At 70.6% G+C, this 57442-nt stretch carries 47 protein-coding genes and 2 pseudogenes (2 of these 49 running past the window's edge); 26 read left to right on the forward strand and 23 right to left on the reverse strand.

Features of this window, described 5'->3' with window-relative positions; all coding sequences use genetic code 11:
- Positions 1–1828, forward strand: partial view of an RICIN domain-containing protein gene (locus ACFWHU_RS31545; RefSeq protein WP_387228974.1) — the 3' portion only. 80 nt of this gene lie to the left of the window's left edge; the window shows 1828 of its 1908 coding nt (coding positions 81–1908); its start codon lies beyond the left edge, outside the window; the stop codon is at positions 1826–1828.
- 54 nt (positions 1829–1882) lie between these two features.
- On the opposite strand, the gene ACFWHU_RS31550 is transcribed toward ACFWHU_RS31545, so the two are convergent.
- A complete protein-coding gene (locus tag ACFWHU_RS31550; protein WP_385792317.1) occupies positions 1883–2680 on the reverse strand; it encodes a UbiA family prenyltransferase in 798 nt (265 codons plus the stop codon).
- Between the two features lie 223 nt (positions 2681–2903).
- Here ACFWHU_RS31550 and ACFWHU_RS31555 point away from each other — a divergent pair, with 223 nt between their 5' ends.
- Genes ACFWHU_RS31555 through ACFWHU_RS31565 form a run of 3 tightly spaced genes read left to right on the forward strand, consistent with a single transcriptional unit; the run spans position 2904 to position 5582 of the window.
- Positions 2904–4010 carry a type III polyketide synthase gene (locus tag ACFWHU_RS31555; RefSeq protein WP_385792318.1) on the forward strand — a complete coding sequence of 369 codons (1107 nt, stop codon included), beginning with the start codon at positions 2904–2906 and terminating at the stop codon, positions 4008–4010.
- Between the two features lie 13 nt (positions 4011–4023).
- Entirely contained in the window at positions 4024–4572 is a 549-nt protein-coding gene (locus tag ACFWHU_RS31560; RefSeq protein WP_385792517.1) for an isoprenylcysteine carboxyl methyltransferase family protein, read from the forward strand.
- Positions 4569–5582, forward strand: a complete 1014-nt coding sequence (locus ACFWHU_RS31565; RefSeq protein WP_385792319.1) for an NAD(P)/FAD-dependent oxidoreductase — start codon at positions 4569–4571, stop codon at positions 5580–5582. The genes ACFWHU_RS31560 and ACFWHU_RS31565 overlap by 4 nt, the downstream gene beginning before the upstream one ends.
- A 35-nt stretch (positions 5583–5617) precedes the next feature.
- On the opposite strand, the gene ACFWHU_RS31570 is transcribed toward ACFWHU_RS31565, so the two are convergent.
- Together ACFWHU_RS31570 and lnt are read right to left on the reverse strand one after the other, a co-directional pair.
- Positions 5618–6103 (reverse strand): NUDIX domain-containing protein, encoded by a 486-nt coding sequence (locus ACFWHU_RS31570; protein WP_385792320.1) that lies wholly within the window; start codon positions 6101–6103, stop codon positions 5618–5620.
- A gap of 22 nt (positions 6104–6125) precedes the next feature.
- Positions 6126–7814, reverse strand: a complete 1689-nt coding sequence (gene lnt / locus ACFWHU_RS31575) for an apolipoprotein N-acyltransferase (protein WP_387228977.1) — start codon at positions 7812–7814, stop codon at positions 6126–6128.
- Positions 7815–8040: 226 nt separating this feature from the next.
- Here lnt and ACFWHU_RS31580 point away from each other — a divergent pair, with 226 nt between their 5' ends.
- Positions 8041–9063 carry an O-antigen ligase family protein gene (locus ACFWHU_RS31580; protein WP_387228979.1) on the forward strand — a complete coding sequence of 341 codons (1023 nt, stop codon included), beginning with the start codon at positions 8041–8043 and terminating at the stop codon, positions 9061–9063.
- A 53-nt stretch (positions 9064–9116) separates the two neighbouring features.
- Here ACFWHU_RS31580 and ACFWHU_RS31585 read toward each other — a convergent pair whose 3' ends face one another.
- Both ACFWHU_RS31585 and ACFWHU_RS31590 read right to left on the reverse strand, forming a co-directional pair.
- A complete protein-coding gene (locus ACFWHU_RS31585) occupies positions 9117–9704 on the reverse strand; it encodes a hypothetical protein (protein ID WP_385792323.1) in 588 nt (195 codons plus the stop codon).
- A gap of 122 nt (positions 9705–9826) precedes the next feature.
- Positions 9827–10615 (reverse strand): glutamate racemase, encoded by a 789-nt coding sequence (locus tag ACFWHU_RS31590; RefSeq protein WP_387228981.1) that lies wholly within the window; start codon positions 10613–10615, stop codon positions 9827–9829.
- Positions 10616–10673: 58 nt separating this feature from the next.
- Between ACFWHU_RS31590 and ACFWHU_RS31595 the strand changes: the two genes are divergently transcribed.
- Positions 10674–11846 (forward strand): glycosyltransferase, encoded by a 1173-nt coding sequence (locus ACFWHU_RS31595; protein ID WP_385792325.1) that lies wholly within the window; start codon positions 10674–10676, stop codon positions 11844–11846.
- 24 nt (positions 11847–11870) lie between these two features.
- Here the strand turns inward: ACFWHU_RS31595 and ACFWHU_RS31600 are convergent, their stop codons facing one another.
- Positions 11871–13157, reverse strand: a complete 1287-nt coding sequence (locus ACFWHU_RS31600; RefSeq protein ID WP_387228984.1) for a TerD family protein — start codon at positions 13155–13157, stop codon at positions 11871–11873.
- Positions 13158–13410: 253 nt separating this feature from the next.
- Here ACFWHU_RS31600 and ACFWHU_RS31605 point away from each other — a divergent pair, with 253 nt between their 5' ends.
- From ACFWHU_RS31605 to ACFWHU_RS31620, 4 genes are all read left to right on the forward strand, one after another.
- Positions 13411–13932, forward strand: a complete 522-nt coding sequence (locus ACFWHU_RS31605; RefSeq protein WP_385792327.1) for a DUF6643 family protein — start codon at positions 13411–13413, stop codon at positions 13930–13932.
- Between the two features lie 82 nt (positions 13933–14014).
- Complete coding sequence (locus tag ACFWHU_RS31610; RefSeq protein ID WP_387228986.1) at positions 14015–15013, forward strand: MOSC domain-containing protein; 999 nt, start codon at positions 14015–14017, stop codon at positions 15011–15013.
- 132 nt (positions 15014–15145) lie between these two features.
- Positions 15146–15754, forward strand: coding sequence for a hypothetical protein (locus ACFWHU_RS31615; RefSeq protein WP_387228988.1), 609 nt, complete (start codon positions 15146–15148; stop codon positions 15752–15754).
- A 187-nt stretch (positions 15755–15941) separates the two neighbouring features.
- Positions 15942–18371: a right-handed parallel beta-helix repeat-containing protein gene (locus ACFWHU_RS31620; RefSeq protein ID WP_387228990.1), complete on the forward strand. Its 2430-nt coding sequence runs from the start codon at positions 15942–15944 to the stop codon at positions 18369–18371.
- On the opposite strand, the gene ACFWHU_RS31625 is transcribed toward ACFWHU_RS31620, so the two are convergent.
- The gene (locus ACFWHU_RS31625; RefSeq protein ID WP_387228992.1) at positions 18341–20836 is read right to left on the reverse strand and encodes a hypothetical protein; all 2496 of its coding nucleotides are present in this window, start codon (positions 20834–20836) and stop codon (positions 18341–18343) included. The genes ACFWHU_RS31620 and ACFWHU_RS31625 overlap by 31 nt on opposite strands.
- A gap of 183 nt (positions 20837–21019) precedes the next feature.
- Here ACFWHU_RS31625 and ACFWHU_RS31630 point away from each other — a divergent pair, with 183 nt between their 5' ends.
- Positions 21020–21850, forward strand: a complete 831-nt coding sequence (locus tag ACFWHU_RS31630) for a DeoR/GlpR family DNA-binding transcription regulator (protein WP_385792518.1) — start codon at positions 21020–21022, stop codon at positions 21848–21850.
- Positions 21847–22332, forward strand: coding sequence for an SRPBCC family protein (locus tag ACFWHU_RS31635; protein WP_385792332.1), 486 nt, complete (start codon positions 21847–21849; stop codon positions 22330–22332). The genes ACFWHU_RS31630 and ACFWHU_RS31635 overlap by 4 nt, the downstream gene beginning before the upstream one ends.
- A gap of 77 nt (positions 22333–22409) precedes the next feature.
- Here the strand turns inward: ACFWHU_RS31635 and ACFWHU_RS31640 are convergent, their stop codons facing one another.
- Positions 22410–23519, reverse strand: a complete 1110-nt coding sequence (locus ACFWHU_RS31640; protein ID WP_385792333.1) for a PLP-dependent cysteine synthase family protein — start codon at positions 23517–23519, stop codon at positions 22410–22412.
- Positions 23520–23804: 285 nt separating this feature from the next.
- On the opposite strand from ACFWHU_RS31640, the gene ACFWHU_RS31645 reads away from it, so the two are divergent.
- Both ACFWHU_RS31645 and ACFWHU_RS31650 read left to right on the forward strand, forming a co-directional pair.
- Positions 23805–24122, forward strand: a complete 318-nt coding sequence (locus ACFWHU_RS31645; RefSeq protein ID WP_385792334.1) for a hypothetical protein — start codon at positions 23805–23807, stop codon at positions 24120–24122.
- A 215-nt stretch (positions 24123–24337) separates the two neighbouring features.
- Positions 24338–24883, forward strand: coding sequence for an ATP-binding protein (locus tag ACFWHU_RS31650; RefSeq protein WP_385792335.1), 546 nt, complete (start codon positions 24338–24340; stop codon positions 24881–24883).
- Between the two features lie 42 nt (positions 24884–24925).
- Here ACFWHU_RS31650 and ACFWHU_RS31655 read toward each other — a convergent pair whose 3' ends face one another.
- From ACFWHU_RS31655 to ACFWHU_RS31675, 5 genes are all read right to left on the reverse strand, one after another.
- Positions 24926–27496, reverse strand: a complete 2571-nt coding sequence (locus tag ACFWHU_RS31655) for an ABC transporter permease (RefSeq protein WP_387228996.1) — start codon at positions 27494–27496, stop codon at positions 24926–24928.
- The gene (locus ACFWHU_RS31660) at positions 27493–28284 is read right to left on the reverse strand and encodes an ABC transporter ATP-binding protein (protein WP_387228999.1); all 792 of its coding nucleotides are present in this window, start codon (positions 28282–28284) and stop codon (positions 27493–27495) included. The genes ACFWHU_RS31655 and ACFWHU_RS31660 overlap by 4 nt, the downstream gene beginning before the upstream one ends.
- Positions 28281–28607, reverse strand: coding sequence for an SHOCT domain-containing protein (locus ACFWHU_RS31665; RefSeq protein ID WP_387229001.1), 327 nt, complete (start codon positions 28605–28607; stop codon positions 28281–28283). Before ACFWHU_RS31665 ends, ACFWHU_RS31660 begins: the two co-directional genes overlap by 4 nt.
- A 177-nt stretch (positions 28608–28784) precedes the next feature.
- Positions 28785–29639, reverse strand: a complete 855-nt coding sequence (locus tag ACFWHU_RS31670) for a YhjD/YihY/BrkB family envelope integrity protein (protein ID WP_385792339.1) — start codon at positions 29637–29639, stop codon at positions 28785–28787.
- A gap of 165 nt (positions 29640–29804) precedes the next feature.
- Positions 29805–31028, reverse strand: coding sequence for an ROK family protein (locus ACFWHU_RS31675; protein ID WP_385792340.1), 1224 nt, complete (start codon positions 31026–31028; stop codon positions 29805–29807).
- Positions 31029–31104: 76 nt separating this feature from the next.
- Between ACFWHU_RS31675 and ACFWHU_RS31680 the strand changes: the two genes are divergently transcribed.
- Positions 31105–32487, forward strand: a complete 1383-nt coding sequence (locus ACFWHU_RS31680) for an MFS transporter (RefSeq protein WP_387229004.1) — start codon at positions 31105–31107, stop codon at positions 32485–32487.
- 71 nt (positions 32488–32558) lie between these two features.
- Positions 32559–32933, forward strand: a complete 375-nt coding sequence (locus ACFWHU_RS31685) for an SCO4225 family membrane protein (RefSeq protein ID WP_387229006.1) — start codon at positions 32559–32561, stop codon at positions 32931–32933.
- 7 nt (positions 32934–32940) lie between these two features.
- On the opposite strand, the gene ACFWHU_RS31690 is transcribed toward ACFWHU_RS31685, so the two are convergent.
- From ACFWHU_RS31690 to ACFWHU_RS31700, 3 genes are all read right to left on the reverse strand, one after another.
- Positions 32941–33606, reverse strand: coding sequence for a response regulator (locus ACFWHU_RS31690; protein ID WP_385792343.1), 666 nt, complete (start codon positions 33604–33606; stop codon positions 32941–32943).
- Complete coding sequence (locus ACFWHU_RS31695; RefSeq protein ID WP_387229008.1) at positions 33603–34847, reverse strand: sensor histidine kinase; 1245 nt, start codon at positions 34845–34847, stop codon at positions 33603–33605. The genes ACFWHU_RS31690 and ACFWHU_RS31695 overlap by 4 nt, the downstream gene beginning before the upstream one ends.
- Before the next feature lie 166 nt (positions 34848–35013).
- Positions 35014–36375, reverse strand: a complete 1362-nt coding sequence (locus tag ACFWHU_RS31700; protein WP_387229011.1) for a geranylgeranyl reductase family protein — start codon at positions 36373–36375, stop codon at positions 35014–35016.
- 149 nt (positions 36376–36524) lie between these two features.
- On the opposite strand from ACFWHU_RS31700, the gene ACFWHU_RS31705 reads away from it, so the two are divergent.
- Both ACFWHU_RS31705 and ACFWHU_RS31710 read left to right on the forward strand, forming a co-directional pair.
- Positions 36525–37889, forward strand: a complete 1365-nt coding sequence (locus tag ACFWHU_RS31705) for a dipeptidase (RefSeq protein ID WP_387229013.1) — start codon at positions 36525–36527, stop codon at positions 37887–37889.
- Between the two features lie 137 nt (positions 37890–38026).
- Positions 38027–38770 (forward strand): MBL fold metallo-hydrolase, encoded by a 744-nt coding sequence (locus ACFWHU_RS31710; protein WP_387229015.1) that lies wholly within the window; start codon positions 38027–38029, stop codon positions 38768–38770.
- Here the strand turns inward: ACFWHU_RS31710 and ACFWHU_RS31715 are convergent.
- Both ACFWHU_RS31715 and ACFWHU_RS31720 read right to left on the reverse strand, forming a co-directional pair.
- A complete protein-coding gene (locus ACFWHU_RS31715; RefSeq protein ID WP_385792348.1) occupies positions 38711–39757 on the reverse strand; it encodes an NUDIX domain-containing protein in 1047 nt (348 codons plus the stop codon). The genes ACFWHU_RS31710 and ACFWHU_RS31715 overlap by 60 nt on opposite strands.
- 46 nt (positions 39758–39803) lie before the next feature.
- Positions 39804–40460, reverse strand: a complete 657-nt coding sequence (locus ACFWHU_RS31720; protein ID WP_387229017.1) for a hypothetical protein — start codon at positions 40458–40460, stop codon at positions 39804–39806.
- A 285-nt stretch (positions 40461–40745) separates the two neighbouring features.
- Here ACFWHU_RS31720 and ACFWHU_RS31725 point away from each other — a divergent pair, with 285 nt between their 5' ends.
- The 6 genes and pseudogenes from ACFWHU_RS31725 (at position 40746) to ACFWHU_RS31750 (ending at position 44130) form a co-directional block, all read left to right on the forward strand.
- A complete protein-coding gene (locus ACFWHU_RS31725; protein ID WP_387229018.1) occupies positions 40746–41222 on the forward strand; it encodes a DUF6924 domain-containing protein in 477 nt (158 codons plus the stop codon).
- Positions 41223–41334: 112 nt separating this feature from the next.
- Positions 41335–41673, forward strand: a pseudogene (locus ACFWHU_RS31730) (DNA cytosine methyltransferase); the annotation flags it as partial.
- Positions 41673–41972 (forward strand): annotated as a pseudogene (locus ACFWHU_RS31735) (DnaB-like helicase N-terminal domain-containing protein); the annotation flags it as partial. The pseudogenes ACFWHU_RS31730 and ACFWHU_RS31735, both read left to right, overlap by 1 nt.
- 337 nt (positions 41973–42309) lie before the next feature.
- A complete protein-coding gene (locus ACFWHU_RS31740) occupies positions 42310–42792 on the forward strand; it encodes a DnaB-like helicase N-terminal domain-containing protein (RefSeq protein WP_387229020.1) in 483 nt (160 codons plus the stop codon).
- Positions 42793–42856: 64 nt separating this feature from the next.
- The gene (locus tag ACFWHU_RS31745) at positions 42857–43375 is read left to right on the forward strand and encodes a hypothetical protein (protein WP_387229022.1); all 519 of its coding nucleotides are present in this window, start codon (positions 42857–42859) and stop codon (positions 43373–43375) included.
- A 50-nt stretch (positions 43376–43425) separates the two neighbouring features.
- Positions 43426–44130 carry a DUF317 domain-containing protein gene (locus ACFWHU_RS31750; RefSeq protein WP_387229024.1) on the forward strand — a complete coding sequence of 235 codons (705 nt, stop codon included), beginning with the start codon at positions 43426–43428 and terminating at the stop codon, positions 44128–44130.
- A 197-nt stretch (positions 44131–44327) separates the two neighbouring features.
- Here the strand turns inward: ACFWHU_RS31750 and ACFWHU_RS31755 are convergent, their stop codons facing one another.
- The 5 genes from ACFWHU_RS31755 to ACFWHU_RS31775 all read right to left on the reverse strand — a co-directional run bounded on the left by ACFWHU_RS31755 (position 44328) and on the right by ACFWHU_RS31775 (position 54222).
- A complete protein-coding gene (locus tag ACFWHU_RS31755) occupies positions 44328–46784 on the reverse strand; it encodes a DUF262 domain-containing protein (protein WP_387229025.1) in 2457 nt (818 codons plus the stop codon).
- 623 nt (positions 46785–47407) lie between these two features.
- Complete coding sequence (locus ACFWHU_RS31760; protein ID WP_387229027.1) at positions 47408–48241, reverse strand: phosphoadenosine phosphosulfate reductase family protein; 834 nt, start codon at positions 48239–48241, stop codon at positions 47408–47410.
- Complete coding sequence (locus tag ACFWHU_RS31765; RefSeq protein WP_387229029.1) at positions 48238–51816, reverse strand: ATP-binding protein; 3579 nt, start codon at positions 51814–51816, stop codon at positions 48238–48240. The genes ACFWHU_RS31760 and ACFWHU_RS31765 overlap by 4 nt, the downstream gene beginning before the upstream one ends.
- Positions 51813–52901 carry a DUF4007 family protein gene (locus ACFWHU_RS31770; RefSeq protein ID WP_387229031.1) on the reverse strand — a complete coding sequence of 363 codons (1089 nt, stop codon included), beginning with the start codon at positions 52899–52901 and terminating at the stop codon, positions 51813–51815. The genes ACFWHU_RS31765 and ACFWHU_RS31770 overlap by 4 nt, the downstream gene beginning before the upstream one ends.
- 58 nt (positions 52902–52959) lie before the next feature.
- Positions 52960–54222: a cysteine desulfurase family protein gene (locus ACFWHU_RS31775; RefSeq protein ID WP_387229033.1), complete on the reverse strand. Its 1263-nt coding sequence runs from the start codon at positions 54220–54222 to the stop codon at positions 52960–52962.
- A 118-nt stretch (positions 54223–54340) separates the two neighbouring features.
- On the opposite strand from ACFWHU_RS31775, the gene ACFWHU_RS31780 reads away from it, so the two are divergent.
- Both ACFWHU_RS31780 and ACFWHU_RS31785 read left to right on the forward strand, forming a co-directional pair.
- Positions 54341–56224: a DEAD/DEAH box helicase gene (locus ACFWHU_RS31780; RefSeq protein WP_387229035.1), complete on the forward strand. Its 1884-nt coding sequence runs from the start codon at positions 54341–54343 to the stop codon at positions 56222–56224.
- A protein-coding gene (locus tag ACFWHU_RS31785) for an ATP-binding protein (RefSeq protein ID WP_387229038.1) crosses the window boundary here: on the forward strand, positions 56221–57442 show its 5' portion. The gene runs 659 nt beyond the window's last position; only the first 1222 of its 1881 coding nucleotides appear in the window; the start codon lies at positions 56221–56223; its stop codon lies beyond the right edge, outside the window. Before ACFWHU_RS31780 ends, ACFWHU_RS31785 begins: the two co-directional genes overlap by 4 nt.

Consider the following 57442-nt stretch of genomic DNA (forward strand, 5'->3'; position numbering starts at 1 on the left):
GGATCTCGTCGCCGCGCTGAGGACCCGCGACAGCGACGAAGAGGACCACGCCACCGCGCTGTTGCTCGCCCGGCACTGGCAGGCCCTGCACGACTACGCCGAGATCCGCTCCCCGTCGGCGGACGCCGCCTCCACGCTCGCCACCGCCGCCTTCGGCAAGGTCCTGGACGCCCTGCGCCGCTCCGGTCCCGTCCCGGCCCTGCGGCCCCAATTCCTTATGACGGCGCGTCATACGGCCGCCGTCTGGGCGGCCGAGGGACAAATGACCGACACCGTATGGGAGCATCACGGCCCCCCTGCGGCCGCCGCCCCGGGCGGCTCCGAGCAGACGGAACCCCCCGAGAATCGGCGCCTCGCCTTCCACGCCTTCCAGGCAATGCCCGCATCCGCGCGCTGCCTGCTCTGGCATACCCAGGTCGAGTCGGAGCCCATAACCGTACCGGCCGGTCTGCTCGGCATTGATCCGGAAAGCGCGCTCGCCGAACTGCGAAACGTGCATGAACTCTTCCGGTCCGGCTGTGTACGCGCACATATCCAACTCGCGCCGGACAAGGAATGCCGCCACTACAACCGGCTGCTCGACGTGTCACTGCGCCGCGGCGGTGCTTTGCTCCCGGACATCCAGCAGCATCTGGCGGTCTGCGCCCATTGCGGTTACGCCACCGAGCAGTTCGTCCACTCCGAGGGCCGGGCGGCGGTGCTGCTCGCCGAGGCGCTCCTCGGTCCGCACGCCGGGCGTTATCTCGACTCCCGGCCGGGCCGGCGCGGCGCCGCGTCGGCGGCGGGAGGCGCGGGCGTGCGCCGCGGCGGACGCCACTCGCTGGGCGGACGCCCGCGCGTGCTGCCCCGCGTCACGGTGGTGGGCAAGCGCGTGATGACCACCCCCGGCAGACCGAGGACCGTGCTGCTCAGTGGACTCGGGCTCATGACCGTGGGCCTGCTCGCCGTGACCGTCTCCAGCCTCACCGCGGACGACGGGGGCGGTGAGGCGATGGGCCCGGCCGCGCCCATCGGCTCGGAGAGCGGCACGGTGTCTCCCGATCCGGGTTCGCAGGGCGTCTCAGGCCCCGGCCAGAAGCCGCCGACCGGCTCCGCCGGACTCCCGCCGGGCGCCCTGCGCACGGCGCTGCGCAGCGCGGACGCCGATCTCTGCCTCGACCTGCGGGACACCCGCCCCAGGGCCGGATCCGAGGCCACGCTGGCGATCTGCTCGTCGTCCGCGCAGACGCAGCAGTGGCTCTACGAGGAGGACGGCCTGCTGCGCAACGGCGCCGAGAGCGAGCTCTGCCTCAACTCCCATACGGTCGACGGCTCCCTCGTCCTGTGGCCCTGCACCGATTCCTCCGCCGCGAACGCCGCCGACGTGCGCTACGACCTGACGGTCCAGGGGCATGTGATCCCCCGGTGGGACGACTCGCTGGCCGTCGTGCCCACGACTCCCACGGCGGGCACGTCCGTCGTGTCGAAGATCCGCGACGAGTCCACACTCCAGAACTGGTCGACCGACACCGCGCCGGACAGCCCCAAGTCCCTGCCGGTCGTGGGCGAGGGCCGGGTGACCGCCCCGCCCGTCGGGTCGACGTCCGTGCGCCGGAACACGATCAGGTCGACGGGTCCGACGGAGTCCGTGGAGCCCGCGGAGAGGGGTGGCGGGCGGCACGCCGGCGCACGCGAGTGCGGGCCGTCCGAGCGCGGGCAGGGCGGCAACGGAGTCGGACGACACCGCGGCCGCGCGGACAACGATGTCCGGGGCCAGGGCGCCGACTTGGACGGCGAGCGGGGCCGTAACGGGCAGCAGAGCTGCGACGAGGGCCGGGACGACGGCTGACGGATCGGGGCTTCGGGGGCCGAGGCTTCGGGGGCCGGGTTTGAGGAATCGCGTTCAGGTGACGGCGGTTCCGTGTGCCATCAACAGCCCCACGTCCAGCGCCGCCACGGCCACCGCCCCGACGAAGGGCGCCTTCTCCCGGCGGCGGCCGAGCACCAGGCCCGTGACGGCGATCGACCCGGCGGCCAGCGGGACGAGTACGGCACCCGCGCCGGGACGGCCCTGCGGGCCCAGCGTCAGCACCACCGACGCCGCGACCAGCGGGACGGGGAGCAGCAACCGGGTCCCGGTGGCGCCGAGTCGGTGCGGTAGCCCTCGTACACCCGTGGCCAGATCGGCCCGGATGTCGGGCAGGACGTCCGCGAGGTGCGCCCCCACGCCGAGCAGCGCGCCCGCGCCGACGGCCCACCAGGCCGGCCAGGGGCTGCCCGGCAGACTCAGTGAGACGAGCGCGGGAAGGCTCGCGAATCCGATCGCGTACGGCAGCCAGGACAGCGGGGTGGACTTCAGCCGCAGGTTGTACGCCCATGCGGCGGCGACCGCGATCAGATGCGCGGTGCCCGCGAGCGCGCCGCAGGCCAGCGAGAGAGGCACGCAGAGCGCGAGCGCGCCGAACGCCCCTGCCCATACCGTCCCTTCGCCTACCGTCCCGGCGGCGACGGGCTTGTCGCGACGGCCGGTGGCGATGTCGCGCCGGGCGTCGTACGCGTCGTTGCACCAGCCCACGGAGAGCTGACCGGTCAGCACCGCGGCGGTGAGGAGCAGACAACGGCCCACGCCGTGGCAGGCGGTGACGGCGAGCGCGAGGGTGAGCGCGGTGACGGCGACGACCGGTCCCGGGTGGCAGGACATCGCCAGGGCCCTTGTGAGCGAGCCCGGCCGTGGCACGCGGCGCGGGATTCGGCGCGTACCTCTCCCGGCCGCGCGCGTATTCGTCCCCGGGTCCACTTCGGCGTCCACGCGCCGATCGTAGGCGCGCCGGCTCCGTCGACGTGGCAGCCGGACGGGCGACTTACGGTGTCTCATCCCGTCCTACGGGTGTTGGGCTGGTTATGACATCACCAGGCTGGAATCGATGACCCGAATCGCCGCCGTGCACGGCGTCCTGGCTCCCTACCGCCACACCCAGTCAGAGATCACCGACATGGTGGCGGGCACCTGTCTGCCGGCCGGGACCGACCGGCGCGTACTCGACCGGCTGCACGCGAGCGCGGGGGTCCGCTCGCGCCATATGGCTCTGCCGCTGGACGACTACGCCAAGATCGACGGGTTCGGCGCCGCCAACGACGTCTTCATCGAGGTCGCGTGTGATCTGGGCGCCGACGCGGTGCGCGGGGCGCTCCGTACGGCGGGGCTGCGGCCAGAGGACGTGGATCTGCTGCTGTTCACCTCCGTAACCGGTGTGGCCGCCCCCTCCGTGGACGCGCGTCTCGTCGGGCGGCTGGGACTGCGGCCGGATGTGAAGCGGGTGCCCGTCTTCGGTCTCGGCTGTGTCGCGGGCGCGGCGGGCGTCGCGAGGCTCCACGACTATCTGCGCGGCTGGCCCGAGCAGGTGGCCGTGCTGCTGTCGGTCGAACTGTGCTCGCTCACCTTCCAGCGCGACGACGCCTCGATGGCGAATCTGGTGGCGAGCGGGCTGTTCGGGGACGGGGCGGCGGCCCTGGTGGCGGTGGGCGAGCGTTTTCCCGCGACGTCGGAGGCATCGGGTGCGTCGGGCGCGTCGGGCATCGAGGCTCCGGCGGTGTCCGGTCCCTCGGTCGTCGCCACCCGCAGCAGGATGTACCCGGACACCGGCCATGTCATGGGCTGGGCCATCACGGGTTCCGGCTTCCGGGTCGTCCTCGATCCGTCGGTGCCCGACGTCGTCCGCCGCTTTCTCGCCGACGACGTACGCGCGTTCCTCGCGGAGCACGGTCTGACACCCGACGACATCACCGGGTGGGTCTGCCACCCGGGCGGTCCGAAGGTGCTGGAAGCCGTCAGCGACGCGCTCGCTCTGCCCGACGGCGCCCTCGACGTCACCTGGCGTTCCCTGTCCGAGGTGGGGAATCTGTCGTCGTCATCGGTCCTGCACGTGCTGCGGGACACCCTCGCCCGTTCCGCCCCGGAGCCGGGCAGCCCCGGCCTGATGATCGCGATGGGCCCCGGTTTCTGCTGCGAACTCGTGCTGATTCGCTGGTGAGTTGGAGAACAACATGTGGTGGTACACGGCTTTGGTGCTCGCTGTCGCCGGTGAGCGGATCGTCGAACTCGTCGTCGCCCGGCGCAACGCCCGATGGAGTCAGGAGCGCGGTGGTACGGAGACCGGGCGCGGGCACTACCCGGCGATGGTGGCCCTTCACACCGGTCTGTTGGCCGGAGCGCTCTGCGAAACGGCCCTGGCCGGACGGGAGTTCGTGCCCGCGTTCGGCTGGACGATGGTGGGAGTCGTCGTGGCGGCGCAGGGGCTGCGCTGGTGGTGCATCAAGACGCTGGGGCCGCGCTGGAACACACGGGTGATCGTCGTGCCCGGTCTGCCGCTGGTGTCCGGCGGCCCCTACCGTCTGCTGCGCCACCCGAACTATGTCGCCGTCGTCGCGGAGGGCCTGGCGCTGCCGCTGGTGCACGGGGCGTGGGTGACGGCCGTCGTCTTCACCGCGCTCAACGCCGTCCTCATGGTGGTACGGATCCGCTGCGAGAACGCGGCGCTCGCCGTCGCGCCCGCCGGTGCGAGGGCCGGTACGACGGCCGGCGCGCCCGCGTGATCGACGTACTGATCGCCGGTGGCGGCCCCGCCGGGCTGGCCGCAGGGATCCACGCCGCGCTGGCGGGACTGCGGGCCGTGGTGGTGGAGCCGCGTACCACCCCGGTGGACAAGGCGTGCGGGGAGGGCATCATGCCGGGTGGCGTGGCGGCGCTGGGCGCGATGGGCGTGGAGGTGTCGGGGCGCGAACTGCGCGGTATCCGCTACCGGGACGGTGTGCGCGACGCCGAGGCGTGGTTCCGGGACGGTACAGGTCTCGGTGTCCGCCGCACGGAACTGCACGCCGCGCTGCGGCGACGGGCGGAGGCGCTCGGGGTGGAGACGGTCCGGGGCAAGGTCGGTGAGGTGTGGCAGGGCGCCGACCGGGTCGTCGCCGGGGGCAGGACCGCGCGGTGGCTGATCGCCGCCGACGGGCTGCACTCGCCGATCCGCCGGGGCCTCGGTCTGGATCTGCCGGACCGCGCTCCGGCCCGCTACGGTCTGCGGCGGCACTTCCATGTCGCGCCGTGGTCGGACTTCGTGGAGGTCCACTGGTCGCGGCGCGGCGAGGCGTATGTGACGCCGGTGGGGGACGGTCTCGTGGGTGTGGCCGTGCTGAGCCGCGAGCGGTGTGGATACGCCGAACACCTCGCCCGCTTCCCGGAGTTGGCGCCCCTGCTGGACGAACGCGCGGCGAGTGGCGTACGGGGAGCGGGTCCGTTGCGCCAGCGGGTGAGCCGTCCGCTGGCCGGCCGGGTGCTGCTCGTCGGTGACGCCGCCGGGTATGTGGACGCGCTGACCGGGGAGGGGGTCGCCCTGGCCCTCTCGACGGCCGGGGCGGCGGTGCGCGCGCTGGCCGAGGGACGTCCGCAGACGTATCCGGCAGCGTGGTCGAAGCTGACGAGACGTCACAGGGTGCTCACCGAGGGCCTGTTGCACGTCACGCGCAGCCCCCGGACGGCCCGCCTGATCGTGCCCGCGGCGGCCCGGCTCCCGACGGTCTTCGCGGCCGCGGTCCACGCGCTCCAGTAATCGGGGGGGGCGTGGCCGCCGCCGTGCGGGAATCCTCAGACGGTGCCCGTGCCCCGGTCGAACCAGGTGGGTTCGTCCGTGAGCGACTGCTTGATACGGAAGCGGGCGAACTCCCGCAGCTCGGGCAGCGCGTCCACGGAGAACCAGCCGACCTCCAGGGACTCGTCGTCGTTGACCCTGGCCTCCCCGCCGGTCGCGCGGCAGCGCACCGTGATGTCCAGGTACTGGCACTGGTCCCCGTTGGGGTACGTGACGGGGCTCGGCAGCGCCTGGACGAGCACGATCCGCTCGGCCGTACAGCGCACGGCGGTCTCCTCGTACACCTCGCGCTCCGCCGTCACGGCGGGCTGCTCCCCCGGCTCCGAGATCCCGCCGATGACCGACCAGTTGCCGGTGTCGGCGCGTCTGCCCAGCAGCACCCGGCCGTCGTCGTCGAAGACGATCGCGCTGATTCCCGGCAGAAGCAGCAACTGGTGCCCGGCGGTGGCACGGATCTCGCGGATGAAGTCTGGCGTTCCCATGCCACGACCCTATGCGCCGCTATCAGCTCATGCCGTCGGAAGCGGGCCGGCGGCGGGCACGTACGGTCCGTACGCCCACCAGGCCGAGACCGCCGACGGCGACCGCGACCAGCAGCGCCTCGGGCAGCGTGCCCATCGTGGTGGCGGGCGTCCGGGAGGAGCGCAGCGGCATCTCACGGACCAGGGCGTCCGGGGTGAACATCTTCGACTCGTCGACGACCTCGCCGTCGGGCATGATCATCGCGCTGACGCCGCTGGTGACGGGGACGACGACGGCCCGGCTGTGCTCGACGGCCCGTACGCGGGACATCGCGAGCTGCTGGTAGGTCATCTCGCTGCGCCCGAACGTGGCGTTGTTGCTCGGTACGGTGATGAGCTGCGCCCCGTGGGTGACGGTGTCGCGCACCGCCCAGTCGAAGGCCGCCTCGTAGCAGGTGGCGAGGCCGACCTTGGTGCCCGCGAGGTCGAACACGCCGACCTTGTCGCCGGGCCCGAAGTCGCGTCGTACCCGGTCGACGTCGGAGCTGAAGATCCGTACGAAGGAACGCATCGGGATGTACTCGCCGAACGGCTGGACGTGCCGCTTGTCGTACGTCGCGACGGGCCCGCTCTCGGGATCCCATTTGATCAGCGAGTTGCGCAGTTTTCCGGTGTCGGGCGAGAGCACGGAGCCGACCACCGTCGGCACGCCGATCGTCTTGACCGCGTCGTCGATGACGAGACGGGCGTCGCCGTTGCGGTAGGGGTCGAGGTCCGAGGAGTTCTCGGGCCACAGGACGAAGTCCGGCTTCGGCTCCTTGCCGGCCTTGACGTCGGCGGCGAGCTGTTCGGTGCGTTCGGCGTGGTTGTCGAGTACCGCGCGACGCTGGGCGTTGAAGTCGAGACCCAGGCGCGGCACGTTGCCCTGGATCGCCGCGACGGTCGCGGTGCCGTCCTCGGCCGAGTCGTCGACGAGGGGCAGCGCGGCGAGGGCGCCCACGACGGGGACGAGCACGGACAGCGCGGCGACGGCCACGGCGGTGCGCGGCAACGGCCGCCTCGTGCCCTCGGTACGGAGGTCGGCATCGGCGTCGGCGTCGGCGTCGGCGTCGGCGTCGGCGGAGGAGATGGGAGTGGCGGCGCGGCGGGCGAGGACCAGACGGACACCCTCGTACAGACCGAAGCCGCACAGCACGACCGCGAAGCCGAGTACCGGCGTACCGCCCACCGCCGCGAGCGGCAGGAACATGCCGTCCGCCTGGCCGAAGGCGATCTTGCCCCAGGGGAAGCCGCCGAACGGCACCCGGGCCCGCGCGGCCTCGCCCAGGATCCATACGGCGGCGGCGAACACCGGCGAGGCGGGCAGCCGGGACACGGCCGCGATCCCCATCCCGACGGCGCCGATGAACAGCGCGGAGACGGCGGCGAGCGCGACCCACGGCAGCGGGCCGACCTCTTCACCCGTCCACTTCAGCAGCGGCAGCAGGAACCCGAGACCGGCGAGGAAGCCGAGCCCGAATCCGGCGCGCGGGCGCCGACCCCGCAAGGTCCAGCCGAGCAGGGCGAATCCGGGCAGCGCCAGCCACCAGAGCGGGCGGGGCGGGAAGCTCGCGAAGAGCAGCAGCCCGGACAGTGCCGCGGCGCCGGGCCGTACGAACCGGCGCGGCCATCGCCTGCCTCCGGGCGCGGGTGCGGGCTCGGTGGGTTCGACGGGGGTGATGGTGGTGCTCACCCGGCGGAGTCTACGGTGGCGTCACCGGAAGGCGGCAGCCCGGCCAGGGTGCGGGGGCACTGCCGGACGGGGCCCAGGGGCTTCCTGCCACAACGTTTCTGCGCGAGATGTCCACAAAACCCCTTCCCTGCCGTTACCGTGTGCGCCAGCCCTGGGGCGGGTGCGGTGTGCCCCGACCGATCCGGCTCTCGTCGGCAGGGCCGTCTCGGGGCGGGGGGTCTACGGGGTGGCTGTACCGGCAAGCCGGTCCGTCGCACGCGAGCGCGGCGGCACCTCCGACATCGTGGGCACCGCGGTCCTCGTCGGCTGCGCGGTGTGGGCCCTGGTCAGCGCGGCCGGCCGGGAGGGCAGGCCCGAGGGCGTACTGCTGGCCGTGCTCGCGGTCGCCGCCGGCTACACGTGCGGACGTATCGCGGGTTCCCTGGTGCCGGTCGCCGCGGCGCTCACGCTGGCCGTCTTCGCGTACGTCATGGCCGTCGCCGCGCGTCAGGGCGTACCGGGCGACGCCGCCGAGAGCGCCGCGCCGCCGGGCGACACGGGCGCGGTCGCCGCGCTGCTGGTCCTGGCCGTGGGCGCCGCGTGCTGCGCCGCGGCCGCCTCGAAGTCGCCGGGGCGCCGGAACGCGCTGCTGGTGCTCGCCGCGGTGGCCGCGGCGAGTGGTCCGGTGCTCGGTTCCGTGGCGGGGCTGGTGGCAGCGGTGGGAGTGCTGCTCTGCTCGCTCGCCGCGGCGAGGATGCGCCATCGATCGCTGGGCCTGACGGGTTTCGTGATCGCGACGTGCCTGATGGTCGGCGTCTCGTGGGCGGTGGCCGTGCAGGCGTTGCCCGAAGGGCTGGCGTCGTCGCTGGAGGGGCAGCTCACGGCGCACCGGGTGCTTCTGTGGGAGGACGCGGTGGATCTCGTACGGGAGAATCCGCTGCTGGGCGCCGGGCCCGACCGGTTCGGCGATCTGAGCCCGACGGCGCTGGAGTCGCTGAACTCGGACGGCAAGCCGCACTCGGCGCCGTTCCAGCTGGCGGCGGAGCAGGGCGTCGCGGGTGTGCTGCTGCTGGGGGCCGCGTTCGGCTGGCTCCTGTACGCGCTGTGGCGCTCGCCCCGCACCACTCCTGTCGTACTGAGCGCCGGGGCCGCGCTGACGGCGCTGGCCGCCGTGGCGACGGTGGGCAACGCGCTGAGTTTCACGCCGGTGACGGCGGGCGCCGGGCTCCTCGCGGGCCTGGCGACAGCACGCTCACCGGACCGGCCCTAGTGCGCTTGTGCGAAGTCCCGCCCGGCTCGTGTCCGGCGGATCTCGCCGGGCTCTCAGACCTCGGCCGGGCCGAAGCCCGGCTTGGCCAGACGCACCTTCCCGGTGGCCGCCGCGCGGAGCCGGTCGCGGATGACCCGGACCGCCGCCTCCGCGTCGTCGACCGTCACCGTGAACGTCCTGCCGTCGCCGAGGCTCAGCACGACGCCCTCGCCGCGCCGTACCACCACGGCCGTGCCCTGCTCGGGCCGCCAGCGGTAGCCCCAGCCGCCCCACTGGCGGGGCGTGACACTCGGTTCGAAATCCGCCCCCGTCACCTGGGCGAGCGGGATCCGGCGGCGCGGCAGTCCGATGTGGCCGCAGCGCACTTCCAGATGCTCGTGATCGACCTTGACGTGTACGTGCACGAAGGCCAGCGTGCCGAAGAGGATCAGCAGTCCGGCGGCGACACAGCCGACCACCGACGCGGTCAGGGCGACGACACCGGTGGTCCAGGAGGATTGGATCGCCAGCTCGATACCGAGGGCGAGGCAGGCCGCGCCCACGACGGCGAACAGCCACTGAAAACGGTTGGTCGCTCGGCCGGTCCAGGTTTCGGGGAGGGGCACTGTGCCAGGCCCCCCTCGCCGGGGGTGCTCCGTCATGGGTGCAGCGTACTCACGATCCGTCCGGGGAGCACCGCCGCGACGGGCCCCGGAATGAGTGACTCCGGCAACAGACCCGCCCGCGGCCCCGCACCCGCGCACCGGCACGGCCGACGACCGTTCTAGTGCGCGTGGGTGACGGCGGCGAGCAGACGGCCCTCCGCGTAGGTCAGGGCGATGTCGGACAGCGGGGAGCGGTGACCGCTCAGCAGGACGGTGAGGTCACCGGGCGCCGCGGTGGCCGCGGGTGCCGGTATGTCGCCGAGCCGGCGCACCGTCTGCGCCGCGACGGCCTCGGCCGAGCCGTGGAGTGCGACATCCGCCACGCCGGGCCGCCGCAGGGCCGCGCGGATGCGTTCACCGACCAGTTCGTAATGGGTGCAGCCCAGGACGACGGTCCTTACCTCGCTCGGGGTGCGCAGCGCCGCCGCCGCGACGGCGGCGTCGATGCCCGCCTCGTCGCCGTGCTCCACCGCGTCGGCGAGACCCGGGCACGGCACCTCGGTGACGTCGACGGCGGCGGCGAAGGTACGGATGAGGTCGCGCTGGTAGGGGCTGCCGGTGGTGGCCGGGGTGGCCCAGATCGCGATGGGCCGGCCTCCGGTCGCCGCCGGTTTGATCGCGGGGACCGTGCCGATGACGGGGAGACCCGGCTCCAGGGCCGCGCGCAGCGCGGGCAGGGCGTGCACGGAGGCGGTGTTGCAGGCGACGATCAGCGCGTCGGGCCGGTGCGCGGCGGCGGCGCGGGCCACCGTGAGCGCACGCGCGACGACATCGTCGGGGGTACGCGGTCCCCACGGCATGCTGCCGGGGTCGGAGGAGAGTACGAGACCGGCGTCCGGCCGGAGCCGACGCATTGCGGCGGCGGCGGCGAGCAGCCCGATGCCGGAGTCCATCAGCGCGATCTTCACCCGGTCACCTTAGACGACGGGCCTTGCGGTCCCGCCGATCTGGGGCAGACTGCGGCGAATGAGCGCCATTGCCTGGATCGCCGCGGCCTCGCTGGCCGCCTGGGGCTTTCTGTTGCTGGGTCAGGGTTTCTTCTGGCGTACGGATCAGCGGCTGCCGCCGCGTGCGGCCCCGCCGGTGTGGCCCTCGGTCGCGCTGATCGTGCCCGCGCGTGACGAGGCGGACATGCTGCCGGTGAGTCTGCCGTCGCTGCTGGCGCAGGACTATCCGGGGCGGGCGGAGATCTTCCTCGTCGACGACTCCAGCACCGACGGTACGGCCGCGCTGGCCAGGGAGCTGGCCGACCGGCTGGGCGGGCTGCCGCTGACGGTGGTCTCGCCGCCCGAGCCGGCGCCGGGCTGGACGGGAAAGCTGTGGGCGCTGCGTCATGGCATCGAGCTGGCGCGGGCGGAGCGGCCCGACTACCTCCTCCTTACGGATGCCGACATCGCCCATGAGCCGGACAGCCTGCGCGAGTTGGTCGCCGCCGCGACGACGAACGGTCTCGACCTGGTCTCCCAGATGGCCCGGCTGCGGGTGGCGACCGCGTGGGAGCGGCTGATCGTGCCCGCCTTCGTCTACTTCTTCTCGCAGCTGTATCCCTTCCGCCGGGTCAACAAGGCGGGAGCGCGTACGGCGGCGGCGGCCGGCGGGTGCGTACTGCTGCGGACCGGGGTCGCCGAGCGGGCGCGGATCCCCGATTCCATCCGGCAGGCCGTCATCGACGACGTGTCGCTGGCCCGGACGGTACAGAAGGCCGGTGGCCGGATCTGGCTCGGCCTAGCGGAGCGGGTGGACAGCGTGCGTCCGTATCCGAGGCTGACCGATCTGTGGCGGATGGTGGCGCGCAGCGCGTACGCCCAACTCCTGCACAACCCGCTGCTGCTGATCGGCACCGTGGCCGGTCTCGCGGTCATCTATCTGGTGCCGCCCGCGGCGGTGTACGCGGGCCTGGCGGGCGGTGACACGTCCGCCGGTCTGCTGGGCGGCGGGGCGTGGGCGGTGATGGCCGGGACGTACGTACCGGTGCTGCGGTACTACCGGCAGTCGCTCTGGCTCGCTCCCCTGCTGCCCTTCACCGCCCTGCTCTACCTCCTGATGACCGTCGACTCGGCCGTGCGGCACTACCGGGGCCGCGGCGCGGCCTGGAAGGGGCGTACGTATGCCCGTCCGCAGGCCGCACCGGAGCGTTGAGCGGGGTCGCCGTCGGGGACGGGGTCACTTCCGGCCGGGGGTCCAGTTCATGCCCCAGCCGTACGCGTAGTCGATGGTGCGCTGCGGGCTGACTCCGCGTTCGGGTACGAGAAAACGCGCTTCGCGCTGGACCAGCAGATCGGAGCCGGTATTGGTGATCAATGCGAGCGCGCAGACCGTGGAGGGAACCGTGCACTCGCCGAGTGAGAAGTCGATCGCCGCACCGTTGCGCGGCTGGAGTGTGACCGTCGCGTCGAGATCGGCGAAGCTGCGCGCCCCTTCGTAGATCGTCACGAAGATGACGATGCGGCGCAGTTGGTTCTTGTGGTCGAGGTTGATGCTGAGATTCTCGCCGTTGGCCGAACCACCGGTGCGGTCGTCGCCGTCGAGATGGATGAACGGCGGCTGGTGAAGGGCTCCGAAGGCATTACCGAGTGCCTGGACGACGCCTTTGCGGCCGTCGGTCAGTTCGTAGAGCGCGCACAGGTCGAGGTCGAGGTCGCCGTGCATGGCGACGGCACGGCCCAGCTTGGCGCCCCAGCCCTTGAACTGCTTGCGCACCTGCCAGCTGAGATTGACGCGCATCTCACCGGAGTTGCCGCCCTGCTTGGACAGCGAGACGGACGGGGCCTCCTTGGTCAGCGTGACCTTGCTGAGCCGTACGGGAGCGGGGGCCGGGGGCGCGGGGGGCGCCGGCGGAGCGGCGGGCCTGTGGACGGGCGGGGCGGGGGCCGCGACCGGGGCCGGGGGCGCGGGGGTCATCGGTGCCGGGGCCGCCGCCTGCTGCGGCTCGTCGACGCTGATGCCGAAGTCCGTGGCGAGGCCCTCGAGTCCGCTGCTGTAACCCTGGCCGACCGAGCGGAACTTCCAGGCGCCCTGCCGCCGGTAGAGCTCGCCGAGCACGAACGCCGTCTCGATGGTCGCGTCCTGGCTGTCGTAGCGCGCGATCTCGGCGCCCGACGTCGCGTCGAGGACACGTACGTACAGTCCGGGCACCCCGCCGAAGTTGCCGCCGTCCGCCGACGCGGCGACGACGATCCGCTCGATGTCGGCCTCCACACGGGCCAGATCGACGGAGAGGGTGTCCGTCACCGTGCCGGGACCTGTGCCTTTCCCGTCGTAGCGCACCGCGCCCGACGCGTGCGCCGGCTGGTTGTAGAAAACGAAGTCCGCGTCGGAGCGGACCTTTCCCGTCTTCAGCAGAAGAGCCGAGGCATCGACATCCGGTGTCCCCGGCGCCGAACGCCACCCCAATTCGACACGCACACTCGGTGCCGACACCGGAACATTGGCTCCTTTAAGCATGGACATGCTCGCCCCCATCGAGAGTCGGGTGACCGAAAGTTTTCCGTCGCGCCAAACCTAATCGCTGAAACAGTCGTCGCGCCCCCGAGGACCGACGAGTAACCCCTCCGGAGCTTGCCCTTTACACGATCACTACGCTGCCGGACGACCGATTTTCCCAAGTTCGCTCGCATTGGGGATCCGAAGTCGCCCACACCGCCGGAAACAACCCCCTTATCGGACTCCCCAACCGGCACATCGTGGGCTTAACTTATGTTCCATGACCTCCCCCCGCGCCACCTACGGCGGCGGTTACTACACCGCGCCGTCGTTCCCGGACACCCCGATCTACGACTCCCTGGTCGCGGAGCGGGGCACGCCTCAGATCGCCCCGATCCGAGTGCCTTCCGCCTACGACACCGGCAGCAGCTACCAGAGCAACAGCTATCTGCCGGCGCTGCCTTCGGCGCTTCCCGCACTGCCGGCGGCTCCTTCGCAGCCCACGCCGTCCTACGGCGGCTACCAGCCACAGCCGGCGCAGCACCCCGTGCCGCTCCAGCACGCCCCGGCGCCCTACGTTCCGCAGCAGGCGCCGCCTCGCGGCTACCAGAGCGCTCAGCCCTACCCGCCCCAGCAGCAGCAACAGCAACCGCGTCCTCAGCAGCCCCGTCCGCAGCAGCAGCAGCGACCGGGGTCGGCGACGGGGTACGAGGCGATGCGCCCCGCTTCGCCGCGTCCGGCGCCCGCGCCGGTGCAGTACGACGATCCGTACAACCGCCCGTACCAGAGCCGGGGTTACTGACACCGGCCGCTCCGGGAGGACCGGAACGGTCGGCGCACCGGGACGGGCGGAGGGAGTGGGGGCTCCCTGGCAGGATGGCCGTATGCCTCAGCCGCTCGCTCCAGTCCTGCACGCCCTGCGCGTCCATCCGGTGAAGTCGGTGGGAGGTTTCACGGCGGACAGCGCGGTCGTCGAGCCCTGGGGTCTGGCGGGAGACCGCCGGTGGACGCTGATCGACGAGTCGGGCACCGCTCTCACGCAGCGCGAGTCGCCACGGCTCGCGCTGGCCCGCGCCGAGCCGCTGCGGGACGGCGGGCTCGTGCTGTACGCGCCCGGCCGGGCACCGCTGGAGGTCACGCGCCCCGGGACGGGCGGGACACGAGCGGACGGCACCAGAACGGGCGGCGCCGGAACGGGCACGCCGGGAGAAAGCGGCCCGCGAACAGGTGAAGCGCGGCCGGCCGACCCACGAACAGCCGTGCCGGGAGCGGGTGTCGGTATCAGCCTGGCGGAGGCCGGGCCACCCGCCGACGCGCACGACGTCGTGGTGAACATTTTCGGGACCAAGGTTGACGCGTCGCTCGCCGACGCGCGGGCGAGCGACTGGTTCAGCCGCCACCTCGGGGTGGAGGTCCGGCTGGCACATCTGGGCGACCCGGCGACCGCGCGGCCGGTCGATCCGGCATACGCGCGCCCCGGCGACACCGTCACCTTCGCCGACAGTCACCCCCTGCTCGTCGTCACCGTCTCCTCCTTCGACGCCCTCAACTCCCTGATAGCGCAGGGCGACCACGCCGACGAGGGTCCGCTGCCGATGGACCGCTTCCGGCCGAATCTCGTCGTCGCGGGGACCGCACCCTGGGCGGAGGACGAGTGGCGCCGGATCACCGTCGGCGAGGTCACCTTCCGCGTCGCCAAGCCGTGCGGGCGCTGTGTCGTCACCACGACCGACCAGCGGACGGCGGCGCGCGGCAAGGAACCGCTGCGTACGCTCGCCCGGCACCGCCGAATCGACGGCAAGCTGGTCTTCGGGCAGAAGCTGGTGCCCGAGAACACCGGCACGGTGCGGGTGGGAGACGTGGTGAGGGTGTTCACCGACTGACGCCGGCCCCGATCCGGCCCGTCGAACCCAAGGGTGATTTCGCTCTCCCTTACGCCCTTTTGTGCGTGGGCCGCGCTTCATGGGGCTATGACGGACAGGGGAACGGACAGCGGACGGAAGGGGTGCGGCGAGATGCGAGCGGTCGTGGGGCTCCGGCGCTGGCGGCACAACCCGCTGCGCAGAAGGACCGATCTCGTCGAGGCATGGGTCGCGCTCGGCGCCCTCGTCCTGCTGCTCCTCGCCGTCCCGGCGATTGGCTTGATCTCGGGCACGGCGACCGACGAGACGCTCCGGCGGACGATCCGTGCCCAGCACGAGGACCGGCACCGTACCGAGGCCCGGGTGGTCCGCCTCGCCACGGGATCCGCGCGTGTCATGTACGACCCCGAGACCTCGGCCGAGCGCGAGACCGGCCGGCCGGTGATCGCCAAGTGGACGGCGCCGGACGGGAGTCGGCACACCGAGGCCGTCCGCTCGGCGCCGGCCACGGTCCGGGCCGGTGACACCTTCCCGGTCTGGACCGACCACGCCGGAGAGCTCACCGAACGTCCGACGGATCTCACGACCGCCCGTACACACGCGGTGCTGGCGGGGATCGGGGTGGCCGCGCTCGCCGCCGGTCTGGTCGAGGCCGCCAGACGGCTGGTGGTCCGCAAGCTCAACCAGCGCCGGTACGCACGGCTCGACCTGGCCTGGGCCCAGGCCGGTCCGGACTGGGGCCGTACGGGCGCGGGCAGCTGAGCCGGAGGTCCGAACAGCACTTCTCACCGCGATCGGAACGGCTCTTGGGTCAACTCACCGGTGCCGCGCGCGCTACGGTGGTGCGACCCGGTCCTCTGTCGTGGCCGGGACTTCCTTGAATTGACCCCGGAGCGGGTCCGATCGGCACAGCACGCGCAGGCGCACGAGGTGGGGACAGAACAACACCATGGCACAGGGCACCGTCCAGGTGACGCACACCGGCACCTCGCGTTGGCGCCGGCGTACCGGCGAGTACGCGTCTCTCTCCGCGGCCCTGGAGGCCGCGAGCGACGGCGACATACTCACCGTCGCGCCGGGCACCTACCGGGAGAATCTCGTGGTCACGCGCGCCGTCACGCTGCGCGGACCCGAGAGCCCGTCGGGTTCGGTGCGCATCGCTCCGCCGGACGGCGTACCGCTCACGGTGCGCGCGTCGGCCACCATTCACGATCTCCATGTGGAGGGCCAGGACACGACCGCGCCCGCGCTGCTCGTGGAGGACGGCACTCCCGAGCTGACGGATCTGCGGATCGTCACGCGCTCGGCCGCCGGCATGGAGGTGCGCGGCGCCGCGCGTCCCACCGTCCGCCGCTGCACCGTCGACAATCCGGCCGGTGTCGGGATCGCCGTACTCGACGGCGCCGGGGGTGTGTTCGAGGACTGCGAGGTGGTCGCGGCCGGTCAGTCGGGCGTCTCCGTACGCGGCGGGGCGCACCCCCGGCTCGAACGCTGCCGGATCCACCACGCGTCGGGCGGCGGTCTGACGGTCACCGGCGAGGGCAGCGGGCTGGAGGCCGTCGGCTGCGAGGTGTACGAGATCAAGGGCACCGGCGTGCAGATCGCCTCCCGCGCCGCGGCCCATCTCACCGACTCCAGCGTCCATCGCACATCGGCCGACGGCATCACGCTCGACACGGACGCGGTGCTGACGCTCTCCGACTGCGACATCCACGACATCCCGGAGAACGCGGTCGATCTGCGCTCCCGCTCGGTGCTGACGCTGACCCGCTCCACGGTGCGCCGCTTCGGCCGCAACGGTCTCTCCGTCTGGGACCCGGGCACCCGGGTGGACGCCAACCAGTGCGAGATACATGACAGTACGGGCGACTACCCGGCGGTCTGGGTGAGCGACGGGGCGACGGTCGTCCTCGACTCCTGCCGCGTGCACGACGTACCGGACGCGCTGTTCGTCCTCGACCGCGGCTCCCGCGCCGACGTCGTGGACAGCGACCTCTCCCAGGTGCGCAACACGGCCGTGTCGGTGAGCGACGGCGCGACGGCGCAGCTCGACGACTGCCGGATCAGGGAGGCGTCCACCGGCGCCTGGTTCCGGGACCACGGCAGCGGCGGCACACTCAACTCCTGCACCATCGACGGCGTGCAGACCGGTGTCATCGTCACCAAGGGCGCGGACCCGACCATCGAGCGCTGCACGATCACCTCGCCCGCGGAGGCCGGTTTCTACGTCTCCGCCGAGGGCCGCGGCACCTTCCACGACTGCCGTGTCACGGGCAGCGGCGGTTACGGCTTCCATGTGATGGACGGCTGCCGTACGACGCTGACGCGCTGCCGCACCGAGCGCTGCGCGCGCGGGGGTTACGAGTTCCCGGACGGCGCCGCGGCGGGCGCGGAGGGCAACGGGGCGGGGCCGACCGTGGAGGACTGCACGAGCGACGAGAGCGGGGTACTGGCCGCGGCGCCGCAGCCGGCGGCGGTACTGACGGCGACGCAGACGACGGGGCTGCTGGGCGCCGTCCCGGCGCAGAGCGCGCCGCCCGTGCCGGACGCCGTGCCAGCCGAGCCGGTACGCGATCCGGGCAAGGTCCTCGGTGAACTCGACGCGCTGGTGGGCCTGGAGAGCGTCAAGCGCGAGGTCCGCGCCCTCACCAACATGATCGAGGTCGGCAGGCGCAGGCAGCAGGCCGGTCTCAAGGCCGCGTCGGCCCGCCGCCATCTGGTCTTCACCGGCTCCCCCGGCACCGGCAAGACGACGGTGGCCCGGCTGTACGGCGAGATCCTGGCCTCGCTCGGGGTGCTGGAGCGCGGTCATCTCGTCGAGGTCTCGCGGGTGGACCTGGTGGGTGAGCACATCGGCTCCACCGCGATCCGTACGCAGGAGGCCTTCGACCGGGCCCGTGGCGGTGTCCTGTTCATCGACGAGGCGTACGCGCTGTCGCCGGAGGACTCGGGGCGCGACTTCGGGCGTGAGGCGATCGACACGCTGGTGAAGCTGATGGAGGACCACCGGGAGGCGGTGGTGGTGATCGTCGCCGGGTACACGGTGGAGATGGAACGCTTCCTCGCCGTCAACCCCGGTGTGGCGTCCCGCTTCTCACGGACCATCACGTTCGACGACTACGAGGCGGACGAACTGCTGCGGATCGTGGAGCAGCAGGCCGAGGAGCACGAGTACCGGCTCGGCGCGGGTACGCCCGAGGCGCTGCTCAAGTACTTCGCCATACTGCCCAAGGGGCCGGCCTTCGGCAACGGCCGTACGGCGCGCCAGACGTTCGAGTCGATGGTGGAGCAACACGCGAGCAGGGTCGCCCAGTTGCCGGAGACCAGCACGGACGACCTGACGCTGCTCTACGCGGACGATCTGCCCGAACTGCCCTGACTTCGGGGGCTGTCCGGGTTTCCCCGGTCCGCCGCCGCGCCGTCCCGCTGCGCGGGAAGTGCGGGCGGCAGCCGGTCGAGCAACGCCGCGCGTTCCACGGCGAAGGCGGGATCGGCCTGGTACTCGGAGTGGCCGAGGATCGGTTCGGGCAGTGGGCGGCGCTCGGTACGTCCGTAGGCGAGCGGGTCCTTGAGCGGCCCGTGGTCCACGGCCGGCGCGTCTCCCTCGGCATCGAGCCTGACGGGGCCGCCGATCGGGTCGGTGGCGCGCCACAGGTTGCGCCAGCAGTGCACCTCCCCGCGCAGGTCGCTCAGGGGCGCCGCGCCGAAGTAGGCGGGGAACCAGCGGCCGTACAGCCGCTCCAGCGGTGAGCCGTACGTCAGCAGCGCCACCCGGTGGCGGGTGCCCTCCCGCAACTGCCAGACGGCCGCCGCGGCCAGCACGCTGCCCTGCGAATGGCCGGAGATGACGAGGCGTCCGCCGGTGCGGGCGGTCCAGGAGGCCATCCGCCAGGTGAGGTCGGGCACGGCGCGCTCCGCGTAGCACGGCGGCGCGAAGGGGTGCGAGGCGCGCGGCCAGAACGTGCCGACGTCCCAGAGGATGCCGATGGTGCGCCGGGCGGACGGGTCGCGGTAGGCGCGGCGGCCCCAGGTGACGAACAGTACGAAGCCGAGGCCGATCAGCCAGGAGCCGAGCGCCTGCGCGGTGTCGGCGACGGACTGGACCAGCGCGGGCCCGCCCTCGGCCGCCCGGCCAGGCACGTCCCCGCTCAGCCAGGCCCCGAGGACGGCGCCGATGCCGAGCAGGAGCGTGGCGCCGGAGACGAGGCCGACCAACCAGGGCGCCGCGTCGGTGAGTTCGGCGCGCGCCCGCGCCCCGGCGATCCGGCGGGTACGGACGGAGTCCGGCGTGACCTTCTCCTCCCGTGACCCGTACTCCGCCTCCACGACGGGCGCGAGGCGGCGGGCGGTGCGCACGGTGCGTACGGCGAGGAGGACGACCGGGACCAGCAGGAGCACGAGCAGAACGGGGATGACGGCGGCCTGCCAGCTCAGCAGCACCGGCGGTCCGACGATCGAGCCCTCACCCATGCCCGGTGTGCCCGACCCGTCGAGCCAGTCGCCGACGCGCTGCGCCACGCCGCCGGTCATCACCCCGGCCAGGGCGCAGGCCAGCATCGCGACGGCGGGGCCGCCGAGGCCGAGGAGGGCGATCCTGGCGTGCGGGGCACGTCGGTGCAGGACGAGGGCCGCGGCGGCGAGGGCGAGGACGAAGACGCCCTGGGCGAGGACGAGCACCGGGAACGTGATCGCGCCGGGGAGGGTGCCGGTGGAGGTCCAGCCGGGGCGGGACCAGGCCGCGTACAGCACGGAGAGGCCGAGCAGGGCGAGGGAGACGGCGGGCAGCAGGCTGATGACCGCCTTGTCGAGCGTGCCGTCGCGCCGGCGCTCGCTGCGGCCCCTGCTGCACACCACCCAGAGCACAACGAGGGCGCCGACGACGAGAGTTGACTGGAGCAGCCAGCCGGCGCTCTCGCGTACGGCACTGGACGCGCCGCGGTCGTAGCGGGCGGTGGCGCCGGTGATCGCGCCCGCGACGGTGAGGAATCCGGCGGCGGTGTGCGCGGCGCGCAGGCGCGCGACGAGCCGGCGGCCGTACCAGAAGCCGGGTCTGGCGAGTGCGGGCCGGACCTTCGGGGCGCGGTGGGGGCTCTCCCCCGCCGGGCCCTCGGCCGGTCCTTCGTAGGCGTCGGTGGCGTCGGTGGCGTCCGTGGCGTCGGTGGCGCTCCCGGCCTCGGGGGCCGGCTCCGGGAGGCTCCCGCCCGGGACGGCGTCGGTCGGCGGGCGCTGGGCCTCGTACGCGCTCCAGGTCCGGTTGGACAGGTACCAGAGGAGGCCCACCAGCGCCGCCGGTACGAGGGCGGCCAGCGCGAGACGGCGGCCGGGCTGTGCCCACCAGCCGTCCCGCGCGGCGGACAGGAAGCCGAGCCAGGCCCGGTCGTCCGCGCAGCCGGCGGAGCCCGCGCACTGCCAGGCCACCAGGTCGAGCGCGACCTCGCAGGCGCCGGCCGTCAGCAGCACGGTGAGCGTGAGGGCGAGCAGCCGTACGAGCACGCCGTAGAGCCGCTGTGTCCTGGCGAGCCCGTTGGTCGCCGGGCGCATCCAGTGCGCGAGGTTGACGACCATGAAGGGAAGCAGCAGCAGCCACAGGGCGCGCGCGCCGTTCCCGGAGGTGAGGTTGGACCAGCAGTACGCCTCGGGCACCGGCCCGTCCTCGTACCGCTCGGGGTGGGACTCGGCCTCCTCGTCGTCGGGACGCCGGTGGATGGCCGCGGTCTCGTCGCCCGTGATCCGGACCGTGTACGGATCGGCGAGCATCTCCTGCGGGGTGGCGCCGCCGACGCCGTGGACCAGCAGTTCGAGCGCGGCGCCGCCGCCGCTGCGGACGGGGGGCTCAGGGGACACGTCGATGACTCGCTCTCCGGGTGGCGTCTCGCGGGCGGTGACCACCCCTCAGCGACTCTCCCCGGACCCGGGCGGGCCGACACCTGAGTGCGGGGCCCAACGCCGTGGGAGGATGGGGAACCTTTTGATCAGCTGTGTACGGCGGCCACGCACGATGCCGACGTGGAAGGACAGGCCCCGGTGGTGAGCGACAACCAGAACCTCCTCGCGGAACAGCGCCGCGCCCTGATCCTCGACGAGGTGCGCAGGCGCGGCGGAATCCGGGTCAACGAGCTGACGCGCAAGCTCAACGTCTCGGACATGACGGTCCGCAGGGACCTCGACGCGCTCGCCCGGCTCGGCGTCATCGAGAAGGTGCACGGCGGCGCCGTGCCGGTGGTCGAGGCGAGTACGCACGAGCCGGGCTTCGAGGCCAAGTCGGAGCTCGAACTGAGCGCCAAGGAGGACATCGCGCGGGCGGCGGCGGCCATGGCGGTGCCAGGCCGGGCGATCGCGCTGTCGGGCGGGACCACCACGTACGCGTTGGCGCACCACCTGCTGGACGTGCCCGATCTGACGGTGGTGACGAACTCCGTGCGGGTCGCGGACGTGTTCCATGCCGCGCAGCCGGCCGGGAGTTCGGGTGGTCAGCGCGCGGGCGCGGCCACCGTGGTCCTGACGGGAGGTGTCCGTACGCCGTCGGACTCGCTGGTCGGGCCGGTCGCCGACCAGGCGATCCGCTCCCTCCACTTCGACGTGCTCTTCCTGGGTGTGCACGGCATCTCCGCGGAGGCCGGTCTGTCCACGCCGAATCTGGCCGAGGCGGAGACGAACCGCCGTTTCGTGCGTTCGGCGCGCCGAGTGGTGGTCGTCGCCGACCACACCAAGTGGGGGACGGTGGGCCTGAGTTCGTTCGCGACGCTGGACCAGGTCGACACCCTGGTCACCGACGCCGGACTGTCGGCCGAGGTGCGCGAGGAGATCGTGGAACATCTGCCGGGCCTGGTGGTCGCCGGCGAATCGGGTGACCGGTGACCGTCTTCCGCGTGGAGCGCCGTACGGACCTGCCGGCCGAGGAGGCCTGGCGGCGCGTCACCGACTGGCCGGCGCACGGCCGCCGGGTGCCCTTGACACGGATCCTGGTGAACACGCCGGGGCCGACCGGCACCGGGACCGTGTTCGTGGCGCGCACCGGGCTGGGACGCGCGCGGTTCGACGACCCGATGGAGATCGTGCGCTGGGAGCCGCCCACGCCGGGGAGCCCCGGACGCTGCCGGCTGGAGAAGCGTGGCCGGATGGTCAGGGGCTGGGCCGAGATCGAGGTGACGGCGTCGGCGACCGAGGCCGGGACCGCGACCGGGGCCGGCCCCGGGACCGACGGTCGCACGCTGGTGGCCTGGGCGGAGGAGCTGTCGTTCAGCTTCCTGCCGCGCTTCCTCGACCGGGTGACCGCACGGACAGGACGCGTCGTCTTCGGCCGCGTGGTCGACGGCCTTCTGCGTGGCCGGGGGCGCTGAACGCGCCCGACGCCCGGCGACTGCCGGGCGGTTGTCCGGCCGGGGGACTCCCGGCGGTGCGCTGATGTCCGACGCGGTCAGTCGGACCAGACCCCGGTCCGCAGGAAGCTGTCGATCGTGGCGGTGTACGGCGCGATGTCGATGTCCTGTGCGGCGAGCCAGTCGTCGGAGTAGTACTTGTCGAGGTAGCGGTCGCCCGGGTCGCAGATCAGGGTCACCACACTGCCCTTGCGGCCGTCGGCCACCATCTCGGAGACGATCTTCAGCGCGCTCCACAGTCCGGTGCCGGTCGAACCGCCCGCCTTGCGGCCGATGTTGCTCTCCAGCACGCGTACGGCGGCGATGCTCGCGGCGTCCGGCACCTTCATCATCCGGTCGATGGCCCCCGTGACGAAGCTCGGCTCCATCCGTGGTCTGCCGATGCCCTCGATGCGCGAACCGCGCTCCCCGCTCGCCCGCGGGTCGCGGCGGGTCCAGCCGTCGAAGAAACAGGAATTCTCCGGGTCGGGGACACAGACCATGGTGTCGTACTGCGTGTAGCGCACATAGCGGGCGATCGTCGCCGACGTGCCGCCGGTGCCGGCGGTCGCCACGATCCACGCGGGCTCCGGATAGCGCTCCAACCTCAGTTGCTGGTAGATCGATTCGGCGATGTTGTTGTTGCCCCGCCAGTCGGTGGCCCGCTCCGCGTAGGTGAACTGGTCCATGTAATGGCCGCCGGTCTCGGCCGCGAGCCGCGCCGACTCCTCGTACATCCTGCGCGAGTCGTCGACGAAGTGGCAGCGCCCGCCGTGGAGTTCGATGAGCCGGCATTTCGCCGGGCTGGTGGTGCGCGGCATGACCGCGATGAACGGGACGCCGATCAGCTTCGCGAAGTACGCCTCCGAGACCGCTGTCGAGCCGCTGGACGCCTCGATGACGGGCTTTCCGGGGCGGATCCAGCCGTTGCAGAGCCCGTAGAGGAACAGCGAGCGGGCGAGCCGGTGTTTGAGGCTGCCGGTCGGGTGGGTGGACTCGTCCTTCATGTACAGGTCGATGCCCCACCGCTCCGGCAGCGGGAAGAGCAGGAGGTGCGTGTCGGCCGAGCGGTTGGCGTCGGCCTGGACCTTGCGTACGGCCTCCTTGAGCCAGGCCCGGTACGCGGGGTCGCCGCGGTTCACGTCGATGGTCTGCTGCCGCTCTGTCATGCGCGCCGTCCCCTGCTCCGCCGGTGCCGTGCTCCGCCCGTGCCGTGTTCCGCCGGTGTCCGCAGCCACGGTCACCGCCGGGACACGAGCGCAACAGTAAGCCCTCGACCTGCGCAAACCATGCCTTTGGGTATCCATAGCCGCGCCTTGGACATGGGGCTCCCAGGGCACCGGGTGCCGTTGCTGACGGGTCGTTCGGGACGGCCGGGGCAGCCGCTCTGGCGTCCGCGCGCCGAGTTGTGCAGACTTCCCTTAGGGAACAGGCACGGAGGGGGCGGATCAGCCATGGCGGAACCGGAGTTCAGCGCGAGTGGCGTCGAGATAGAGCGCTGGCCCCGCTCGCTCACGAAGGCGGGACGGGTCCTCATCCAGGACGGCAGGCTGGCTCTGCTGACCAGCTACGGACGGGTCATCGACAGCGCGCCGCTGCCGGCGGTGCAGGCGGCGAAGCCGTGGTTCCGGGGGGACGACAGCACGGTGGCGACCGTGAACGGCACGCGCTACCGGCTGACCATGGGCGGGGACGGCCGGCGGCCGGAGGGCAGAGTGCTGGCCGGGCGCTTCCTGGAGACCGTACGCAGAGCTGGGGCGGCGAAGACCTGACCCTCGTCCCGTTCGGATCCCGCCCGGCCCGCCTGCCTCGATGACGCGAGTTGCGGTCCCGTAGGAGGTGGTTCACTCTGGGGTGTATCACTCAGGGTGAACCGGTGGTGACGCTGCGATCCAGCCCCGCCGGGCAGGACAGCAGCGAGCCTCGCGAGTGAGCTGCTGGATTTGATCCATGCCTTCTTCCGGACCTCAATCGGGGAGTCGCAGCCGTGATCAGCCAGCCGAACAGGCAGTGCACGGTGGAGCTCCAGGCCCTGCCGTCGCGGATCCGCCAAGTCCGCAGAATCGTTTCTGCGCAATTGCGCTACTGGCATCTCGACCCACTCATCGACCCAGCGGCGCTCGGCGTGACCGAGTTGCTGACCAACGTCCACCGGCACGCACAGCCGGACAAGATGTGCACCGTCGACATCGAGCTCCTGCTCGACCGGCTCACGGTCTCGGTCCACGACCACGACCCGCGCTTGCCGACGATCAAGGCGGCCGATCCGCTCGACGTGTGCGGGCGCGGTCTCGCCCTGATCGAGGCGGTCAGCGAGAGCTGGGGAGTGCGCGCGGAGGGCGACGCGGGGAAGGTCATCTGGTTCACGCTTCCCGCCCCGTCCGCCGCCGCTCCGCCCCGCAATCCGGTGTACGGCGCGACGACCGACGGACCCTTCTCGCACGGCTCCTTCGCCGAGAGCCCCTTCGCGGGGATCCGGTCCGTGGCCGGGGAGCGCGAACATACCTCCGCCCGGTCCGCCGTCGTCGGCTGACCGGGCGGAGGGGGCGCCTCGGCGCGTCACCTCGTCACCGTGTCACTCGGTGGCGACGGCGCGCAGGACGTCCAGACGGGCCGCCCTGCGCGCGGGCCGCCAGCCGGCGATCGCGCCCGCCGTCAGCCCGACCACGCCGACGATCGCCAGCTGCGCCGGGGGCACGGCGAAGGCGAAGGCCGTGTCTCCCGCGCCCTCGGACGCCTTGACGACGACCCAGCCGAGCAGCCCGCCGAGTGCCAGTCCGCCCGCCGTACCGAAGGCGGCCACCAGTACGGACTCCCACCGGACCATCGCCCGCAGTTGCGCCCTGGTCTGCCCGACGGCGCGCAACAGGCCCAGTTCCCGCGTGCGTTCGTGGACGGCGAGGGTCAGCGTGTTGGCGATGCCCAGGAGCGCGACGACCACGGCCAGGGCGAGCAGCGCGTAGATCAGCGTGAGCATCATGTCGATGGCTCCCGCGGAGGTCCGCGCGTACTCGTCCCGCGTCTGGACGTCCGGATTGCCGAACTCCGCAGCTGTCCTCTCCACTGCGGCCGTGGCGTCGGCCGCCGGGACACCGTCCTTGAAGGTGACGGAGACGAGCGTGTCCGCGTCCTGGGTCCGGTGCGGGGCCCAGGCCGCGCGTGTGATGACGTAGTCGCCCGCGAGTTCGGACCGCTCGTAGACCGCCCTGACGGTGAAGGTCTCCTCGCCGCCGTCGGTGAAGGTCAGTCGCGTCGTACCGCCGGTCCGCAGATTCCGGTCCTCCGCCTGCGACCGCGACACGGCGATGCCCTTGCTGCCGAATCCGTCGAACGAGCCGTCCACGGAGCCGAGATCGAAGCCCTTGGCGAGCGCGGCCGGGTCGGTGACGGTCAGTTGACGGCCGTCACCATCGACCTTCGCCACTCCCCTGCCGAGCCCCACCGCCGAGCCCACTTCGGGGAGTTCGGCCAGCGCGGGCGCGAGTCCGGGGCTCAGCCCGCTGCCTCCGCCGCCGAACGCCGGCACGCTGACAGCGAGGTCGCCGGCGAAGGAACGGGACACCGTCCGGTCCATGGTGGCCTTCAGTGAGGCGCCGAAGACCGTGAACAGGGACACCACGGCGACGCCGATCATCAGCGCGGTGGCGGTCGCCGCCGTGCGTGTGGGGCTGCGCAGGGCGTTGCGCTTGGCCAGGGCGCCCGAGACGCCGCGCAGCCGGTCCAGCGGCCCGCCGAGGAGTCGTACGGCACGGGTGGCGGCCACCGGGCCGAGCACCACGAAGGCGGCGAGCGCGAGGACGGCTCCCGTTCCGGCGAGCACGAGGGACGGTGCGGCAAGGACACCGAGCAGGATCGTGCCGATCCCGGACAGTGCCACCGCCGTACCGACGACGGCCCGCTTCCTGGAGGCGCCCGAGTCGTCCACGGCCGTCTCGCGCAGCGCGGCCAGCGGGGCGGTGCGCCCGGCCCGTACGGCGGGCAGCAGCGCCGAGCCGAGACAGACGATCACGCCGACCGCGAGCGGCAGCACCATCGAGAGGGCGCTGATCACCAACGGCCCCTCGGGGAAGGGGAATCCGACGACCGGGAACAGCGCCCCCAGGCCGGCGGCGACACCGATGCCGCCGAGGAGCCCCGCGGCCGACGCGACCAGGGCGACGGCCGTCGCCTCGGTCAGCGTGGCGCCGAGGACCTGGCGCCGGGAGGCGCCGATGGCCCGCAGGAGCGCGTTCTCGCGGGTGCGCTGGGCCACCACGATCGCGAAGGTGTTGTGGATGGAGAACGTCGCGACGAGCAGCACGATGCCCGAGAAGACGAGGAGCAGCGTGGTGAAGAGGCCGAGGAACTGACCGGAGATCATTTCCTGGTTCTCGTCGGCGGACCGCTGTCCGGTGATCGCCTCCACGCCGGACGGCAGGACCGGTCCGAGCGAGTCCACCAGTTCCCGCTGGCCGGTGCCGGGACCGGCGCGCACCTGGATGCTCGCGGCCTCGCCGGGCTTCGGCATGAGGTACTTCTCCGCGTCGGCCCTGGTCATTCCCGTGTAGGTGACCTGGGCCATGCCGTCCTCGCCGCCGAACGTCGCGAGTCCGACGACCGTCACCCGTACGGGATCGGGCGTGCGCAGCACGGTGGTGTCGCCGATCTCCAGCTTCCCCGCCTTCGCGGCGCCGCGGTTGAGGACGACCTCGCCGCTCCTCTCCGGCAGCCGGCCGTCGGCGATGCGGTAGGGGTTGAGCTGTGCGTCGTCGATCCAGTTCCCCGCGACGGTGGGCGGTCCCTGGCCGCCGACGGGCTTGCCGTCGGAGCCGATGAGCTGTCCCGCGCCCTCGATCCTGGGTGCCGCGGCGGCGACGCCGCGGATCCGTTCGATCTTCTCGATCAAGGCGGTGTCGACCGGTTCGCGGGTGCCGAGCGCGTCGCCGGGCACGGTCACGGCATCGGCGCCCCGGACGACGGCGTCGGTGCCGCCCGCCGCGTCGCCGAACATGGTGTCGAAGCTGCCGCGCAGGGTGTCGCCCATGACGAGGGTCCCCGTCAGGAAGGAGACGCCGAGCAGGACGGCGGTGAAGGTCCCGGCGAAGCGCCGCTTGTTCGCGCGGAGCGCGGAGACGCTGATACGTACGCAGGCACGGGTCCCGCTCATGCCCGCGCCCCCCGGCTCGCGGATGTGCCGGTCGCCCTGGTGTCGAAGGCCTTCAGCCGGTCGAGCACGCGTTCGGCCGTCGGGTCCGGCATCCGGTCCACGAGCCGTCCGTCGGCGAGGAAGAGGACCTCGTCGGCGTGGGCGGCGGCGACCGGGTCGTGCGTGACCATCACGACCGTGCGGTTCGTACGGCGCACGGTGCTGCCCAGCAGCCGCAGGACCTCCTCGCCGGAGCGGGAGTCGAGATTGCCGGTCGGCTCGTCGGCGAAGACGACGTCGGGGCTGCCGGCGAAGGCGCGGGCCACCGCGACGCGCTGCTGCTGGCCGCCGGACAGTTCGCCGGGACGGTGGTGCAGGCGGTCGCGCAGACCGACGACATCGATGAGGGCGTCGTACCACTCGTCGTCGCGCGAGCCGCCCGCGAGGTCCGTCGGGAGGGTGATGTTCTCGGCGACGGTGAGGGTCGGGATCAGGTTGAAGGCCTGGAAGACGAAGCCGACGCGCTCGCGGCGCAGCAGCGTCAGTCTCCGGTCGTCCAGCGTGCTCAGGTCGGTGTCGCCGATGAGGGCGGAGCCGGAGGTCAGGGTGTCGAGCCCGGCCGCGCAGTGCATGAGAGTGGACTTGCCGGAGCCCGAGGGACCCATGATCGCGGTGAAGCGGCCGGCCGGGAAGCCGACGCTCACCCCGTCCAGGGCCCTCACCTGCGTGTCGCCCCTGCCGTGGACCTTGACGGCGTCGACGACCCGGGCGGCGTGGGCGGTGGCGGTGGCCGCCGTGGCGGTGGTCACGCCGCGCCGCCCTTGCCCGTGCGGCCGAACTGCTCGTCCAGTACGGAGAGCCGGCGCCAGTACTCGTCCTCGTCGATCTCGCCGGAGGCGAACCGCCGGCCCAGCATCGCGATGGGCGACTGCGCGTCGTGCCTGTCGGTCGCCTCCCGTACGTCCCGGAAGCCCCGCTCGAAGCGGCCGGACTGCCACGGGGGGCCGCCCCGGCGTCCGCGCCACACGGTCCGGCGCAGGAGGGTGATGCCACCGACGATCACGGCTGCCCAGACGAGCGGGAAGAACAGGATCCAGGGGCCGGGTCCGCCACTGTTCGCAAGGGTGTTCATCTCGGTCAACTCCTCGGTTCGCGACTTTCTCCGTCTTTCTCTGTCGCTTCCGAGAGTCGCGCCGGGAGGGGTGCCGAGTCGTCGTACGGCCAGCGGCTGTGCGGGTACCTCCCGGGGAGTACGTGGGCGGGACACGGCTGCTCCCGGGGACGGGGCCGGAGGCCGGCGGCGTACCTCTCAGGGTTCGTCCAGGTCCTTCAGACGCCGGAACACCCGGCCTTCGTGGGTGAGACGGCCCACCAGGGCCCCGCCGTAGACGACGAATCCGACACCGACGAGCCACGACTGGAGGACCAGGACGGTGCCGAAGGGGCCGTAGGTGACGGCGCTGGAGGCGATCAGCGGCGAGAAGACGAGCTGCGAGAAACCCCGCAGGCCCAGGAGCCCGAGGGTGGTGGCGACGGCGCCCGGCAGCAGGGCGATCCAGCGGACGCGTCCGCCGAGCAGGATGTGCTGGGCGATCCAGAAGAACAGGAACGTGCCGACGATGTCCAGCACGACGACCGTCAGCGGGCCGGTGACGTCGCCGGACGGGGAGGGCGTGTTGACGAAGCCGAGCAGCGCCCCGACCAGCAGGGCGAGGAAGACGACATGGCGCCACATGGTGTGCCAGCGGGCGGTGGGCAGGTCCCAGACCTTCTCGTAGCCGGTCTGCACGGCGGAGCCGAAGGTCAGTCCGAAGACGGCGAGCGCGGCGAGACCGAAGGCGGTGGTGCGCTGGAGTGCCGTGTTGGGCACGCCGAACAGCCGCTCGACCTGTAGCTGGGACTCATGGGTGACGCCGATGGCCTGCCCGAGCCAGCGTGCGAAACCGTGGCCGCTGGAGGGCTGGGCCGCCGCGACCAGCACCAGCACGGGGACGAGGGTGAGGAATCCGAGCGCCGCGAAACCCATGGCCCGGTGCATGAGCTCCATCTCACGCCCGCTCGTCCAGGCGACCCCGAGCGGCGAGAGGCGCAGCCGCCGGTCGAGGCGCTGGAACCAGCGCGGTGGGGGCGGCGGGGGCTGGATGCCGGGGGGCTTCTCGGTCATGGGTGGTGACTACCCGCGATGGTGCGGCGGGCCGTCCGTGGTGCCGCCGGACGGGTGGTGGGACCGGGTCACGGGTCCGGGTGACGGGTTGGGCTCGCGGGTTCGGGCGGACGGTCCGGGTCGGGTCGGGCCGTGCGCTCGGGGCGGACCCGGCGGCCGGGCCCGTCAGGTCAGTGCGGCCAGGGGGTCGTCCAGGACCGGCTGCCAGGCCAGTTCGGCGGCGCCGACCAGACTGTTGTGGTCCAGCGTGCACGGGAGGATCGGCACGCTCCCGCTACGGCCCCACAGGCTGCGGTCGGCGACGACGGCGCGCAGCCGGGCGGGGTCGGCGTCGAGCAGTTCACGGTGCAGGCCGCCGAGGATGACCCGGTCGGGGTTGAGAATGTTCACCAGTCCGGCGAGCCCCTGCCCCAGCCGGTCGATGAGTTGCTCGGCCGCCGCCCGTACGGACCGGTCGCCGTACTCCGTACGGAGCAGGTCGCGGGACTGCTGGAGCAGCGACACCTCGGGGCCGGGGTCGCGGCCGGCCGCGTCGAGGAAGGCCAGCGGGTCGGTCTCGACGTCGAGACAGCCCCGGCTGCCGCAATGGCACGGCCTGCCCTCGGGGTTGACGGTCAGATGGCCGACTTCGAGTGCCAGCCCCGAACTGCCCGTGTGCAGACGGCCGTCCACGACGAGCGCGCCGCCGACGCCGCGATGTCCCGTGGCGACACAGAGGAGTTGGGCGGCGCCGCGGCCGGCGCCGTGCCGGTGTTCGGCGAGGGCCGCCAGGTTGACGTCGTTGCCGGTGAAGGCGGGGCCCTCGATACCGGCGGCGCGTACCTGTTCGATGAAGAGGTCGCGTACGGGCGCACCGGCCGGCCAGGCGAGGTGGAGCGGGTTGAGGGCGGTGCCCTCCGGTTCGGCGACCGCCGAGGGGACGGCGAGACCGGCGCCGACGCAGCGTCGTCCGCTGTTACGCAGCAGCTTGGCGCCCTCGGCGACGACGGCGCCGAGCACCTGGGCGGGGTCGGAGGAGACCGTGACGCAGCCGGGCGCGGTGGCGACCGTACGGCCGCCGAGGGCGACCAGCGCGGCACGGAACCCGTCGGCGTGGACCTGGGCGGCGAGGACCACGGGGCCGGTGTCGTCGACGGAGAGGCGGTGCGAGGGGCGGCCCTGGGAGCCGGCCGCGGCGCCGGGCCGGGAGTCGACCCGGATCAGGCCGAGCGCTTCAAGTTCGGCGGCGACGGCGCCGGCCGTCGCGCGGGTGACTCCCAGTTCGGAGGTGAGCACGGCGCGGGTGGGCGCGCGGCCCGTGTGAACCAGTTCCAGTGCGGGGCCCAGCGCGCTGCGGCCTCTCTCCAGTCGTGTTCTGGTCGTCGTTGCCTTGTCGGCCCTGCCGTTCATGGAGGTGAGTCTCCCATGATCCCGGCGCCGGGCCGCCGCCTTGTACGGATCGGCCCCGAGCCCCTATCCTTCTTTTGTGCCGAACCTAAACAAACTCCGGACGGCCATATCGGGGGGCCACGGCGGAGATCCCGCCGACGGCGTCCCGCTGTCCTCCCTCACCCGCCTCCGTGTCACTCTGACCGTGTTCTTCGCCCTGGACGGCTTCCTCTTCGCCGGCTGGGTCGTCCGTATCCCCGCCATCAAGCAGCAGACCGGCGCGTCGGCGAGCGATCTCGGCCTGGCCCTGCTCGGGGTCTCCGCCGGCGCCGTGGTGACGATGATGTTCACCGGCCGGATGTGCAGGCGGTTCGGCAGTCATCCGGTGACCGTGGTCAGTTCGGCGCTGCTGGCGCTGAGCATCGCCCTGCCCGCGCAGACGCACTCGGCGCCGGCCCTCGGCCTGGTCCTGCTCGTCTTCGGTGCCGCGTACGGCTCCCTCAACGTCTCGATGAACAGCGCCGCCGTCGATCTCGTCGCCGCGATGCGCCGTCCCGTGATGTCGAGCTTCCACGCCGCGTTCAGCCTGGGAGGCATGGTGGGCGCGGGACTCGGCGGTCTGGTGGCCGGTGGTCTCTCCCCCTCGGCGCACCTCCTCGCCCTCACCGGCGTCGGACTGGTCGTCACCGCGCTCGCCGGGCCGTCGCTGCTGCGCCACACGGTGCCCACGGCGCCCGGTCCCGACCCCGCACCTGGTGCTGCTCCGGCTCGCGCGAAGGACGGCGCGGAAGGGAAGGCCCCGCGGCGGCTCGACCGGCGCACGCGCCGGCTCGTCGTCCTGTTCGGCGTGATCGCGCTGTGCACGGCCTACGGGGAAGGCGCCCTCGCGGACTGGGGCGCCCTGCACCTCGCCCAGGACCTGGACGCCGGTGCCGGACTCGCCGCCGCCGGGTACTCGCTGTTCGCCCTCGCCATGACGGTGGGACGCCTCTCCGGTACGGCCCTGCTCGAACGGCTCGGCCAGACCCGCACCCTGGTCGCCGGCGGGGCGGTCGCCGCGCTCGGCATGCTCCTCGGCGCCCTCGCGCCGACGACCTGGCTCGCGCTGCTCGGCTTCGCCGTCACCGGACTCGGTCTGGCCAACATCTTCCCGGTGGCCGTGGCCAGGGCGGGCGCGCTCGCCGGACCGAGCGGTGTCGCCGCCGCGTCCACGCTGGGGTACGGCGGCATGCTGCTGGGACCGCCCGCGATCGGCTTCCTCGCCGACTGGTTCTCGCTGCCCGTGGCACTGACCACCGTCGCCCTGCTGGCCGCGGCGGCAGCCCTCATCGCCTACTCGGCGCGCAACGTCTCGGCGCCCGAACCGACTTCGGCCGCCCGGACGGGAGTCCCGGCGGAGGGTGCGCGGGAGGTCGCGACGGAGATCCGGGCCGATGTCCCGGCGGACGCGACGGCCCGCACCGCGCACCAGGAGGGATGAGTAGCCGTACTCAGGCACACCCGTTCGGGCCGTCCCACCATGGAGGCATGCAACCGATACGGGAGACCATCATGAAGGCAGGACGTCTGAACGCACTGGCCCGGCTCGACAAGGGCCCCGTCCGGCTCGTCCACGACAACCGGGCCTCGCGGATCTACCTCGCCCTGGTCGCCGCGGCGGCGGTCTTCGTCACCGTCGACACGCTGTTCGTGCGGCACGACGACGCGTCGTTCGCCGGGGTGTGGCTCTTCGCCCTCGCGGCACCCACCGTCTTCCTCTTCTTCGCCGGCGGATCGCTCATGGGCGAGTCGTTCGCCTCGTCCTCCGCGTTCGGCTACGTGGCGCTCATCGCCTCCGTGCTCATCCAGGCCGCGGCCATCGGGGCGTTCGTCCGACTGCTGCTGCGCGACCGGACGGGCCCCGTGCGTACGCCTCGCGAGGCCTGACCGGCCGTCAGCCCAGCCAGCCCGGTCGCACCAACCCCGACTCGTAGGCCCTGACGACCAGTTGGGCCCGGTCGCGGGCACCGAGCTTCACCATCGTGCGGCTCACATGTGTCTTGGCGGTGAGCGGGCTGACGACCAGCCTGCGGGCGATCTCCTCGTTCGAGAGCCCCATCCCGACGAGGGCCATCACCTCCCGTTCCCGCTCGGTGAGTTCGCCGAGGCCGTCGGCGGAGGCGGGCGCCTTGGAACGCGAGGCGAACTCCGCGATCAGCCGCCGCGTCACTCCGGGCGACAGCAGCGCGTCGCCGTCCACCACCGCCCGTACGGCACGCAGCAGTTCCTCAGGTTCGGTGTCCTTCACCAGGAAGCCGGAGGCGCCCGAGCGGAGCGCCTCGAAGACGTACTCGTCGAGTTCGAAGGTGGTGAGCATGACCACCTTCACCTCGTCGAGACCACCGTCCTCGGTGATGCGGCGGGTGGCGTCGAGCCCGTCCATGACCGGCATCCGGATGTCCATCAGGACGACGTCCGGGGTGAGTTCGCGCACCGCGCGCAGTGCCTGGTCGCCGTCGGCGGCCTCTCCCACGACCTCGATGTCCGGCTGGGCGTCGAGCAGCGCGCGGAAGCCCGCCCGTACCAGGGACTGGTCGTCGGCGAGCAGGACACGGATCACGGTGTCTCCTTGGGCTTCAGTGGGAGGGCGGCCTGTACGCGGAAGCCCCCGTCCGGGCGCGGGCCCGCCTCGATGGTGCCACCGAGGGCGGCGGCCCGTTCCCGCATTCCCACCAGGCCGTTGCCGCTGCCGCCCGCCTCGTCGCCGGTGGCCGGTCCCTCGTCGTCGACGCGCAGGGTGAGCAGCCCGGCGCCGTAGCCGACCTGGACGTGCGCGGTACGGGATCCGGAGTGCCGCACCACGTTGGTGAGAGCTTCCTGGACGATGCGGAAAGCGGCGAGATCGGCGCCGGGCGCCAGCGCGACGCGCTCGCCCAGGGTCTCGATCCCGACGGTCAGACCGGCGGCGGCCGCCTGTTCCACCAGTTCGGGGAGCCGGTCGAGTCCCGGCGCGGGCGCACGGGGGGCGTCGCCGGAGGTCCGGAGGGTGTCGAGGACCTGCCGTACCTCGCCCAGCGCCTCCTTGCTCGCGGCCTTGATGGTGGTGAGCGCGGTGCGGGCCTGTTCCGGGTCGGAGTCGAGGAGCGCGAGCCCCACGCCCGCCTGGACGTTGATGACCGAGATGGAGTGCGCGAGCACGTCGTGGAGTTCCCGCGCGATACGCAGCCGCTCCTCGTCGGCACGGCGCGCCTCGGCGGCGGCACGCTCGGCCCGCGCGTGGATCCACTGCTCCCGGCGCACCCGGACGAGTTCGGAGCCGACGAGAACGGCCACCACCCAGGCGGCGACGCCCACTTCGGGCCCCCAGGGGGCGCCGACGTCGCCGTTCGGTGGCAGATGGCGGTAGAGGAGATGGCCGACCAGCAGATGGCTCACCCAGAGGAGACCGATCGCCCACCAGGCCGCCGCGCGGTGTCCGGAGACGATCGCGGCGAAGCAGGCGACCGCGACGGTGAGGAAGATCGGGCCGTAGGGGTAGCCCGCGCCGAGGTACAGCGTCGCCGAGAGAGCGACACCGAAGACGCAGAGGACCGGGTACCGGTGGCGGAGCACGAGCAGCGCGGGGCCGGCGAGCAGCAGGACTCGGGCGAACGCGTCGAGTTGTTCGCGGTCCGGCTGCGCCTCGGCGGCGAAGCCGGTGCCGACCGTGACGAAGACGGCGAGGACCAGGCTGGAGAACCAGGGCAGCCGCGAAAGCCCCGCGCCGCCGCCCGGCCCCTCGTCCGTCCCGCCGCCGCCGGGCACGCACCCGCCCCTGGCCCAGGGGGGACGGAACCCGGCACGGCTGATCTGCTGTTCCATACCCGCCACGCTAGACCGGCCGACGGATGCCGGGCGTCCGCCGGGCGTGGTGACCGCGTGTACTCCCGGCGGAGTACGGCGTGGCGCGTGCGGACGAAGATTCCGGGGTCACCGCCGGGTGCTCCGGCGCGGAGATCCTGGCGGCGGCCCCCGGAAGGACTCCTGGCTACGGGGTGACCGCGCCGTCCTTCTGGTCCTTGTCCCGCTCCTCGTCGTCGCGCGCCGGCTCCGGACGGTTCTTCTCCGTGCCCCGCGCGGCGCCCGCCTGCTGGCGGTCGAGCACGTCCAGGGCGCGCCGGGCCAGCGGATGGGTCCGTACGAGACCGCCCAGGGACGTCACACCGCGCGTGATGTCGGCGAACGCCTTCCAGGCCGGCCGGAAACCGGTGATCACCGCGTGCAGCAGACCGGGCCTGCGCTCGAAGACGGAGAGCATCCGCCGTCCGACGCTCATCTCCACGCCGAGACCCGCCTTGATCGCGAAGGCGTAGTTCAGCGCCTGGCGGCGGGCGTCCACCGCGTCGTGCGCCTCCGCGATCCGTACCGCCCACTCCCCCGCCAGCCGGCCCGACCGCAGCGCGAAGGAGATCCCCTCCCTGGTCCACGGCTCCAGCAGCCCCGCCGCGTCGCCGCACACCAGCACCCGGCCGCGCGAGAGCGGCGAGTCGTCACTGCGGCAGCGCGTCAGATGGCCGGACGAGACCGCGGGCTCGAACCCGGCGAGCCCCTGCTTGGCGACGAAGTCCTCCAGATAGCGCTTGGTCGCGGCGCCCTCACCGCGCGCCGAGATGACGCCGACGGTGAGGGTGTCGCCCTTGGGGAACACCCAGCCGTAACTCCCCGGCAGCGGGCCCCAGTCGATGAGTACCCGTCCGGCCCAGTCCTCGGCGACCGTCGGGGGCACCGGGATCTCCAGCTCGAGACCGAGATCGACCTGGTCGAGCTTCACCCCGACATGGGCGCCTATCCGGCCGGCGCTGCCGTCGGCGCCGACGACCGCGCGCGCCAGAATCGTCTCGCCGTCGGCGAGGACCACGGCGACGGTACGGCGGTCGGGCACGGCAGGACCGTGCTGCTGGACGCGTGCGACCGAGGCGCCCGTACGGAGCACGGCACCCGCCTTCTGGGCGTGCTCGACCAGACTCGCGTCGAACTCGGGCCTGTTGATGAGCCCGAAGAGCATGCGCCGGGAGCGGCGGGTCCGCGCCAGGCGGCCGTTCAGCGAGAACGTGACCGCGTGCACCCGGTCGCGCAGGGGCAGTTCGAAGCCGGGCGGCAGGGCGTCGCGCGAGGGGCCGATGATGCCACCGCCGCAGGTCTTGTAGCGGGGCAACTCCGCCTTCTCCAGCAGCAGCACCCGACGGCCCGCGACAGCCGCCGCGTAGGCCGCGGACGCTCCCGCCGGGCCCGCGCCGACCACGACGACATCCCACACCGACCGGTCGTGCTCACCCTCGGGACCGGCCTCGGGACCGGTCCCGGGCTCGCTTCCAGGTTCACTTCCGGCGTCTGCGTTCTCGCTGCTCACGATGTGCTTCTGCTCCTGATCCGACCGGTGGCCCTTGCTGTCGCACGGCATCCTACGGCGCCTGCGGGCCCGGTCCGTTGTGGCAGGATCGGGCCTGTTCCTCGACGCACACACAAACACACAACGTCGTACCCGCCTGGAGCGTGCCCATGTCCGTCAGTCCGATCGCCGAAACCGTCACTTCGCTGATGCCGCGCGCACGGGCGGAACTCGCGGAGCTGGTGGCCTTCCGGTCGGTGGCGGACCCCGCGCAGTTCCCCCGCGAGGAGTGCGAGGCCGCGGCGGCGTGGGTCGCGGACGCGCTGCGCGCCGAGGGCTTCAGGGACGTGGCGGCGCTCGACACCCCGGACGGCAGCCAGTCCGTGTACGGCTTCCTGCCCGGCCCCGAAGGGGCCCCGACCGTACTGCTGTACGCGCACTACGACGTCCAGCCGCCGCTCGACGAGAGCGCGTGGATCACACCGCCGTTCGAGCTGACGGAGCGCGACGGCCGCTGGTACGGACGCGGGGCGGCCGACTGCAAGGGCGGCTTCGTGATGCATCTGCTCGCGCTGCGCGCCCTCAAGGCCGCCGGCGGCGTGCCCGTCGCCGTCAAGATGATCGTGGAGGGCTCGGAGGAGCAGGGCACGGGCGGTCTGGAGCGGTACGCCGAGGAGCACCCGGAGTTGCTGGCCGCCGACACGATCGTCATCGGTGACACCGGCAACTTCCGGGTCGGGCTGCCGACGGTCACGGCGACGCTGCGCGGGATGACGATGCTGCGCGTCCAGGTCGACACCCTCGAAGGGAACCTGCACTCGGGCCAGTTCGGCGGCGCCGCGCCGGACGCGCTCGCCGCGCTCGTCCAACTGCTGGCCTCGCTGCGGGCCAAGGACGGTTCGACGACCGTGGACGGCCTCGCCGCCGACGCCGACTGGGACGGACTCGACTACCCCGAGGCCGACTTCCGCAAGGACGCCAAGGTGCTGGACGGTGTGGGGCTGATCGGCCGGGGCACGGTCGCCGACCGGGTCTGGGCCAGGCCCGCGGTCACCGTCATCGGCATCGACTGCCCGCCCGTGGTCGGCGCGACCCCGTCGGTGCAGGCGAGCGCCCGCGCGCAGATCAGCCTGCGGGTGCCGCCTGGGCAGGACGCCGTCGAGGCGACGAAGCTGCTCACCGCGCACCTTCAGGCGCATACGCCGTGGGGCGCGCGGGTGGCGGTCGAACAGGTCGGGCAGGGCCAGCCGTTCCGCGCGGACACCACCAGCCCCGCGTACACCTCGATGGCCGAGGCGATGCGCGTCGCCTATCCGGGCGAGGAGATGCAGACCGCCGGCATGGGCGGCTCCATCCCGCTCTGCAACACGCTGGCGGCGCTGTACCCGAGCGCGGAGATCCTCCTGATCGGTCTGAGCGAGCCTGAGGCACAGATCCACGCGGTCAACGAGAGCGTGTCGCCGCAGGAGTTGGAGCGGCTGTCCGTGGCGGAAGCGCACTTCCTGGTCAACTACGCGCGGTCGAAGCGGGGTTAGGGCGGGTCTTCAGGCCCCTGACGTGGACTTCGGCGCGACGGTTCACCCGGCGGGCCACCCGGTCGTTCTGCGGACAGCGGAAAACGCCGTGGGCGAAGTGCCGCACACACTCCTTCCCCAATGCATACATTCGACACATGGATCTCGTTGCGATCAGTCCACGGCTGCATATGCTCCGTTTCCCCATCGGTCAGGCGTACTTGTGGCAGGACGAGAACGAGCTGACTCTCGTCGACTCCGGTCACGTCTACGCGGGACCGGACATCGAATACGCCATCCGCGATCTCGGTCTCAACCCCGGGCATCTGCGCCGTATCGTCCTCACCCACTGCCACCGCGACCATGTGGGCGCCGCGCAGGAGCTGGCGGGACGGTACGGCGCCGAGATCATGGCGCACCGGCTGGAGGCGCCCGTCATCCGCGGCGAGTGGCCCGTGCCCGACCCGCTGCTCCTCGACTGGGAGATCCCCCTGTACGAGCGCGGGCTGACCGTGCCGCCCGCGCCGCCCACGCGGGTGGACCGCGAGCTGGAGGACGGCGACGAGCTGCCTTTCGGCGACGGCGCCCGGGTGGTGCACGTACCTGGGCACACCTACGGATCCATCGCCGTCCATCTGCCGTACCACGGCGTGCTGTTCACGGGTGACGCCGTGGCCGCCGCCGAACGCCGGGTGATGCTGGGCGTGTTCAACGTCAACCGCGAGAGCGCCAAACGGTCCATGATCCGGCTGGCCGCTCTCGGTCCGTCGACCGTCTGTTTCGGCCACGGCGATCCGCTCGTCACCGACGCCACCACGGACGCGGCCTCCGTACTGCGCGTGTCAGCCGACCGGGACACCGGCCTCCAGATTGAGTACGGTCCGCCGCTCCCGGGCGCGTAGGGCCCAGCGCAGCCTCTCGTAACGGGCGGGCGGCAGCAGCGACACCGCCTCGTCCTCGGTGACGAAACGCCAGCCGCGCAGCTCCGACCCCGGCAGCAGCAGCCGCTCGACGTCGTGGCCGGGCAGCCGGCCGCCGTCGAAGAGCAGCCGCAGTCCGCCGAAGCCGGGCGGTCTCGGCGGCTCCCAGTCGACCACCAACAGTCTGGGTACCTGGTCGAGTTCGATCCCGATCTCCTCGGTGACCTCGCGCATCCCGGCACGGGCGGGCGCCTCGCCGCGCTCGACCACACCGCCGGGGAACTCCCAGCCCGGCTTGTAGGTGGGGTCGACGAGCAGCACCCTGTCCCGCTCGTCGAAGAGGAGCACCCCCGCCGCGACGGTCTCCGCCGTCGGCTCGGGTGTCTGCACGATCTCGCAGAGCCCGGCCGAGCCCGCGTGGACGGCGTCGGCGACGACCGCCGCGCTCTGCGCCGGGGTGAGTCCTCCGGTGTCGACGACCAGCGCGTCGGCCTTGAGCCAGCCGAGAGCGGCGCCGTACGGCTCGATGTGCTCGTACGCCCACTGCCGGGCGCGTTCGGTCCTGGCCGGGTCGTCGGCGGCGTCCGCGCCGCTCGCCCGGCCCGCTATTCGCCCGCGCAAAATCGTTTCGTCCAGCGCCAGCAGCACATGCCGCACGGGAATGCGACGGGATGCCAGACCGCCGAAGATCTCGTCCCGGTACTCCTGCCGGAGCAGGGTCATCGGGACGACGAGCACCCCGCCCGCGTCGTCGAGCAGCGCGGCGGCCGTGTCCACGACCAGCCGGCGCCAGATGGGCAGGTCCTGGTAGTCGCTCACCTCGGCGAGTCTCTTCTGCGGGAGCAACTCCCGCAGCCCGGCACCGATCACTCCGGGGTCGTACAGGGTGCTGTTCGGGATCATGTCGATCAGCTCGCGCGCCGTACTGGTCTTGCCCGCTCCGAACGCACCGTTGATCCAGACGATCATTCGTACTCCAGCACAGGAAGGCCGCTGACCAGCGGCGCAGCGGCATTCACAAGATCATCTGGAAGCGCCATGGGAAATGATGGCGTCCACAGACCGGCACGGCACCCACTACCTCCTTCTCCCAGACGCCCTGGAGGTCCTCCACGATCCGCTCTTCCATTACGACCGTCACTTCGCTATATGTTCCCTCCACCCCGGGCAGTTCATGCCCCATCCTCACCTCTACGGCAACTGGCGGGATGTCTCCCGCCTCGTCCAGCTTGGCCTTCGCCCAGTGCCGCAGCCGGTAGATGTCCTCCCCTGCCATCTCGGGAACCGCCGGCATCTCGGGCCTTGCCCACCGGGCGTACCGCGGGCCGGAGTTGCGCTCCTTCGCGCCGTCCCGGATGGGATACCAGTAGTCGCGGTCGAAATTGGTTCCCAGTAGAGGCCTGCCCATCACCGAGAGGAACGCCCAGGGCTTCGCGCGAGAGGCCAGCTGCGCCCCATGCATCTCACGGAGGATGGGCGGGATCACCAGTGTTCTCCACGAGTCGTACTTGGGTGCCGCGAGCACTGGCTTCCTGTCCGCCACGTACGTCTGGTACCGAATCCGCATCGCGTGCAGCGCCTCGTACCGCTGCTCCGCTTCCTCACGGACATCGGGGTCGGGCTCGGACGCGGGCCAGTGCGGGGAGCAGTAGCCCCTCTGGAGGCCGTACATCTCCCCGGGTGGGCGCGCGCCGGAGAAGGCGATCGTCCAGATGTACGTCCAGCCTGTGTAGCCCCATACGGTGTACGCGTTCGCGGCAATCTGGTGACCAGGGCCCGGTTGACGTCGCGGGCGTAGTGGCAAGGGCCGCTGCCGCTGGTGGTGTGTCCGCCCAGGCGGAGGGCTCTTCTGTGTCCAGGTGACGCACTCACTCACCACGCAGGAACACCGGGTCCATGGGACGTGACAGACGGTCCATGAGACAGTCAGCTCACCGCCGACTCACTGGAAGGACTCATGCGAACGTTGCCAGTCGTCCCCCGCCGGGATGAGTTCGATGCCTTGGTCGTCAGGACCGACTATTGCGACGACCGAGCATGGCAGGACGTGGCGGCGGAAATGATGGAGTCCTGGGGAGACAGGCAGTACGAGGCGCACGTCCACTTCATCAACGATCCGGCCTGGGCGGAGGCGACCGCCGACGAAGTACTGACCGCGGTCAGTACCGATGAGGACCTGTCCGTCGTCTTTCTTGCCGACCGGGTGAGCATGCAGACCGAACACCACCCGCTGCTGGCGGTCACCACGCTGACGCGGGAGGACTGCGTTGACGATGAGGACTACGAGCAACTGACGGAGTTCGGCCGCGAATTCCGCACTGTCCCGGCAGGGGGCAACGAGATCTATGCGAACCTGAGTATCGGCAACCTGGGCTTCGAGGAGTTCGCGGCATGGGCACACGATGATCCCGAAAGGATCTACCAGCCCTTCTGAACGAAGCAAGCGGCGAGTCCTCCCTCAGCCCGACCCTGATTGCGAGCCCGGGACGAGGTGTCGCGACATCGAGCTCGGGACATGAGTGAAGGCCGCTCAGGCCGGTGGGCGGCCGGCGACAACGGCCGAAGGGCCACGGTCATCGTGGGCGTTGCGGAGCAGCAACCAGGCCAACGCGACCGTGCGGCGTGGCGACGAGTGCGTCTGGGTGCCTGAGCCTGCGAACCTCGGCGGAGCGGACGCCGGGCAGCTGCTGGTGCCGGAGTCGATCCGCATCACCGCGCAGGAAGCCGGCCTGCTGCAAACTTTTCCCGCTGATTATCCGTGGGCGGGGAACAAAGGACAGCGGTTCTCGCAGATCGGCAACGCGGTGCCGCCCCGGCTCGCCACGCACCTGCTCGCTCCCCACCTCCAACTCCCCCTGCCCGACGACTTCGCCCTGGCTGCCTGATGCCCCCTATCACCGACTCTGTCGAAGACGACCTCGATACCCTCCCGCCGCCACCACTGGTGTTCCACGTCGAGCAGGCCCTCCTCGGTGCTCTCCTCCTCGAACCCCACCGTCTCGCCGAAATCAACGGGATCACCGCCGAGGCGTTCTCCACCGCCGCGCACGCCGCCCTGTTCACCGCGATCCGCTCCCTGCCGGCCCCCGACCCGGCCCAGCACACCAAGACCACGACATGGCTCAACCAGGTGCTCGCCGCCGCCGGCGAGCAGACCCGCGGACTGACCACCGCCTACCTCCACCACCTGATCGAGCTCTGCCCACAGCCCGGGCACGCGCCCGCGTACGCCCGGATGATCGAGGCAGAGCACTCCCGGCACCTCCTTCGCGCCGCCGCCCACCGCCTCATCCAGACCGCCCTCGACCTTTCGCTCCCCCAGCGCGTCGCCACCACCCTCGCCGAAGTCGGCGCCCTCACCACCGTGGTCGACGGCATCGCCGCACGGTTCCCGCCGCGCTCCGGGCCTGTTCCCCGCACCCCCACCATGCCGGTCATCGCCTGCGGGGAAGAGGTGAGTGAGGAGGAGCAGCTGCTGCTCGCGACGGCGACCGCCCGGCCGGCCGGCCAGTGTCGAGCGGATGTGGTGGCTGACCCCCGGCGACTTCACCCACCCTCTGCACGCTGGGCTGTGGCAGTGCCTCACTACCCTCAGCAGGCGCGGCACCCCCATCGACCCCATAACCGTCCTGTGGGAGGCACAGCACCACGGTCTCCTCAGCAACGGGACCGACGCGGCCGGGCTGCTCGGTTTCCTCGCCGAACCGGCCGGATGTGACCCCGAGTACTGGGGCGAGCGGATCCTCCAGCGCTCCCTCCTCACCACGGCCCAGAACACCGGCCAGGGCATCGAGACGCTCACCCACGACCCGGCCAACACGCCGTACCAGCTCGTCGTCGGCAGCCGGCGCGCACTCGCCGGCCTGTCCGCCGCGCGCGCCCGCTGGCACCACGCCACCACACCCCGGCAGGTGAACACGCCCGCGCGTATCCGGACCTCGGCCCCGCCACGCGCTGGCCCGCCGCCCACCACGGCACCGCCCGCCGTACGCACCCCTCGCTGATCCATGAATCCGACGGTGGCTGGACCACGGTGGTCCGGCCACCAGTAAAAGAGAGCACCCCTCCGTGACCACACCGTCCGTCGACGCGCACGTCCGCCTCGACACCCACCCCACGCACTCCAGCGCCGTGACCGCCACCCTCTCCGGAACCCAGGCCCACATTCCCCACGTGGGCCTGGAGGCCGCCGACTGGCACGTCGCGGCCAACAACGTCCTGGTCCTGGCTCGTATCGACCACGAGGAGCCCTACTGGGCCGAGAAGGCCGCCCGGCAACTGACCGCCGACGGCATCAGCGTCGAGATCACACCCGAACTCCGGGTCGCGATCAACGAGGAATGGACATGGGCCAACTATCCGATGTCCTGGTACACCCGCACCGAAATCCGCGGGGTATCCGACGAAGCCCAGAAGATCTACGACGACATACGCCACGGCCGGCTCCTCATCCACGCCCACGCCCAGGACGGCCACACCACTGTCGCGGTCGCGACCTACCTCGACACCGGCAAGAGCGTTACCTCCACGGCGAAAACCATCTACGGCAGATCGCCGACACCTTCGAGTCACCCGCCCAGGCCCTGACCGCCTTCGAACGCCTCCACGCCGACACCATGCGCCCCGGACCAGCACCGATGACCGACACCGAACGCGCCGCCGACGAAGCCCGGAACTCACCCGGCACACCGACCACCAAGCCCGAACCGCCCAGCGCGGGAACATACACCTCGACCGCCGACACGGCCGGCCCCGGCGCCCACGAGGCCCTGCTCAACTCGTTCATCGAGAACAACGGCGACTGGGAGAAATACCGCACCTGGTACGACAACACCACCATCGCCAACCACGAGTCACTGACCCTGCGCATCCTCTTCGACCACGAAGCTGGCCCCCGGGACGCGACATGGACGCTTGCCGCCTACGAGAGCCCGGTCAGCGAACGTATGTGGCACATGGCCCTCACATCCGCCGTCCCCGCACCGGTCCTCGGTACCCTGCTGTCCGCCATCGCCGCCGGAGACGCCGAGGACACCGCCCTCGGCACCCCCATCGAGACGACCGTCACCGAGGCCGTCCGGCCGCTCGCGGACGTCGGCTGGACGCCCACCGTGGACGGACGCTGGCTGCGCTGGAGTACCCAACAAGGCGACGCTGGCGTCCAGTTCGACGGCTTCGCCGCCCGCAATCCCCACAGCCCCCTCCACACCTGGACCCTCTGGGCTGGCCCCAGCGTTGACCACCCCTCCTGGACCATCCACGCCTCCGCCTACACCCCGGCTGCACTCCTCTCCGACCTCAGCACGGGATCGGAACACGTCAAGAAATCACCGGCCAAGTAGCCCAGCCCGCCCACCGCATCATTACCGCGCGGGCGCCCGATGCCCAACCGATCACTACCCCAAGGGGCCAACACCGCTGACCTCGCCGACCACCCTGACGGTCCACGGCCTCGCCTCTGCGGTACCCGAACACGTCGGCCAAAGCTGGTAATTGCAGTCGTTGTTGGGAAACGTCGACGCCCAACTGGCCCGTGGAGCTAGGCCGTTACAACCGCCCCTCCGGCATCCTCACTCTCGTCGAACTCATCGTTCTCGATCTCCACATCCTCGACCTGGACCACTTGATCACTGCTGGAGTCAGACAGCTCCAGGCCGAGCCACCCCTTGAGGCGTGTGTAGGCCAGACGCAGGAGGACGTCAGCACGCTGATCCATGAACGTCGGATTCCACTCGTCCTCACGCTTACCCAGTGCTCGCAGGTGCGGGAGGTAGCGCGACATGGCCGCTAGGTCTTCAGTCGTCTGCGCAAAAGTGAAGCCAGAACTGTTGAGGATCGACTTCCCGTCGTCGGCCGTCGGGGCACCGAGTGCCGCGTACAAGACCTTCTTCTCGTTCCAAGGCCGCGAGCTGAGGGACGTGTTGGCAGCGCCCGGCGCCAGGACCAGATTGCCCAGCTTGTGGACGGTCTCCTTCTCGCTGTAGAACTCCTCATCCCACCCACTCGTGGCCTGCTGTGGTGCGATGTGTTCGATCGTGAAGTGTGGCTCGTCCGCCCAACCGTCTGCGGTGAAGCACGAGGCGACCCCCGCCTTGCCTTGGATGATCAGTCCCGGATTCTCCAGATCTTCAGTTGTGTCGTGATATGCAGCCAGAAGCAGGAAACGCGTCAGGGGGCGGCTAATTTTGTAGAGCGGCAGCGCGGAAGCAGATGCCAGGAACGACGCCAAGTTTTGGACACCGCCGAGCTTAGGGTGCAACAAACGCGCCGCAAGTTCCTTCTTCAGCGCCTCAGCGTCGACGATCGGATCAGGCTTCATTGCATCGGGCTCTGCCCACTGCCGGGCGAGGGGTCCAATGCCCGTGAGCGAGTCCCCGGCCATGACCGCCCGGTACTGGCTGTCGATGTTGCCTGTGCCGCGGCGGGTTGCTCGCCAGAAGACCGTGAAGGCAGTGATTGCCTTGATCGCCTTCTCGAACTCGGCGATGCGCTCTGTCCTCGCTTCCCCTTCGTCCGAGTGGACAGCCTCGGAGTAGAAGCGCACGAGTGGCGCGATGGCAATGGTGTGATTGAGCGAATTAAGGAAGGCCAGACACAACTTCACGGTGTCCGTCATGGCAGTCGCTTCTAGCCCGGCTAGCGTGCGAGGAGCGTTGACCGCGGGCCCCCAGGTATTCCCGACAAAGGCCGCCGTGTCGCTTAGGTGGCGCAAGTACGCGCTTCGATCATCGGCCGAGTCCTTGTGGCACTCAAAGGTATCGCGCATGTAGACCCGCTGATCCGGGAGGCGCTTGGAGAGCTTCTCCCCAGTCTCTGTCAACGCGAAAGTGACCAGCAGGTCTCGAGTTGCGTTCTGAAGCTTGTCTCCGACGTCGAAACGGTCCAGGTATCCCTGAACCGCCTTCATGTACGCGTGCGCGTCCGAGTCCTGGTAGTCCTGAATCTTCTCTGCCATCACCACCCGAGGGAGGAAGGTCTCGAAGGCGGTCAGAGGCTCGCCCGTGGTATTCAACGACTCGAAGATCGTGAAGGCATAGTCCTCGTCCTTGCCTTGCACGACCGTCAGAGCGATGCGGTTCAAGCCATAGGCAGCAAACATGACGAGGCGCATCAGCTCAGCCTCGGGCTCGTCTTCCAACTCCCCCAGCCAAGCGCAGAGCTCGGGGTCGAGTTCGTGGTTGAAGAGCGCACGCTGGAACTCGATGTTGGTGGCAAGGGTGGCTAGCGGCGGCAGATCCTCCAGCTCCTCGATGGACTTTCGCTGCGACAGCTTGGTCAACCCCGTACGGATCTCGTTGAACCTCTTGATGAGGTCGCCTTCGCCTTCACCTGCATTCTGTCGCGCCGTCGGCCTGAAGTCCGTCGGTTTAGAAGTTGCCGGCTCACTGTCGGCTAGCAATGAGTACGTGTAGATAAGGTTGGCGATCGGCGACTCATACTGCTTGAGTTTCTCGTCCCTGGCCCACTGATCCACGAAGGCTCGAATGAGGCGCGGGTAGATCGGCGTACTTCCGAAATTCTTTCGCTCGTAGAACGCCGCCGCAAGCATCTGCAGGATGTCGCTTGTTTCCGAGTAGAGATGAGTCCGAGCACTGTCGGTCGGATCCGGCGTCTTACCCTTGAAGACCTTCCATGCACGCTGACGAATGAGGTTGTGCAGGCCGACCAGCAGGATAAGAAGGCTCGACAAACGCTGCTGGCCATCGATCACGGTAAGGACCTTGGACGGGACCTCGGACTTGACGATTGGCTTCACCGTGACGTGGTTGACGTCATGGATAGTGATGACGGTCCCCAAGAAGGTGAAGCTGTCCGGCGCCTTGCCTAGATTCTTGAGGCCATGCAGTGTGTCGTCGAGCAATTTCTCGACCTTGTCTTTGCCCCAGCCGTACGGACGCTGGTAGGGCGGCAGGTAGAGGCCCAGACCATTGTCAGACAGCAACTCGCGGACACTCTTGCTCTGCGCCTCGAATATTTCCTTGGCCTGCGTAGGCATGCGTAGTCCCTTTTCCATCCAGCAGGTTCGGTCAGATCAGATGCGGAATCACCTTGGACGGGACCTGCGACCTGCATTTCGGCTCAACGGTCGTGTAGTTAATGTCGCGAAGCACGATTACAGTACCGAGGAAACAGATCGAGTCCTCGAACTCGGCAAGCCGTTCAAGGCCATGCGCGACGCCACCAAGAAGGCACCTGATCTCGGGCAACTCCCAGGTGTATGCGCACTATCACGGAGGAATATAGAGCCCCTGACTGGGCTAACCGAGGAACTGAAAAACTCACACGGTGCCGCGTCAAAAATCTCGCGAGTTTCCATATCCCCGATTTCTCTCCGTTACCGTTCCGTGCCTGCGGGTGAGCCGTCCCTCATGGTGGCATATGAGTGGTCGACAGAGGTGGCAGGAGCGGCATGCGCCCATCATGCCCCACATGTGACGTTGCGTCACTCCATCACGGAGAAGCTCGACTTGTCGTGGCGAGTACGCTGCGTTCCTTCACGAGGTCTGGGACAGAGGCTGGGCTAGGTCACAACCGCAAGCGGGACAAATTTCATAGGAAGTCGGGAAAGCAGCAGCGGCCCCAGCTCGGGATGCTGGGGCCGCTGTGTGTGGTTGCGCGTCAGAGGTGGCAGACGGAGCAGCCGGCCTCGTCGTCGTCTGAGTCGAGTGCGTCGGAAAGGACCTCTAGCAAGGGGCGGTTGGGCTTGATGCGCTTGGCTGCTCGCTCAAGGGCCGCCTCGTGCTTGGCCTCGATCTCGTCCTTGCGCTCTATCAGCTCCGGCAACGACTCGCCCTGAGACCACGTGTAGTTGCGGCCCTTCATGGCGGTGTGCCGGAAGCGGACCTTGTCCTCGTACTCCACGGCCTTGTCGTACAGGTCGGGGTGGCGTTCCTTGAGGCCGACCCACTCGTGCTTGCGCTGGAAGAAGCAGAAGTAGCAGCCGGAGCGTGTGCGCCACTCGTAGTAGCCGGGCAGACCGATGCCTGCCTCGTCGAGGATGCGCATGACGCCTTCCTTGTCGATGCCTTCCTCTCGGAAGGGAAAGACGGCATCGATGTTCGGCTTGGTGCTGACGTAGCCGATGCGGTTCTCGTCGGCCCGGATGGCGACGTAGGAGATGACCTTGTCGTCGCCGACCCAGTCTTCCAGGGGCTTGATCTTGAGGTTCTTGGTGCACCAGCGCATCTGAGGGCTGGGCAGGGTGCCCTGGTAGACCTCCATCCAGTGGTCGAAGTCACGGTCGGCGTTCAGCCGCACGATTGACTTGCCGAGGGCGGCCTCAAGCCGGTTCAAGTACTCGTAGGTTTCGGGCAGTTCGGCGCCCGTGTCGCAGAAGAAGTACTCCATCTCGGGGACCCGGTTACGCATGTGGACGGCGAGCGCCGAGGAATCCTTGCCGCCGGAGATACCGAGAACGTGCCGGACCTTCTGTGTATCGGCTCCGTCAGTCATCCCTGTGCCTTCCTTTCACTCGCCGCTGTCGCGGCATCGGTCACGCGCTGGGCGAGGGCCGCAAGCAGGATCCTCGCTCCGTCCGGTCCGAGAGCCTTCTCGGCCTGCTTCAGGACGTCGGCAGCGAGGCTGTTGGCCTCGGTGCGGGCCTGCTCCGGCACATAGATCAGGGTGCGTTGCTCCACGCCGGCGCTGTCGGTCAAGGTCAACAACTGCGCGTCGAGTTTCTCTTCCCGGCCTCGGACCTCGTTCCCGGCGTGGTGCAGGTGTCCGACTCGGTCGAGGGCCGCAGCCATCGACCGGGCCTTCTGCGGGAAGACCTTGGCTTCGTGGTCGTCCCAGTCTCCGAGGGCGGAGTTGGTCAGGCGCACGACGATGGGCTCGAGCCAGTCGTCGTCCTCAAGGCTGTCGCTGAGGACGAAGTCGACGAAGCCGCGCAGTTCCGGAGTGAGCACCGCGCCAGCGAAGCCTCGCAGCCGAGCAGCAAGCTGTGCGCGCAGCTCCGGCAGTTCGGCCGGCAGACGGAACTCCTGTGCGAGGACGCGCACGACCTGGGTGCGCAGCTGGCCGTCGATGGCGACAAGTTCGTCCGCCGCCTCGGTGAGGCGTTCGACGTAGGTGTTCGCCGCTTCCGCGTCGACTCGGGTGCGGGCCGGGATTTCGGGCAGACCGAGCGACTTCGGCAGCGCGTGGAAGATCAGGTCGTCCGGGTCCAGTGCACCGACGATCGTGGCGCGCACGGCGCGGGCGTCGGCGGAGATGTTCTTGGTGGTGCGGGCGTACTTGTGGAGGTCCGCCACGCGCACGATCAGGGCGCTGGCCACGGAGAGGAGGTCGGGGTTGCGCAGGGCCTTGGACCGCGCTGCCTCCACGCCGAGCGACACCATCAGCTTCTTGATGATGCTGCCGCGCTGACCATCACCAGCCGGCGTGTACTTCACCGCGAAGCGTCCCGGGCCCTTGACGAGCCGCTCGACCACGTCGATGGTCAGCCGCGGCAGGTAGGTGCCTTCCTCGAACAGCGCGACGTCGTGACGGCGGATCACCAGCGCCGGGATCAGAACCACCGGGACAACACCGGCCTTGAGCCCGAACGGCGGGCTCATCAGGACACGGATGACCTCCTCGATACTCACCCGGTCGGTAGCACCGGTCAGTGCCTCGCTGAGGGCGTTCCAGACGGGCTGGGCGTGCTCATGCCCTTCGCTGGGTGGGGAGAAGCCATAGGGGAGGAGGCTCTCCTGCTGGCTCTCGGCCCGGGCCACGCCGTTCTCCCGGTGCAGGCCGAGGTAGGCCAGGGCGCCGCTGTACATGGCGCGTTCGGCCCGGTAGCCGTCGCTGAAGCCGAGGTTCTTCTCGCCGGAGGCGGCAAGCATGGCCGTCAGCAGGATGCCGCGGGCCTGGGCGGCCTGGCTGGTCAGGACGTGGCGCCCGAGCATCTCGTTGCGGATGTGGGGCGTGTGCGGGTACACCGACTCACAGGCCAGGGAGACCAGTCCGCTCAGGCTGCGGGCCTGCAAGGCGGAGACGGCGGGTTCTTCACCGGAGGCGATTCCGGTGTGCCACAGGCTCCAGGATCCCTCGGAGGCCGGCGGGTAGAAGGCGTCCTGCAGGAGCTCCAGCAGCTCTGCCTCGGCCTGCACGATCCGCTCGGTGACTTCGCGCCGGGCGACGTGGTCGAGCTCCTGCTGGTTGCTGAGTTCCTTCAGCGCGACCAGGTAGGTGGCCGTGGTGAGCACTACGTCGGGGTGGGGGGTGGTGCCGACGAGCACTGGCAGGGGCGAGTGGACGTTGGGCCGGTCGGCGTCGGTGCCGAGGTGGAAGACGACGAGGCCGTCGGCGGGCTCCTTCAGTTCGTCCGGGGCGGCGACGGTCTGGGTCTCCGGGCCGCTGACCGCGGTGTAGAACACGCGCATCATGCCGGTGACCTGGCTGTGGCGGCCGGCCACGAATGCCTGCGGGACGAGGCTGCCGAGCCGGTCGATGACTGAGGCGTCGTCGAAGTGGGTGATGATTTCCTTGATCTGGCCGTCGATGTCGACGTCCGTTCCCTGCCAGACCCGGTATTCGCCGCTGAATTCGCGGTGGACCACGAAGCCCCGCTGGACGAGGTCGGCGAGCCGCTCTTCGAGTGCCGTGAAGGCGTCGGGGTCGGCGACGTCGGTGGGGTCGTGGAGGGCGAAGTGGATCATCGGCGCGGTGGCGCTAAGGGCCCCGTCGGAGTCGATCAGGTTGAGGACGCCGATGGTCTTCAGGACGTCCTGGTCGGCGTCCGGGAGGCCGTTGGCGTCCCGGATGCGCGAGTCGACCTCGATCCACTTGCTCGCATTGGCGGAGGCGAGCAGGGTAGTGCGGCCGGAGTTGAGGAAGAAGTCGTACAGCTGCGGCAGCCGCACCGTGCTGGCGTGCTCTGCGTCCTGAGCCCGGTGCCGGGCCAGCGAGTGGCGGACGGTGTTGGGTTCCCCGCTGTTGAGGAAGCCCGACAGGCTGCGGTCGTGCTGGCCGATCTGCGCTGCAAGGATCGGCGCGGCGATGGCCGTGATCGGGTGCAGCGGGTAGAGGTCCGCGAAGTGGTCGGGCCCAAGTTCGGCCAGGACCCCGAGACCGTGCTGCGTCCAGATGTCGGCGGACGCCTCGGCCGCCGCGGTGATCAGGGCCTGCCCCGCAGCGCTGACGGTCGAGTGGTCAAGGCGGCGGCGCAGCAGGTGCAGGGAGTCGCCGTGGTGGGGGACGAAGGTGATGTCTTCGAAGCGCCCCTGGATCTTGGCCCATTCTCGGGTTTTGAGTTCACTGGACCGTGAGGCGTAGTCCATGAACGACAGGTGCTGCAGGGTCATCAGGTAGAGGGGCAGCCCGTTGGGGCCGGCCGACTTCTCGGCGAGTTCCTGCAGCAGGAACAGGTCGTGCTGAGCGTCGGCGAACTCGTTGTTGCCGGCGAGGTGTTCGAGTGTTTTGCCGAACTCGTCGATGACGAGGAGCAGGGGCTGCTGCCCGTCCCCGGTCAGCGCGGTGACGGCGCCGAGGATGTCCTTGGCGCCGGCGCGCTCCGCGGCGCAGGCCGCCAGGGCTGCCGCGATGGCCTTCGGGACGCGCTTGCCCCAGCGTCGCTCCGCTGCGGTGTGCAGGGCACGGGCGAGCGTGGTGACCAGGGATTCGCGGCGTGCGGTGGCCACGCCGCCGAGGAACCCCTCGGGGGCGATGGCGTCGCGTGCTGCGGCTAGGCGCTGGGCGAGGGCCGGGCTGGCCTCGTCGAGGATGCGCTCGGCTTCGCTGCGACGCGTGGCGTCCCGCCCGAGGAGGGCGTCGATGATGTTGGACAGGGTGGACTTGCCGGATCCGTAGGGACCGGTGAACGACCACGTGCGGGTGCGGCGTTGATCGGCCAGCGCGCTTGCGATGCGTTCCAGAACGTCGACGGCTCGCGCTCCGACGTAGGGGTCGTGCAGAGCGTCCTCGACGTCGCGCTCAAGGTTGGTCGAGCGCATCTGGGAACCAACGAGTTCGATGCCAGCGGGGAACTGCGGCGCGGAGCTCGCCGGGCTGCTGAAGGTCCGCGTGGGGGTTGCGGTGGTCACGCGGTCTCCTCAAAGAGCAGCTCGGCTGTATTGGTGTCGGTGGCGAGTTCCTTCTGCTCGGCCTCGGCGAGCTTGGGGAATTTGGCGGCCCACTCTTCGCGGGTGGGAAAGCCCGGGCGACGGGTGACGAAGTCGTACTGCTCGTCGAGCACCTCCCAGGCCAGAGTGAACGGGTCGGCTGTGAAGGCGAGGCTGCGCTGTCCCACGGCCTCGGTCAGGTTGAGCTGCGGGTGGTCTGCAGCGATCTTCTGCAGCGCCGTGACGATCTCGTTCTCCCGGACACGGAAGGCGCGCCCCGGGGAGCCCGGCTCGTTGGCGAGGCGGGCCACGGAGATCGAGTTGGCCTGCCGGGAGAACTTGGCGGCGTAGTCGAGGCAGGCGTAGGCCAGGACCCGGGCGGGCAGCGTGGTCCGGTGCCCGCTGGTGAACTGCCACTCGGGCTTGCCACGCGTCCCGACGAAGGTAAGCAGGTCAAGGTCGCGGAAGGGACAGGCGAGCAGGTCCTCGTAGCTGCCTGGGGAGCCGGCCTTCTCCGGAGCGCTGCGCGCGTACATCTTGGTGACGCAGTCGATGTCGCGGACGATCGACGCCTCGACCGGGCTCTCCGCGTAGGAGAAGTTCACGTGCCGGGTGACGACCTGCGTCATGTCCGCCACCGTGAACCGGGAGAACGGCGCAAGATGGAAGGCCGTGTACCACGCCGGTGCCCAACTCTTGGCCCCAGGACGAGAAGAGACCAGCCACCAGTGCAGCAGCCACAGGCTGCCGGTCTCTTCCAGATACGGGTCAGCCCCGTCCTCGTCGAGCAGCCAGCGGGCTTCCCAGGTAGGGAAGGAGAACTTGGCCTGTGTGCCCTTCGTCGGAGAGTGCTCACGCGTCAGCTTGAACGCGCGCGACCAGTAGCGCATGGCGTTGACCATGTTCTTGCCCACGCCGAACAGCACCGGGGCATCTTCGGCAAGGAACGCTCCCTGATCTTCTTTGACCTGCATGTACGCCTTGTGCAGCCAGCCGAAGCGGGGCGCGAACGTTTCGTGTCGCGCGAAGGCAAAGTGGGCGGCTTCCCCGAGCCGGCTGTCTGACATTCAAGACCTCTCTGTGTCCAATGCGATTGCTCTAACGAGGTGTTAAACCAGGTAACGGTCAGCGGGGACCGCAGGCTTCGGCCAGTGCGGAGCGAACTTGCACCGCAGCGCGCACAACGGCCTGTGCTGCGTGCACGACCTCGGCTTCCGTGGTGGCGTAGCCCAGCGAGAAGCGGATCGTGCTGTCGGCGTCTTCCCGGGACAGCCCCATCGCCAGGAGCACATGGCTCGGCGTCGGAGCGCCCGACGCGCACGCGCTGCCCTCCGACGCGGCGACATCGGGCATGGCCGCCAGGACCGCATCCGCAGGCAGCCCCGGGAAAGTGATACTCGTCACTCCAGGGAGCCTTTGATCCCGCTGTCCGTTGATACGGCACTCGGGCAGGGCGCCAGTCACCAGAAGTTCCAGACGGTTCCGCAAGGAGGCAATCCGCTCGGCTTCCTCGCCGAGACTGCGGCGCGCGGCCTCAGCTGCGGCACCCATACCAATGATCCCTGCCACGTTCAGCGTGCCCGCGCGCCAGCCCCGCTCCTGTCCGCCGCCCACGAGGAGCGGCCTGTGCGGCAACGGTGCCCCGCGCCGTACATAGAGGGCACCTACCCCCTGCGGTCCGCCGAACTTGTGCCCGGACAGCGACAGTAGGTCGATGTCGAGTTCGGCAACGTCCACCGGGAGACGGCCGACGATCTGCGTGGCGTCCGTGTGCACGAGGGCTCCGGCTTCACGGGCCGCCTCGGCCACCACGCGGAGATCCGTGAGGTTGCCCGTCTCGTTGTTCGCCACCATCAGGGAGACGAGGCCGCCGCAATCTGCAGCGAAGACCTGATCCAGCACGCCGAGTTCCACCAGCCCGTCGGCGCCGACGGGCAACAGCACGAGATCCTCGGGACGTTCGGCGGTGACCGTGCGGGCCGTCTCCAGGACGGCCGGATGCTCGACCGGGCTCGTCACCAGCGGATTCCCCCGCATATAGGCGGCCCGGAGCGCAAGATTGTTCGCCTCGGTCGCCCCTGACGTGAAGATGATCTCACCGGGCGAACACCCGAGAAGTTCGGCGATCTGCCGCCGGGCATCATCGACCCTGTGGGCCGCCTGCCGTCCCGGCTCATGCATGCTTGAGGCATTTCCGACCGCCTGCATCGCCTCGATCACCGCGGCAGCAGCCTCGGGCCGGATCGGAGCGGTGGCGTTGTAGTCGAAATAGGACGTACCTGATCCGTTCGGCCCGTTCATCATCCGCCACCCCGCCTCGCTCGTGTCACGCACCAATGTACTGCTGGTGGAAGTCGAGCCCTGCATCCGGGGTTCCACCAGGAGCACGGAGCGATCCTAGCCACGACCCAAGATCCACCGCCGAATCGACCGAATGCGGGGTGTCGCGGGCGAGTTACCGAACACATGTTCTACATTGCGGCTCGCATACGCAAGCCCGTCGTCGATGAGCTCGCATCGGGCCGCCGAGAACCGGTCCATTACATGGCCAAATACCGCCCCCGGCCGGGCATTTCACCTGACGGAGCGTCCGCTATCAGTGCCCCCGATTAGGGTTGGCCGCACGCTGCAGCGTTGCAGGGGCTGCGAGTTGAGGCGCTGCTTTGCGTGCGTCGAACTGTCGGGGGAGGAACTTGACAATGATGGCCGGTCCGATGCGAGCCGCTCACGGCTTCGCTGCCTGTCGTATCAGGCGGGTGGGGACGTGACAGCCTGGTCACCGGGGATGTCTTTCGATGCGCTCCTCGCAAACGCCTCCATGGAATACATCCGTGGGCACCTCGGCAAGGAGCTGTGCGCTCTTCTCGACCTCATTGACGGAGGTACGGCAGCAGACAGTCGGCTCCGGGCCGTCGCCGCGGTCGCGATCGACGCCGAGCGGCTGGTCGCGGAGGATGCTGAGCGGAGCGCTCTGTTCTCTCTTATTCCGGACGCGAAGCAGGTCGAACTCGCGCAGCGGCTGGGGTCTTTGGGCGACGGGCAGCCGCTGACGTACTTGCAGGAGCTGAAGTGGACGGCCGACGAGCGCCGTGGACTTCTGGAGTTCTTCGGCTTCACGGTCGACCGTGCGCAGTCTGAACTGCCGTCGTTCAAAAGGGAAACCACGCCCGAGTACGGCCTGTTCCCGCATCAGCGGCGCGCCGCTGCCCGGGTCAAGGAACTCCTGTACGACGGCCCGCGGCGGGTCGTGCTTCACCTGCCGACCGGCGTGGGCAAGACCCGGACCGGCATGAGCCTGATCTGCGACCACCTGCGTCAGCACGGGCCCGCGCTGGTGGTGTGGCTGGCGCACGGACAGGAGCTGCTGGAACAGGCCGCAACCGAGTTCGAACGCGCCTGGTCCAAGGTCGGAGACCGCCCGCTGCCGGTCCTGCGCGTGTGGGGCAGCGCACCGGCAGACCTGGCGGGCGTGAGCGACGGTCTGGTCGTCCTCGGTCTGGAGAAGGCCGTCGCAACCGCCAAGTCGGACCCGCAGTTCCTGCGCACCCTCGCCGCACGCAGCACCCTGACCGTGTTCGACGAGGCACATCAGATCATCGCCCCCACGTTCCAGGGAGTGGTGGACGAGCTGACGGCCCGTCACGACGCGAGCCTGCTGGGCCTCACCGCAACACCGGGCCGCACGTGGGCGGACATCGCCAAGGACGAGGAACTCGCCGAGTTCTTCTCCCGCCAGAAGGTCATGCTGGAGATCGAGGGCTACACCAACCCGGTGACAGCTCTCATTGATCAGGGCTACCTGGCCAAACCGCTCATGCGCACGGTGGCCTCGGAAGCCGGTATGCACCTGTCGGCCCGGGATCAGCAGAGCCTGGCACGATCGTTCGACATTCCGGCGGCCATCGTGGCCGAGCTTGAGCGGGACGAGCAGTGGAACCTCAAGGTCGTACAGACGATCATGGACCTGCTCGAAGAGCGGCACCGCCGCATCCTGGTGTTCGCCGCGTCCGTTGAACACTGCCGACTGATTGCGGCCGTACTGTCCGCGGCCGGCCTCGACGCCGCGTTCGTGACCGGCGAGTCCTCCCCCCGGCACCGGAGCGACGTCATCCGGCGCTTCAAGAGCGCTGCCCGGCGCCCCATGATCCTGTGCAACTTCGGAGTCCTGACGACGGGCTTCGATGCCCCGGCGGCCAGCGCCGCCGTCATCGCCCGACCGACCAAGTCACTGGTGCTGTACAGCCAGATGGTCGGCCGGGTCATCCGCGGACCCAAGGCCGGCGGAACTACTACCTGCGAGATCGTCACCGTCGTCAATCCGGAGCTCCCCGGCTTCGGAGACGTGGCGGAGGCATTCACCAACTGGGAAGACGTATGGGAGACAGCGTGACCGGCGAGGAAAATGAATATCGGATCGTCAGCCCTTCGCTGACCGTCAAGGCCATGCGTGACAGCGGCTACAAGAACACCGCCTACGCGCTCGCGGAGCTGATCGACAACAGCATCGACGCAGAGGCCACGCTGGTCCAGGTCTTCGCCTGCGAGATCCCGGTCCAGGGTGCCACCCAGACGAGGCACCGGGTGGACACCATTGCTGTCCTCGACAACGGCAAGGGGATGGGCGCCGAACTCCTCCGGCGCGCCCTGAAGTACGGAGACGGCCTCGGCGACGACCGCAACCGCATCGGCCGCTTCGGCATGGGACTGCCCAACTCCAGCATGTCCCAGTGCACCAGGGTCGAGGTCTGGTCGTGGACCAACAGTGCCGCGAACGCCATGTACACCTACCTCGACCTGACGGAGATCGCTAACGGACGGGACGACGTCCCCGACCCGGTACCCAGCCGTGTACCGGAGTACTGGGACGAACTGAGCGAAGCCCCGCTAGGCACCAGCGGCACCCTCGTCGTGTGGTCGAACCTCGACCGGGTCAAGTGGCACGGCGCCGGAGCCACCCTGCGCAACACCGCTGAGCTGATCGGCCGCGTGTACCGGCACTACCTGCACGACGGCAGTGTGGACATCAAGATGGCGCCGGTCCGCGACGGCAAGGTCCTCGACGGGGACAACGGCTCTTACTACGCCGAGCCCAACGACCCCCTCTACCTCATGGAAGAGACTGGGACGCCGGCACCGTTCAGCGATACGCCCATGTTCGAGCCCTTCAACATGGGCAACGAGGACGAACCCGGGGTCTACGACTACCCGATCACCGTTAACGGCACGAGGCACACTGTGAAGGTGAGGGCGTCGATCGCCCGGCCCGAAGCCCGCCGCCACGACGTCCCGGGCCTTCCGTGGCCCGACACTGCGAACCCGAACCGCGAGCCGGGCGCCCAGAAATGGGGCCAGCACGCCCGGAGGAACATCGGCATCTCCCTGGTGCGCAAAGGCCGGGAACTTGACCTTGATACGTCATGGGCGATCGGCTACGACCCCGTTGAACGCTGGTGGGGCGTCGAGGTGAACTTCCCGCCCGAGCTCGACGAGGTCTTCGGTGTGACGAACAACAAGCAGACCGCCGTGGTCTTTTCGTCCCTGGCAGACTTCGACTGGTCCGCCGAGAAGGACGCGGACGAGACCCCCAAGGAGTTCAAGGACCGCCTCG

Source organism: Streptomyces sp. NPDC060366, assembly GCF_042725135.1.
Taxonomy (GTDB): domain Bacteria; phylum Actinomycetota; class Actinomycetes; order Streptomycetales; family Streptomycetaceae; genus Streptomyces.

Coding starts and splice junctions, on each gene's coding strand:
- ACFWHU_RS31550 (WP_385792317.1), bottom strand. CDS start 2,680: ATGTCCTGCCACCCGGGACCGGTCGTCGCCGTCACCGCGCTCACCCTC.
- ACFWHU_RS31555 (WP_385792318.1), top strand. CDS start 2,904: ATGACCCGAATCGCCGCCGTGCACGGCGTCCTGGCTCCCTACCGCCAC.
- ACFWHU_RS31560 (WP_385792517.1), top strand. CDS start 4,024: ATGTGGTGGTACACGGCTTTGGTGCTCGCTGTCGCCGGTGAGCGGATC.
- ACFWHU_RS31570 (WP_385792320.1), bottom strand. CDS start 6,103: ATGGGAACGCCAGACTTCATCCGCGAGATCCGTGCCACCGCCGGGCAC.
- ACFWHU_RS31585 (WP_385792323.1), bottom strand. CDS start 9,704: ATGACGGAGCACCCCCGGCGAGGGGGGCCTGGCACAGTGCCCCTCCCC.
- ACFWHU_RS31595 (WP_385792325.1), top strand. CDS start 10,674: ATGAGCGCCATTGCCTGGATCGCCGCGGCCTCGCTGGCCGCCTGGGGC.
- ACFWHU_RS31600 (WP_387228984.1), bottom strand. CDS start 13,157: ATGTCCATGCTTAAAGGAGCCAATGTTCCGGTGTCGGCACCGAGTGTG.
- ACFWHU_RS31605 (WP_385792327.1), top strand. CDS start 13,411: ATGACCTCCCCCCGCGCCACCTACGGCGGCGGTTACTACACCGCGCCG.
- ACFWHU_RS31610 (WP_387228986.1), top strand. CDS start 14,015: ATGCCTCAGCCGCTCGCTCCAGTCCTGCACGCCCTGCGCGTCCATCCG.
- ACFWHU_RS31615 (WP_387228988.1), top strand. CDS start 15,146: ATGCGAGCGGTCGTGGGGCTCCGGCGCTGGCGGCACAACCCGCTGCGC.
- ACFWHU_RS31620 (WP_387228990.1), top strand. CDS start 15,942: ATGGCACAGGGCACCGTCCAGGTGACGCACACCGGCACCTCGCGTTGG.
- ACFWHU_RS31640 (WP_385792333.1), bottom strand. CDS start 23,519: ATGACAGAGCGGCAGCAGACCATCGACGTGAACCGCGGCGACCCCGCG.
- ACFWHU_RS31645 (WP_385792334.1), top strand. CDS start 23,805: ATGGCGGAACCGGAGTTCAGCGCGAGTGGCGTCGAGATAGAGCGCTGG.
- ACFWHU_RS31655 (WP_387228996.1), bottom strand. CDS start 27,496: ATGAGCGGGACCCGTGCCTGCGTACGTATCAGCGTCTCCGCGCTCCGC.
- ACFWHU_RS31665 (WP_387229001.1), bottom strand. CDS start 28,607: ATGAACACCCTTGCGAACAGTGGCGGACCCGGCCCCTGGATCCTGTTC.
- ACFWHU_RS31670 (WP_385792339.1), bottom strand. CDS start 29,639: ATGACCGAGAAGCCCCCCGGCATCCAGCCCCCGCCGCCCCCACCGCGC.
- ACFWHU_RS31675 (WP_385792340.1), bottom strand. CDS start 31,028: ATGAACGGCAGGGCCGACAAGGCAACGACGACCAGAACACGACTGGAG.
- ACFWHU_RS31685 (WP_387229006.1), top strand. CDS start 32,559: ATGAAGGCAGGACGTCTGAACGCACTGGCCCGGCTCGACAAGGGCCCC.
- ACFWHU_RS31695 (WP_387229008.1), bottom strand. CDS start 34,847: ATGGAACAGCAGATCAGCCGTGCCGGGTTCCGTCCCCCCTGGGCCAGG.
- ACFWHU_RS31705 (WP_387229013.1), top strand. CDS start 36,525: ATGTCCGTCAGTCCGATCGCCGAAACCGTCACTTCGCTGATGCCGCGC.
- ACFWHU_RS31710 (WP_387229015.1), top strand. CDS start 38,027: ATGGATCTCGTTGCGATCAGTCCACGGCTGCATATGCTCCGTTTCCCC.
- ACFWHU_RS31715 (WP_385792348.1), bottom strand. CDS start 39,757: ATGATCGTCTGGATCAACGGTGCGTTCGGAGCGGGCAAGACCAGTACG.
- ACFWHU_RS31720 (WP_387229017.1), bottom strand. CDS start 40,460: ATGTACGGCCTCCAGAGGGGCTACTGCTCCCCGCACTGGCCCGCGTCC.
- ACFWHU_RS31725 (WP_387229018.1), top strand. CDS start 40,746: ATGCGAACGTTGCCAGTCGTCCCCCGCCGGGATGAGTTCGATGCCTTG.
- ACFWHU_RS31740 (WP_387229020.1), top strand. CDS start 42,310: ATGTGGTGGCTGACCCCCGGCGACTTCACCCACCCTCTGCACGCTGGG.
- ACFWHU_RS31750 (WP_387229024.1), top strand. CDS start 43,426: ATGACCGACACCGAACGCGCCGCCGACGAAGCCCGGAACTCACCCGGC.
- ACFWHU_RS31755 (WP_387229025.1), bottom strand. CDS start 46,784: ATGCCTACGCAGGCCAAGGAAATATTCGAGGCGCAGAGCAAGAGTGTC.
- ACFWHU_RS31760 (WP_387229027.1), bottom strand. CDS start 48,241: ATGACTGACGGAGCCGATACACAGAAGGTCCGGCACGTTCTCGGTATC.
- ACFWHU_RS31770 (WP_387229031.1), bottom strand. CDS start 52,901: ATGTCAGACAGCCGGCTCGGGGAAGCCGCCCACTTTGCCTTCGCGCGA.
- ACFWHU_RS31780 (WP_387229035.1), top strand. CDS start 54,341: ATGAGCTCGCATCGGGCCGCCGAGAACCGGTCCATTACATGGCCAAAT.